The following is a 56,268-nucleotide window of genomic DNA, read 5'->3' on the forward strand; positions in this document are numbered from 1 at the left end:
GGGGGCGCCCGGAGATCTCCGGGCGCCCCCGCCGTGATGATCGGCGTCAGATCCGGTCAGCTCTTGAACACGTCCTTGACGGCGTCCTTGACCTTCTCGCCGGCCTGCTTGAGGTTCGCCGACGCCTGGTCGCCCTTGCCCTCGGCCTCAAGGCTCTCGTCGTCGGTCAGTTTGCCGACGCCCTCCTTGACCTTGCCGCCAAGGTTCTCGGCCTGGTTGCTGGCCTTGTCGTCGTATCCCATGTCAAGCCTCCCCTTTCTGTGGAGATACTGGTTACTTACCCGTCGGCCGGCAGTCTCAATCAGGCCGTGGCCGTACGGGTCGGCTTGTCGACACTCGGCACCCGGCTGACCACCGACAGCGGCTTGGCCACCTGCTCGAGCGAGCGCCCGTGGGCCGGCACCGCGTAGAACAGCGCGACGAGTCCGCCGACGGCCATCAGGCCGGCGCCGACGAGGTACCCGTAGAACAGCGGCGTGGGGTTCTTGGCGTCGCCGATCAGCTGGGCGAACACCCACGGGGCGATCACACCGCCGACGACCTGCGCGATCGCGAAGAAGAACGAGATCGCCTGGGCCCGCAGCTCGATCGGGAAGATCTCGCTGACGGTGAGGTACGCGCTCGACGCCCCGGCCGAGGCGATGAAGAACACCACGCACCACAGGATCGTCTGGGTGACGGCGTTGAGCGCGCCGATCCAGAACAGGTACCCGCTGACGGCCAGGATCGCCGCGGACAGCAGGTACGTGCCCGCGATCATCGGCTTGCGGCCCCAGGTGTCGAAGAGGCGCCCCAGCAGCAGCGGGCCGAGCAGGTTACCCAGCGCGAACGGGAAGAAGTACCACGGGATGCTCTGGTCCGGGATGTGGTAGAAGCCCGCCAGTACCAGCCCGTACGTGAAGAAGATCGCGTTGTACAGGAACGACTGGGTGACCAGCATCGAGAAGCCGAGCAGCGAGCGGCTGGGGTAGTCGCGCAGCATGACCCGCGCGATCTGCCGGTACGTGACCTTCTCGGTCGGCCGGACCTCGATGACCGCGTCCTCGCCGAGCTCGGGCAGTTCACGCCCGTCGGCGCGGACCCGGTCCTCGATCTCGCGGACCGTACGCTCGGCCTCCTCGGCGCGGCCGTGGGTGAGCAGCCACCGCGGGCTCTCCGGTACGTGCTTGCGCAGCTGCCAGATCGCCAGGCCGATCACCGGGCCGACGAACAGGCTGACCCGCCAGCCGATGTCCTTGGGCAGGATGTTCGGGTTGAGCAGGATCAGCTGCGAGGCGGCGCCGATCATGGCGCCCATCCAGTACGTCCCGTTGATCGCGATGTCGACGCGGCCCCGGTACCGGGCCGGGATCAGCTCGTCGATCGCCGAGTTGATCGCGGTGTACTCGCCGCCGATGCCCATACCGGCGATGAACCGCATCGCCAGGAACGACCACAGGTTCCAGGCGAAGCCGGACAGACCGTTGAAGACGAGATAGATGCCGAGCGTCACCAGGAACAGGTTGCGCCGGCCGAGCCGGTCGGACAGGCGGCCGAAGACCAGGGCGCCGACGACCTCGCCGAGCAGGTAGATCGAGGCGGTGAGCCCGACCTCACCGGCCGTCAGGTGGAGGGTGTTCTGGTCCTTCAGGACGGAGGCGATGGACGCCGCCATCTGGATCTCCAGCCCGTCGAGGACCCAGGCGACCCCGAGCGCGACGACCACCAGCCAGTGGAACCGCGCCCAGGGGAGCCGGTCTATGCGGGCCGGTACGTCACTTCGAACGGTCTGTTCGGTACTTGTCATGGGGGCACCTCCGACTGCCGTTTTCTCCCGGCTGCGGAGAAGTCAAACGCCGTTCACCTGCCGCTGTCGGCGGCCGGGCCCCGCCGCGCTCCCGCCGCACCGATCCAGGAGAAATGGCGCCACAAAGCGGACACGCCGCGGACCACAACTTCTAGATCGACGCGGACCCCTCAGGCGGCATGCCGTAGCATCCGCCACGGCGGCAGTGGAGGAACCCGGTGGAAATCCGGGGCGGTCCCGCCACTGTCACCGGGGAGTGACCCTCGTTCTGCGCCACGGCCGCACCGCGCGGCGGGAAGGCTGAGGGAAGCGTCGATCCGGAAGCCAGGAGACTCCGGCCGCCGCCGGGACCCCGCGTCCCGACCTTCGACCCTGCGACCGGGGCGCGGACCCCGACGGGAGTAGTGCCTTCATGACCTTCGTGCTGCTGTCCACGGCCGACACCGATCTCCTGGCAGCCCGGGCGAGCCAGGCCGGTTGGCTCGTCGCCAACCCCACCCGGCTGGAACCCGCGGACGTGCCGGCCCTCCTCGACGGCGCCGAACTCGTGGTCGTACGGCTGCTCGGCGGCCGGCGGACCTGGCCGGACGGGCTGGACGCGGTACTGCGCGCCGGAGTACCGGTGGTCGCGCTCGGCGGCGAGGCCACTCCGGACGCCGAGCTGACCGCACTGTCCACCGTGGCCGCAGGCGTCGCTCACGACGCCCAGCGGTACCTCGTCGAGGGCGGACCGGACAACCTGCGTGAGCTGTACCGGTTCCTGTCCGACACGGTGCTGCTGACCGGCGAGGGCTTCGCGCCGCCGGCCGTGGCACCGGCCTACGGCGTACACGGATCTTTCGAGCGGAGGCCCGAGCGCCCCACGATCGGGATCGTCTTCTACCGCGCCCACGCGCTCGCCGGGAACACCGCGTTCGTGGACACCCTCGCGGCCGCGATCGAGGACGCGGGCGGCAACGCGCTGCCGGTCTTCGCCTCGTCACTGCGTACGGTCGACGAGGGCCTCGCCGAGGTGCTGGGCCGCTGCGACGCGCTGGTCGTCACGGTGCTCGCCGCGGGCGGCACCCGGGCCGCCGACGCGAGCGCCGGTGGTGACTCCGACGCCTGGTCGGTGGAGGCCCTCGCCGCGCTGGACGTGCCCGTACTCCAAGGCCTCTGCCTGACGTCGAGCCGGGCGCAGTGGGCCGGCTCGGACGCCGCGCTGACGCCCATGGACGCCGCGATGCAGGTCGCGATCCCCGAGTTCGACGGGCGGTTGATCACGGTGCCGTTCTCGTTCAAGGAGACCGGGCCGGACGGGATCCCGGTGTACGTGGCCGACCCCGAGCGGGCGGCCCGGGTGGCCGGCATCGCGCTGTCGTACGCCCGGCTGCGTTCGATACCCAACCGGGACAAGCGGCTGGCGATCCTGCTGTCGTCGTACCCGACGAAGCACTCCCGGGTGGGCAACGCGGTCGGCCTGGACACCCCCGCCTCGGCCGTGGAACTGCTACGGGCGCTGCGCGCGGCCGGGTATGACGTCGGTGACTCCTGCGAGCTTGCGAGCGGGAGCGGCAAGTCCTTTCCGGAGGACGGCGACACGCTGATCCACTCGCTCATCGCGGCCGGCGGGCACGACGTGGAGTGGCTGACCGAGGACCAGCTGGCGGCGGCGCCGATCCGGGTGCCGGCCGCGCAGTACCGCCGCTGGTTCGACGCGCTGCCCGTCGACCTGAAAGCCGACATGTTGGACAAGTGGGGCGAGCCGCCGGGCGAGCTGTACGTCGACGGGGACGAGATCGTCCTAGCCGGCCTCCGGTTCGGCAACGTGACGCTGATGATCCAGCCGCCGCGCGGGTTCGGCGAGAACCCGATCGCGATCTACCACGACCCGGACCTGCCGCCGTCGCACCACTACCTGGCCGCGTACCGGTGGCTGGCCGGCAACGTCGACGCCGTCGTCCACCTGGGCAAGCACGGCACCCTGGAGTGGCTGCCGGGCAAGGGGCTCGGGCTGGCCGCCGGCTGCGCGCCCGACGCGGTGCTGGGCGACCTGCCGCTGGTGTACCCGTTCATCGTCAACGACCCGGGGGAGGGGACCCAGGCCAAGCGCCGGGCCCACGCCACCGTGGTCGACCACCTCGTGCCGCCGATGGCCCGCGCCGACACGTACGGCGACCTGGCGAAGCTGGAGCAGCTGCTCGACGAGTACGCGACCGTGCAGGCGCTCGACCCGGCGAAACTGCCGGCGGTCCGGGCGCAGATCTGGACGCTGATCCAGGCCGCCCAGCTCCACCACGACCTGCACCAGTCCGACATGCCGGGCGAGGACGAGTTCGACGACTTCATCCTGCACGTCGACGGGTACCTGTGCGAGATCAAGGATTCGCAGATCCGCGACGGTCTGCACATCCTCGGCGCGGCCCCGCAGGGCGAGGCGCGGGTCAACCTGGTCCTCGCCGTACTGCGGGCGCAGCAGGTCTGGGGTGGCAGCCACGCCTTCCCCGGCCTGCGTACGGCCCTCGCGGCGCATTTCGGGCTCGCCGAGGCCGACCTGCTGGCGGGGATCGCGCCCACCGGCGCGCCGGCCGGGCTGACCGCGATCGCCGACGGGCCCGCCACCACCGCCGCCGACCTGGTCGACCTGCTCGAGGCCGTCGCGCGCAAGCTGGTACTCGGCTGCGAGACCCTCGGCTGGGACCCGGCCAAGGTCCCGGCGGTCGTCGCCGAGGTCGTCGGGGAGCCGGTGGCCGAGGTGGAGCGCGTCCTGCGGTTCGCCGCCACCGAGGTCGTACCCCGGCTGAACGCCACGACCGACGAGCTCACGGCCGTCGTGCACGCCCTCGACGGCGGGTACATCGCGGCCGGCCCGTCCGGCTCACCCACCCGTGGCCTGGTCAACGTGCTGCCGACCGGGCGCAACTTCTACTCGGTCGACCCGAAGGCCATCCCGTCTCGCAACGCCTGGGAGGTCGGCCGGGCGCTCGCCGACTCGCTGCTGGCCCGCCACCGCGACGACACCGGCGAGTGGCCGGCGCTGGTCGGCCTCACCGTCTGGGGCACCAGCGCCATGCGTACCCAGGGCGACGACATCGCCGAGGTCCTCGCCCTGCTGGGCTGCCGGCCGACCTGGGACGACGCGTCACGCCGGGTCACCGGCTTCGAGATCGTCCCGCTGGCCGAGCTGGGCCGCCCCCGCGTCGACGTGACCATCCGCATCTCCGGCTTCTTCCGCGACGCGTTCCCGCACGTCGTGGGGCTGCTGGACGACGCGGTCGCGGCGGTGGCCGGGTTGGACGAGCCGGTCGATCAGAACTTCGTCCGGGCCCACGCGCTGGCCGACGCGGAGCAGCACGGCGACTGGCGGCGGGCCACCACCCGGATCTTCGGCTCCAAGCCCGGTGCGTACGGGGCCGGCCTGCTCCCGCTGATCGACGCCCGGAACTGGCGCGACGACGGCGACCTGGCCGAGGTGTACGCCGTGTGGGGCGGGTACGCGTACGGGCGCGGTCTGGACGGCCGGGCGGCCCGGGACGACCTCGAGACCGTGTACCGCAGGATGTCGGTCGCCGCCAAGAACGTCGACACCCGCGAGCACGACATCGCCGACTCCGACGACTACTTCCAGTACCACGGCGGGATGGTCGCCATGGTCCGCAGCTTGCGCGGCAGCGACCCGGCCGCGTACATCGGCGACTCGCACGTACCGTCGTCGGTCAAGACCCGTACCCTCGCGGAGGAGACGAAGCGGGTGTTCCGGGCCCGCGTGGTCAACCCCCGCTGGATCGAGGCGATGCGCCGCCACGGGTACAAGGGCGCCTTCGAGCTGGCGGCGACCGTGGACTACCTGTTCGGCTACGACGCCACCGCCGGGGTCGTCGACGACTGGATGTACGAGCAGCTCGCGGCCTCGTACGTGGGTGACCCGGGGGTGCGGGACTTCCTGGAGAAGTCCAACCCCTGGGCGCTACGGGGGATCACCGAGCGGCTGCTCGAAGCGGCCGACCGGGGGCTGTGGGCGGAGCCACGGCCGGAGACGCTCGATCAGCTGCGCGAGGCGTACCTGGCCGTGGAGGGCGACCTGGAGGGCTCCTGACTCTTTGGCGTACGGGCTCCGGGGCGGGTAGCCTGGCGCGGCCAGGTGATTACTGAGAGTGAGTCCCGTACCGTGTCCACTAGCCTCTCCTCCGTCATAGCGGCCACTGCCCAGTGGCTGGTCCGCGCCTACCCGGGGCCCGGGGGCACGTTCAGCGCGACACTCGCCGAGGTGCAGGCGCGGCAGGCCACCACGGTGGCTGCCTGGCTGCGGTACCCGACGGCGCTGGACGCGGCGCTGGTCGACATGCTGGGGCCGGGCGGCTCGGACCGGCTGGACTGGCTGGCGGGAGCCGAGGGGCAACACCCGTCCGAGGAGCACGCCTGGCGTACCTGGGTCGACGAGGTGGTCGCGAGCTGGGCGGCGTGCCTGCTCGCCGACCCCGAGCTCGCGACCGCCGCCGTGGCCGCGGTGGCCAACAGTGAACACATGATCGGGCTGTACTGCGACTTCCTGCGCCTGACCACCCCCGACGACCGGGACCGGTACGCGGCAATCCTGCTGCGGCACCCGGACCTGACCGGGCCGGTCGCCGACCTGCACCGCACGCAACTGCTCGAACTCCTGGACAACGGCGCGGCCGAGGCCGCCTGACGGGTCAGTCCTTGCGGCCCTTGGTGGCCTTCCGCATCGCGTCGCGGACCCGGTCGAACACGGCCAGCGGCGGCCCTGCGAGAATGTTGCCGATCGCCGACTCCGGAGTCTTGGGGTGGGGCCGGGTCGGTGCGGTCTTCTCCGCCAGCCGTACCGCGTCCGCCATCCGGCGGAGCTGGTCGGCGTCCACCTTCTCGCGCAGCTGCGAGAACTCGTCGCGCTCCTCACGCTCCGCGTGCTGGAGGACCGCGTTCTTCAACGCCTGGAACCGGATGTCGAACTCGGGCTTGTCCGGGCCGAGGTCGTACAGCTCCGCGAGCATGTGCTTGGCCTGGTCCTCCTCGTGCAACCGCTGCTCCACGATCTGCTGACCGGCGTTGATCACCCGGGCCGAGACCGGGTGGACGACCTCTTCCTCGGCGGTCTCGTGGATGGCCAGCATCCGTACGATGTCCTCGAACACCTGGCGCTTGCGCTCGCCCTGCGCCTGGTCCATCTCGCCGAACATCTGGCGGATCTGGTTGTGCTGGTCGACCAGCAGCTCCACCACGTCCTTTTCCCGCGTCGTGGTCATGGACACGACTCCTCACGTCGCCTTGTGTGCGGTCGAGTGCCGACTTCCCCGATCGGGCCCGCTCATGCACACGCCCACGCCGCGTCGCCCATCTGGCGATCATGGGGCCTGTCACGTTGACGTGGGCCGGGGCGGTGGGACAACATGACCTCCAGAACGGCGGTGGAGGAACCCGGTGCGAGTCCGGGGCGGTCCCGCCACTGTTACCGGGGAGCGACCCCTCACCGACGCGCCACGGCCGCATCTGCGGCGGGAAGGCCGAGGGAGAGCGCCGATCCGGGAGCCAGGAGACTCCGGCCGTTCGCTGACACACCGATACGCGGGCGTGGACACCCGCGGAAGGGATAGCGCATGGCCTCGCGCCTGAACGGCGGATGATCCCGCCGTACCCGTTCGCCGCCGTCGTCGGCCTCGCCGACCTGCGCCTGGCGCTGCTGCTCACCGCCGTCTCGCCGGCCGTCGGCGGGGTCCTGGTACGCGGCGAGAAGGGCACCGCCAAGTCGACCGTGGTACGGGCCCTCGCGAGCCTGCTGCCCGAGGTCGACGTCGTCCGGGGCTGCCGGTTCGCCTGTGACCCGGCCGCGCCCGACGCCTCCTGCCCGGACGGTCCGCACGCCGACCCCGACCGCGTGACCCGGCGGTCCACACTGGTCGAACTGCCGGTCGGCGCGACCGAGGACCGGGTGATCGGCTCCCTGGACCTGCAGCGGGCGCTCGGTGACGGGGTCCGGGCATACGAGCCCGGCCTGCTCGCCGCCGCCCACCGGGGCGTGCTCTATGTGGACGAGGTCAACCTGCTCCCCGACCACCTGGTGGACCTGCTGCTCGACGCCGCCGCGATGGGCCGCGCCCACGTCGAGCGCGACGGCGTCTCGGTGCAGCACGCGGCCCGCTTCCTGCTGGTCGGGACGATGAACCCGGAGGAGGGGGAGCCCCGCCCGCAGCTGGTCGACCGGTTCGGCCTGGTCGTCTCGGTCTCCGCTCCGGACGACCCGGCCCAGCGCGCCGAGGTGGTGCGCCGGCGGCTCGCGTACGAGGCCGACCCGGCGGGCTTCGCCGCGCGGTGGGCCGGCGAGGATGCCGCGATCGCCGGGCGCATCGCGACGGCGCGTGGTCGACTGCACGATGTGCGCCTGCCAGATACCGAACTGGACCGGATCGCCCGGATCTGCCTCGCGTACGGCGTGGACGGGCTGCGCGCCGACATCGTGATCGCCCGGGCCGCCATCGCCCTGGCCGCCTGGCACGGCCGTACCGAGGTGACGCCCGCCGACGTGGCCGACGCCGCCCGGCTCGCGCTGCCGCACCGCCGCCGGCGCGACCCGCTCGACCCGCCCGGTACCGACGAGCAGCGCCTCGACGAGGTCCTGGAGGAGAACCGGCCGGACCCCGACGACGACCCACCGCCCGGAGGCGGCGGCCCGAGCGGCCCGAGCGACGACGGCCCGGATCAGGGCGGTCCGGACCAGAGCGGCCCGAGCGATGCCGCCCCCGACGACCGGGGGGTGAGCCAGGAAGAAAACGGACAGCGGAGGCAACCGGCGCCGGTCGGTGCCGCGTACCGGCCGAAGGCGCTGCGGGTACCCGGCCGGGGCGTCGGCGGTCCGTCCGGAAAGCGCTCGTCGGCGTACGCGCGGACCGGCCGAGTGGTCGGCTCGCGACTGCCGGCCGGCCGGCTGACCAGCGTGCACCTGTCCGCGACGATCAGAGCCGCGGCCGCCCGCGGCAGCCGCCGGGTGGGCCGACCCGATCTCCGCGAGGCGGTACACGTCGGCCGCGAGGCGAACCTCGTCCTCTTCGTCGTCGACGCGTCCGGTTCGATGGCGGCCCGGCAGCGGATGCGGACCGTGAAGACGGCCGTCCTGTCGCTGCTGCGCGACGCGTACCAGCGGCGCGACAAGATCGGCATGATCACGTTCCGGGGCGCGGGCGCGCAGCCCGTCCTGGAGCCGACCACCAGCCACGAGGTCGGCGTGGCGAGGCTGAAGGACCTGCGCACCGGCGGGCGTACCCCGCTCGCCGAGGGACTACGCGCTGCCGTACGCACGCTCGCCGCCGAACGCCGTCGTGACCCGCACCGCCGCCCGCTGCTCGTCGTCGTCACCGACGGCCGGGCCACGTCGGGTGCCGACCCGCTGACCGTCGCGCCGGCCCTCGCGGGCACGGCCGCCGTCGTCGTCGACTGCGAGTCCGGCCCGGTCCGGCTCGGCCTGGCGAAACGGCTGGCGGCAGCGCTCGACGCCGACCACATCCCTCTCGAGGCCCTCGACGCGACGACGATCAGGAGGGCAGCCTGATGCCCCAGGGAAAGCCGGAGCAGGTACCCGACGACGGCCTCACCACCCGGCAGCGGCGCCGCCAGCCGGTCCTGGCCGTGCATACCGGTACCGGCAAGGGCAAGTCGACGGCCGCGTTCGGCATGGCGCTGCGCGCCTGGAACGCCGGCTGGCCGATCGCGGTCTTCCAGTTCGTCAAGTCCGAGAAGTGGCGGGTCGGCGAGGAGGCCGCGTTCCGGGCGCTCGGCGAGGTCCACGACGCCAAGGGCATCGGCGCGCCGGTGACCTGGCACAAGATGGGCGAGGGCTGGTCGTGGATCCAGCGCGAGGGCACCGAGCGGGACCACGCCGCCGAGGCGGCCGAGGGCTGGGCCCAGGTCAAGCGCGACCTCGCCGTCGAGCGGTACCGCTTCTACGTGCTCGACGAGTTCACGTACCCGATCAAATGGGGTTGGGTCGACGTGTCCGATGTGGTCGGGACGCTGCGCGAGCGGCCCGGCAACCAGCACGTCGTCATCACCGGCCGGGACGCGGCGCCGGAGCTGATCGGCGCCGCCGACCTGGTGACCGAGATGGGCAAGGTCAAGCATCCGATGGATGCCGGCCGCAAGGGTCAGCAGGGCATCGAGTGGTAGACGTCGCGAGGGTCGTCATCGCCGCGCCCGCCTCCGGGCACGGCAAGACGACCATCGCCACCGGGCTGCTCGCCGCGTTCGCGGCCCGCGGCCTGACCACCGCCGGTTTCAAGGTCGGTCCGGACTACATCGACCCCGGGTACCACACGCTCGCCGCCGGCCGGCCCGGGCGCAACCTCGACCCGGTCCTCGTCGGCACCGACCTCATCGCGCCGCTGTTCGCGCACGGCGCGGGCGGTGCCGACCTGGCCGTGGTCGAGGGCGTGATGGGCCTGTACGACGGGCGTACCGGCGCCGGCGAGCACGGCTCCACCGCCGAGGTCGCGAAGCTGCTGGACGCGCCGGTCATCCTGGTGGTCGACGCGGCCGCCCAGGGGCGCTCGGTCGCCGCGCTCGTCCACGGCTTCCGCAGCTTCGGCGACGGCGTCCGCCTCGCGGGGGTCATCCTCAACCGGGTCGGTTCGTTCCGGCACGAGGACCTGCTGCGCGAGGCGCTGGAAGACATCGGTACCCCGGTCCTGGGTGCGCTGCACCGGCACGAGGAGGTGGCGGTGCCGTCGCGCCACCTCGGGCTGGTACCGGCGGTCGAGCGCCGGGCCGAGGCGGTGGCCTCGGTCGCGTCGCTCGCCGAGGTCGTCACCGCCTCGGTCAACCTGGACGCGGTCCTCGCGGTCGCGCGGTCCGCGCCGTCGCTGGCCACCGAGGCCTGGTCGCCGGAGGCCGAGACACCGGTCCGGGCCCGACCGGTGGTCGCGGTCGCCGGTGGTCCGGCCTTCAGTTTCGGGTACGCCGAGACCGTCGAACTGTTACGCGGGGCGGGCGCCGAGGTGGCCCTGTTCGACCCGCTGCACGACGGTTCGCTTCCCGAGGGGACGCGCGGGCTGGTCGTCGGCGGCGGCTTCCCCGAGGTGTACGCCTCGGAGCTGTCGGCGAACAAGCCGCTCCGGGCGTCCGTCGCCGCGCTGGCCGCGAGCGGCGCCCCGATCGCGGCCGAGTGCGCCGGGCTGCTCTGGCTGTGCCGGACCCTGGACTCCGCGCCGATGTGCGGCGTCCTCGACGCCGACGCGAGCATGACGCCCAAGCTGACCCTGGGGTACCGGGACGCGGTGGCGGTGTCGCCGAGCTGGCTCGCGCCCGAGGGCGCCCGGGTGACCGGCCACGAGTTCCACCGCACCGCGGTGATCCCCCGCGCCGCCGGGGCCGCGGCGTGGGCATGGCGCGACGCGCCGCCGGAGGGGTACGTCCACGGCAACGTGCACGCCTCCTACCTGCATCTGCACTGGGCGGCCCACCCGGAGTTCGCACGCCGGCTGGTGACCTCATGCGTCTGATCGGAGTCGGGGTCGGCCCCGGCGATCCGGAACTCGTCACCCTCAAGGCGGTACGGGTGCTCGCGACCGCCGGCCGGGTCTTCGTGCCCGTACTGGACGCGGCCGACACGGGCCGCGCGGAGGCGACGGTACGTGCCCACGCCTCGCACGAGCGGATCGAGCGCCTCGTCTTCGCGCTCAACGAACGCACCGACACCGCGCGGCGGGAGCGGCACTGGGACGCCGCGGGTTCGCGGGTCGCGCAGTGGCTGCGCGACACCGGCGGTACGGCGGCTTTCGCCACGATCGGCGACCCCAACGTGTACTCGACCTTCGGCTATCTCGCCCAGACCGTCCGGGACCTGCTGCCCGACGTTGTCGTCGAGACCATCCCCGGGATCACGGCCATGCAGGCGATGGCGGCGGCGTCGGGTACGCCGCTGGTCGAGGGCACCGAGCCGCTGACCCTGCTGCCGCTGGCCCGGGGTGTCGAGCCGCTGCGGGACGCGCTGACCGGCGACGGCACGGTCGTGGTGTACAAGGGCGGCCGCCACCTGCGCCGGATCGCGGAGCTCGCGAAGGACGCCGGCCGGGACGCCGTGTACGGCGAGCACCTCGGCCTGCCCGACGAACGGGTCCGATCACTGTCCGATGTCGATGATTCCGGCCCGTACCTGGCGACCGTGCTGCTGCCGGCGCGCCGCTCCAGCCGAGGAGGCAAGCTATGAGTGACGGTGCTGTTCCTAGGGGCAGAGCAACCTTTGTCGGCGCCGGCCCGGGCGCGGCCGACCTGATCACCGTCCGGGGTGCCCGCGCGCTGGAGCGCGCCGACATCGTGGTGTGGGCGGCCAGCCTGGTCTCCCCGGACGTGCTGGACTACGCGTCCCCGGCCGCCGAGATCGTCGACTCCGCCGAGCTGACGCTGGAATCCACGGTGGACATCTACCGGCGGGCGGTGGCCGATGACCTGCACGTGGTACGCCTGCACTCCGGCGATCCGGCGCTGTGGGGCGCGATGCAGGAGCAGCTCGAACACTGCGAGCGGCTCGGCCTGACCGTCGAGGTGGTCCCCGGGGTGTCGTCGTTCTCGGCCGCCGCCGCGGCGGTACAGCGGGAGCTGACCGTGCCGGAGGTGGCCCAGTCGGTGATCCTGACCCGCCTGGAGGGCGGCAAGACGCCGATGCCCGCGGGGGAGAGCGTCCGGGAGTTCGCCCGGCACGGTACGACCATGGCGCTGTTCCTGTCGGCCGCGCGCGCCAAGCAGCTCGCCGAGGAGCTTCAGGCCGGCGGGTACGGCCCCGACACCCCGGTCGTGGTCGCCTACCGGGTCACCTGGCCCGACGAGCTGATGCTGCGCTGCACCGTGGGCACCTTGGCGGAGACCGTACGCGAGCACAAGCTCTGGAAGCACACGCTGTTCCTGGTCGGCCCGGCGCTGGACGCGCACGGTACCCGCAGTCACCTGTACCACCCGGGGCATTTCCACGGGTACCGGCGGGCCGACCGGACGGCGCGTCAGGCGCTGCGGGCCAGTGGTGGATGACGTCCCCTCGCTGCGCGAGCCCGACCTGCCGCGTACCGCGAAGGTACGTCCGAAGGCGCTGCGTACCGGCTGGACCACCGGTACCTGCGCCTCGGCGGCGGCGAAGGCGGCCGCGTCGCTCCTGCTCTCCGGCGAGCCACCGGCCTGGGTGGAGGTCGCGCTGCCCAGCGGCCGCCGGGTGACGTTCGCCGTGGAGAGCACCGTCGTCGCGGACGGTGTCGCGACCGCCGTGGTGGTCAAGGACGCCGGCGACGACCCCGACGTGACCCACGGCGCGCACCTGACCGCGACGGTGTCGTGGCTCCCCGCGGGCGACGGCGTCGAGCTCGACGGCGGCGAGGGCGTCGGTGTGGTGACCAGGCCCGGCCTGGGCCTGGAGGTCGGCGGGCCGGCGATCAACCCGGTACCCCGCGAGATGATCACGCAGGCGGTGCGCGAGGTGGTCGGCGGGCGCGGCGTACGCGTCGTGATCAGCGTGCCCGGCGGCGAGAAGATGGCGCGCAAGACCACCAACCGCCGACTCGGAGTGCTCGGCGGCATCTCGATCCTCGGTACCACCGGGATCGTGCGGCCCTTCTCCACCGCGTCGTGGCGGGCCAGTGTCGTGCAGGCGGTCGCAGTCGCGGCGGCGCAGGGCGAGCAGACGATCGTGCTCTGCACCGGCGGGCGTACCGAGAAGGGCGCGATGGCGCTGCTGCCGGACCTGCCCGAGGTGTGCTTCATCGAGGTCGGTGACTTCACCGGGGCGGCGCTGCGGATGGCGGTCGAGCGGGACGTCGGCCGGGTCGTCTTCGTCGGCATGGTCGGCAAGCTCACCAAGCTCGGGGCGGGCGTACTGATGACGCACTACACCCGGTCGGCGGTCGACACCGGCCTGCTGGGGCGCCTGACGTCCGCGGCCGGCGGGTCGCAGTCGCTGGTGGACGACGTCGCGGCGGCGAACACCGCCCGGCACGCGTACGAGCTGTGGCAGGCCGCCGGCCTGCTGCGCGCCGCCGGGGACGCGCTCTGCGCGCGGGTACGTGACGTGCTCGTCGCCTTCACCGACGGCGCCGTCTCCGCCTCCGTCGCGATGGTCGACTTCACCGGTAAGACCGTGGTGGCCGCGACCGAGCCGGGGTGGGTGTCATGATCACGGTCATCGGCTGCGACGGTGGCCCGCTCCCACCGGCGGCGCAGGCGCTGCTCGCCGGCGCGACCCTGGTCGTCGGCGCCGCCCGCCACCTCGACACGGTGAAGACCGACGCCGAGCGGATCGTGCTGGGCAACGTCGCCGATGCGGTCGCCCGGCTGTCCACATCCGACGGTCGCGCGGTCGTCCTGGCCAGCGGCGACCCCGGCTTCTTCGGCATCGTCGCGACCCTGCGCCGCGCCGGGCTGGACCCCGAGGTCGTACCGGCGCCGTCGTCGGTGGCCCACGCCTTCGCCCGGCTCGGCCTGCCCTGGGACGACGCGGTCGTGGTCTCCGCGCACGGCCGCGACCTGCGCCGCGCGGTGAACGTGTGCCGCGCGCACCGCAAGGTCGCGGTGCTGACCGCGCCGGGCGCCGGCCCGGTCGAGCTGGCTGAGGCGTTGAACGGCACCCCGCGCCGGATCGTGGTGGCGTCCCGGCTCGGTACCCCCGACGAGCGGATCACCGACCCCGACGGCGACTGGGCCGATCCGAACGTCGTCCTGGTCCTGGGTCCCGCCGTCGAGCCGTCGCCGCGCTGGGTGGCCGGCCCGCAGCCCGGCCCGACCGCATGGGCGCTGCCCGAGGCGGCCTTCGCCCACCGCGACTCCATGATCACAAAGGCGGAGGTACGGGCCCTCGTGCTCGCCCGGCTCGGCCCGCGCCTGGGTGACCTCGTCTGGGACGTCGGCGCCGGCAGCGGCTCGGTGGCGGTCGAATGCGCCCGGCTCGGCGCGGCCGTGATCGCGGTCGAGCACGACGCCGACGCGTGCGAGCGGGTGCGGCGCAACGCGGAAGCGTTCACAGTGGACGTCGGCGTGGTGCACGGCTCCGCCCCGGCGGCGCTGGCCGGCCTGCCCGAGCCGGACGCGGTGTTCGTCGGCGGCGGAGGGGCGGCCGTGCTCGTGGCGTGCCTCGAACGCCACCCGGCGCGCGTGGTCGCCGCGTACGCCGCGCTGGAACGCGTCGGCCCGGCGCTGTCCGCGCTGACCGACGCCGGGTACCGCGCCGACGGTACCCAGCTACAGGCCAACCGGTTCGCCCCGCTGCCCGGCGGCGTGCACCGGCTGGAGGCGACCAATCCGGTGTACGTGGTGTGGGGGGAGCGGCCGTGATCGCATTGGTGACCGCGACGGCCGCCGGACGGGCCCTGGCGGATCGGCTCGCCGCGGCCTGGCCCGGCGAGACGACGCGTCGCGGGGGGCCGGTGGGCGACCAGATCCGCGACGCCTGGCCGCGGGCGGAGGCGCTGGTCTGCTTCCTCGCCGCCGGCGCCACGATCAGGCTCGTCGCGCCGCTGCTCGGGGACAAGCACACCGACCCCGGCGTGGTCTGCGTCGACGAAGCGGGCCGGTACGCCGTCGCGCTGCTGGGTGGCCACGGCGGCGGCGCCAACGAACTGGCCGCGCGGGTCGCCGCCGTGCTGGGGGCGCAGCCGGTCGTCACGACCGCCACCGACGCGAGCGGGGTGACGCCGCTGGACACGTACGGCCGGGACCTCGGCTTCCGGCTGGTCGACTCCTCGCCGGTGGCGCGGGTGACAACGGAGGTCCTCAACGGCGCCCCGCTGCGGGTCGGGTCCGACCAGACCTGGCCGCTCCCGGCGCTCGCGTCGTCGGACGGCTCACCCGGCCGCCCGGTGTCGCTGGCCGTCTCCGACCGCGTCGACGCCGACGGGGATCTCGTCTACCGGCCGCCGTCGCTCGTGGTCGGCGTGGGGGCGAGCCGCAACGCGCCCGCCGACGAGATCGACGAGCTGATCGCGAAGTCCCTGGCCGAGGCGGGCGTGGTGGCGGAGTCGGTCCGCTGCATCGCCACCGTCGACCTCAAGGCCGACGAGCCGGGCATCGTCGAGGTGGCCGGGCGGCACGGCTGGCCGGTGCTGACCTACCCGGCCGAGAGACTCAAGCAGGTCGACGTGCCCAACCCGTCCGACGTGGTCAACGCCGCCGTCGGTACGCCCAGCGTGGCCGAGGCGGCGGCGCTGACCGCGGCGCGGGAGGCGGGACGAGCCGCGGACCTGATCGCGCCGAAGCGGGCCAGCGCCATGGCGACCGTGGCGGTCGCCCGGTTGACCCCGCGCGGGCGGCTGACCGTCGTCGGGCTCGGCCCGGGCGCCGAGGACCTGCGTACCCCGCGCGCGACGGCCGTGCTGAAAAGAGCGGGCGTCGTCGTCGGCCTCGACCAGTACGTCGACCAGGTACGCCACCTGCTGACGCCGGGGACGCGCATCGTGGCGAGCGGACTCGGCGCGGAGGAGGAGCGGGCGCGTACCGCCGTCGAACTCGCCACCGCCGGGCACGCGGTCGCGCTGATCGGCTCCGGGGACGCGGGCGTGTACGCGATGGCCTCCCCGGCCCTGCAGGTCGCCGGCGAGGACGTCGACGTCGAGGCGGTACCGGGGGTCACCGCCGCCCTCGCCGCCGCCGCGCTGCTGGGCGCGCCGCTCGGCCACGACCACGCGTACCTGTCCCTGTCCGACCTGCACACGCCGTGGCCTGTGATCACCGAGCGGCTGCGCGCCTGCGCCGCCGCCGACCTGGTGGTCTGCCTGTACAACCCGCGCAGCCGCAAGCGCCAGACGCAGTTCGACGAGGCCCTGGCCATCCTGCGCGAGCACCGGCCCGACACCACGCCGGTCGGCCTGGTCCGGCAGGCCAGCCGCGCCGACCAGCGGGTCACCGTGACCACGCTCGCCGACCTGGCCGAGGACCCGGCACGAGTGGACATGTTCACGGTGGTGCTGGTCGGCTCGACCCGCACCGAGGTCAGGGCCGGCCGGATGGTCACCCCCCGGGAGTACCGATGGCTGCCGTGACGATCGCCGGCTGCGCCGGCTGCGGGGCCTGCCTGCTCACCTGCCCCACCCACGCGATCCGCCCGGACGGCGGCCGCCTGTACGTCCGTGACGACCTGTGCACCGGCTGCGGGGAGTGCGTCGAGGTCTGCCCGGTGGATGCCGTGTACCTCACCGAAAGCGAGGAGGATGCATGACCGTTCGTGAAGCGGCGGCGCCGGTCGGGGCGTGGACCCGGGCCGAGCGCGCGCGCCTGTCCGGCATCGTGGCGACCGTCGTGCTCCTCAACGTCGCCGGCTGGTCGCTGTACCTGTACTACAGTACGAGCCTCGCGGCGGCCAGTGCGTTCGCCGGGGCCGGTACCCTCGCCTACGTCCTCGGTATCCGGCACGCGTTCGACGCCGACCACATCGCCGCGATCGACGACACCACCCGGCTCATGCTGCTGCGCGGTCGCCGGCCGGTCGGGGTCGGGTTCTTCTTCGCGATGGGGCACTCCGCCGTCGTCGTCGTCCTCGCCCTCATCGTGGCGTTCGCCGCGCGCAGCCTCAACGTCGAGCCGTTCCAGCATGCCGGCGCCCTCCTCGCGACCGTCGTCGCGGTCGTGTTCCTGCTGGTGGTCGGCGTCCTCAACGCCACCGTCCTGGCGAGCATGGTGAAGCTGTGGCGGGGCCTGAGCCGGGGCGAGGTGGACCAGGCCGCGATCGACCGGGAACTGGTCAACCGGGGCCTGATGAACCGGATGCTCGGCGGCCGGATACGCGGCCTCATCCGCTCCAGTTGGCACATGTTCCCGGTCGGGCTGCTGTTCGGCCTCGGCCTGGAGACCGCGAGCGAGGTGACGCTGCTGTCGCTGCAGGCGGCCACCGCCTCCCAGGGTGCGGTACCCGCGCTGGCCGTGCTCACCCTCCCGCTGCTGTTCGCCGCCGGGATGTCCGCGATGGACACCGCCGACTCGCTGCTGATGACCCGGGCGTACTCGTGGGCGTACCGTCACCCGGCCCGGCGGCTGTACTACAACCTCGCCACCACCGGGATGACCGTCGTCGTCGCGCTGTTCGTCGCGTCGGTCTACCTGGCCGGGCTGATCACCGAGGTCACGCCGGTCACCGGCCCGCTGGCCTCCTACGCGGCAATCGCCGACCACTTCGAACTGCTCGGCTACGTCATCGTCGGCGCGTTCGTGCTGGCCTGGGGCGGCGCGGTCGCCGCCTGGAAGCTGGGCCGCTTCGACCAGAGGTACACGTCGTGACCCGAGTCGTGGCCCGGGTCGTGCACCCCATCGAGGCCGAGTCGTACCGGATCCTCCGCTCCCTTGTGGACACCTCCACCCTGCCGTCGCGTACCCGGGACGTGACCGAGCGGATCATCCACACGACCGCGGACCCCGGCTGGCGCGACGACCTGGTCACCGACGAGGCGGCCCTCGAAGCGGGCGCGGCCGCGTTGGCCGCCGGCGTCCCGCTCGTGGTCGACGTCGCAATGGTGGCCGCCGGCATCACGCGGTACCCGTCGATCTGTCTGGTGAGTAGCCCGACGGCGCGCGACCTGGCCGCCCGGTCCGGGCTGACTCGGTCCGCGGCGGCCGTCCGGCTCGCGGCGGAGCAGGCCCCGGATGGCGCGGTCTGGGCCGTCGGCAACGCGCCGACCGCGCTGTACGAACTGATCCGGCTGGCCGAGTCCGGCTCGGTACGCCCGGCGCTCGTCGTCGGACTGCCGGTCGGGTACGTCGGCGCCGCCGAGTCCAAGGCCGCGCTGCGCGCCGCCGGCCTGCCCCAACTGTCCAACGTCAGCGCGCGGGGCGGCTCGGCCGTGGCCGCCGCGGCGGTCAACGCCCTGCTGTACGGAGACCCACTGTCATGACCACCCCTTTGCTGATCGCCGGGCACGGTACCGCCGACTCCGCCGGTGCCGAGCAGTTCCGCCAGTTCGTCAAGCGGGTCGACGGCCTGCTCGACGCGCCGGTCGCCGGCGGTTTCATCGAGCTGTCCAACCCGCCGATCGCTTCGGCCGTCGACGGGTTGGTCGGGACAGGGGCCCGTCGGGTCGCCGCCGTGCCGCTGATGCTGGTCGCCGCCGGGCACGCCAAGGGTGACATCCCGGCGTCACTGGCCCGGGAGCGCCAGCGACACATCGGACTGTCCTTCGTGTACGGTCGTCCGCTCGGCCCGCACCCGACGATCCTCGCCCTGCTCCGCGAGCGGCTGGCGGAGATCTCGCCGGACCCGGACACCATGGTGCTGCTGGTCGGCCGGGGCTCCACGGACCCCGACGCCAACGCCGAGGTGGCGCGGGCCGCCCGGCTACTGGCCGAAACGAGACCGGGCGCCGGGGTGGAGTACGCCTTCGTGTCGCTGGCGGAGCCGGGGGTGGCAGCCGGTCTCGAGCGGTGCCGCCTGCTCGGCGCCGGGCGGGTCGCGGTGCTGCCGTACTTCCTGTTCACCGGCGTACTGCCGCGTCGCGTCGCGGCCCAGGCCGCCGACTGGTCTTCGTCGTCGGGTGTGCCGGTTGACACCGCCGAGGTGATCGGCGACTGCGACGGGCTGGCGTCGCTGGTCGTGGAGCGGTACGACGAGGCACTGCGCGGAGAGGCACGGGCCAACTGCGACGCCTGCCTGTACCGGATCGCCCTGCCCGGGCACGAGCATCGGGTCGGGGCACCGCAGATGCCGCATGATCATCCGCACGATCACGCGCACCCGCACCCGCACTGAGTCGACCGGCCACTCTCTGCTCGCATGGACGGATACGGCAAAGCCTACGAAGTGGACCGAACCAGGTGGATGGCGATGCCATGATCAGGGCATGCATGTCCGCGTTGCCACGGAGGCCGGTTCATCCGACACGCCGAACGAGGATCGGGTTGTCGTGGGGACCGACCTTCTGGTCGTCGTCGACGGTGCCACCGCTCGTACCGACACCGGATGCGTTCACGGCACAGCCTGGTACTCGGATCACCTCGCCGATGCCGTACTACGGTATCGCCATCTCGGACCTTCTGCGGCTCTTGCCGCTGGCATCCGCCGGACCGCGCAGCGCCATAGCCGTACGTGCGATCTGGACCACCCAGGTTCGCCGTCGGGGTCGGTCGGCATCGTCCAGGTCGACGGCGACCAGCTGCGTTATCTCGTCCTTGGTGACGTGACGGTCGTCATCGACACGGGAGCCGGCGAGTTTGTCGTCGTTGACGACCGGGTGAGTCGGATTGCGTCCACGGAACGAGCAGCTGCCGACGAACTACCGATCGGCTCGAAGGGAAAGAAGGCCGCGCTGGCCCGGATGAAGCGCGCCGAGCTTGCCGCGAGAAACCGGGCGGGTGGGTACTGGATTGCGGCCGGCGATCCCGCCGTCGTCGATCAGGCGTTGACCGGTGCGGTTCCGCTGGCGGGAGTGCGCCGCGGTGCGATTCTGACTGACGGGGCGGCGCGGGCCGTCAGTACCTTTGCGCTGTACGACTGGGCCGGTGTTCTCGATCTCCTGGCGACTGCGGGGCCACACGCCCTGGTCAACGAGGTAAGGGCCGCTGAGTCACAGGACGTGCGGGGCACTCGTTGGCCACGGAACAAGACATCCGATGACGCGACGGTGGCCTACTTCGCCGGCTTTCCGAACGAGGCACGCCGCTCGGTCGGTGACGGAGGTGCGTGAGCTGCCTATAGTGGCGATCATCTGTACGTGATGGTGCCGTGCCGTCATCCGAACCCGATGAGGCCGAAAGCATGATTCTGCTCAGAATCTTCCTGGGCCGGTTCCTTCGTTGGTCCGTTCGGCACACCTGGTCGCTCGTCATCGGCATCGTCTTGCTGGTTGTCGAGGTGGTCGGCCTTGCCGGGTCCTCAGTGTTTTTCCGGGTGGCGGCCCTGCTGTCCGTCGGCTATGGCGTCTTCGAGATCGTGCGCAAAGCAACCGACGACTGGCAGAGGCTGCAGCGTATCTACGAACGTGAGCGGCCGGATGGGCCGGTGGTCGGCCAGTACGAAGCTCCATACGACGGATGGGAAGAGATCGAGCTGAATTCGTGGCGGGCGGTGACCGACGCGCGCATCAACGCTCGCCTCATCCATGGTGAAAAAATCGCGATCGAGCGCACTCCCGAGCTCTGGCTGCCCAGCGGAAGGTATGAGGAGCTACGAAAGCTGCTCAGGGTCCGACTTGACGCCGATGAGAAGAAGATAAGGCTGTCCCGGGACTTCCTGTCCGACAGTGCGACGATTTCGCTCCAGCAGACGGTTTACTCGGCATTTCTCGTCACCAACCGTCTTGGTCTTTACAAACTCAGGGAGCGCGGAAGCGAGCGGGAGATACTTGATTCCGAGGAGGTTCTGCTCCGTGCAGGCAGGATTCCGACGTTCGATCGAAGCAGGTGCTCCAACCACCTTGGCGTCGACGTGCTCGCGATCTCGTCGGATGGCCGGATTCTCGTAACCAGGCAGAGCGCCGGCAACCAGGTGAGTCGCGGGCTACTCGCGTCGTCCGGTAGTGGTTCGGTGGACTGGGATGATCTCCATGAGCAGGATGAACTGGTCACCCTGCTTGCTCGAGCGATGCGCCGCGAGATGTGTGAGGAGTTGGGCCTGCATAGTACGGAGACGCCGGAGTTGGGTTCAATTCTTCCCTTGGGATACGCCCGTTTCAGCCACCTCGGTGGGAAGCCTCAATTCTTCGGGGTGGCCAGACTTGACGCGGCGAACGGGCGAGTGCAGGGAATCGAAAGCCGCTACATCGATGATCATTTGACCATCCACTTCGATCCGGGGCGCGGTGTCGACGAACTTGTTCAGAAGATCGACAAGTTCGAGTCGAATCATCGCAACGAGATGTCGTTTCCGCTCCACGTCAACTTCCAGATGATCCGGCGTTGGCTGGCCACCGACGATCAGGCCGGCGCCTGGTTGGGTCTATAGCGGCCAGTGGGCAGGATGAGGCGTCCCGCACTCAGAGCTCCTGACGGATGGTCATTTGCTGAGGCGGCGGTAGCAGATGATGGCGCAGGCCAGCGAGGCGGTCGGCGCCCTGTAGTTCGGCCAGCAATAGCGCGTGCAGTTGCTGCCACACTCCGGCCCGGTTCCATTCCTCCAGACGCCGCCAGCAGGTCATCCCGGACCCGAACCCCAACTCCCGGGTAGGAGCGCCCACGGGATCCCGGGGTGCCGCACGAACAAGATTCCGCACAGCGGTTGGGGCGGGAGTGGACGCTCACGCCCTAGGCGTTGTGAACGGTTGGCGGAGACCCCTCCGGTCGTTCGGGGATGCGGTTCCGCTCGGGGGACCAGGTGAGTCGGCGGTGCGGTCGGGGCGTAGCGTTGCGTGAAAGAGGCATTACTCTGGGTGCGCTGATGTCGTTGGCCGTCCTACCCGGATCGCTGGCGATGCCGCCGTGGCGTGCGTCCCGTGCGTGCTCTACCTGTAGGCGTTGGTCCTCAAGTTCTGTGCGTGATCGGCCTGTTCGCTTACTCGGCGACTAGCTTCGCGGTCCCTGCGGCTAGCGTCGGAAGGAACAGGAAGATGAACATTCAACCGCCTGACCGACCACGACGACTCACGAGGTCGCGTCGCGAGAAGGTCCAAAGGGCGGTGATGGGCACGATTACCGCGCTGGCGGTGGCGTTCGCCGTTGCCGGCGCGGAGTTGAGTAACCCGAACCTGTCCGCGGACGCGGCATCCCACCACCCGAACCTCGTCACGCTGGCGAACGGCCGGGCCGGTCCGCTCGAGGCTGGTCTGCCCCTGTCCTACGCGCAGCAGCCGGTATCGGTGCCGGTCCCGGGCGTCTACCCCGTCGACAACGTGGTCTATCACGACAGCGTGTGGACCGTCAGCCTGGACCAGATGTGGGTGGTCTCCGCCCAGCAGTTCGTCACTTTCGTAAAGATCACGAACCTGACAACCGCTCCGCGGACGTTCACCTGTACCCGTACCGACTATCTGCGGATCGTCAGTGGTCAGGTGATCAACCCGGTCAACACCTACTGCACCACGTTCCCGCGTAAGCAGGTCGTCATTCCGGGGCGTGGCTACTTCCGGGACTTCGCCGTATTTCCCGTTGCTCCTCCGGCCAACGCGAAGATCACCGTTGTCTGGCAGCCGGCGACGGCCCCTCCGGCGACCGTCTCGAACATCACCATCAGCGCACCGGCTCAGGTCTTCACCTCGAATCAGGTAACGATAATCGGGTCCCGGATCAACAATCTGCTCACGGTGCAGGGTGCGCCGAGGCCGTTGGACCCGGTCGGTCCGGTGCTGCCGGCGCCGTCGCTGCCGCCTCGTTCTCCTTCGCCTCCGCCGGCCACGGCGACGACGAGTCCGCCTCGTTCTCCTTCGCCTACGGCGACGACGACGAGTCCGCCTCGTTCTCCTTCGTCTCCGCCGCCTGCGGCGACGACGAGTCCCGCCGCGCCGCCCCCACCGCCGCGGACGACGACAAGTCCGCCTCCACCGCGGACCACCACGAGTCCTCCTCCGCCACCGACGACTACGACGACCACGAGTCCGCCTGGGGCGACGACGAGTCCGGCCGCGCCACCGCCGCCTCCACCGCTGACCACCACGAGTCCTCCTCCACCGCGGACGACTACGACGACAAGTCCGCCGCCTCCGCCGACGACCACGAGTCAGCCTGGGGCGACGACGACTCCGGCCGCGCCTCCGCCGACCGCCGCGAGTCCTCCTCCGCCGCCGCCGACGACGGGTCCGGCCGTGCCTCCGCCGACCGCCACGAGTCCTCCTCCTCCGCCGCCGCCGACGACGGGTCCGGCCGTGCCTCCGCCGCCTCCGCCGACGACGGGTCCGGCCGTGCCGCCTCCGCCGCCTCCGCCGACGACGGGTCCGGCCGTGCCGCCGCCTCCGCCGACGACGGGTGAAGTTCCGGGTGCGCCGGTTGCTCCGGCGCAGCCGACCGCACCCGGCGAGCAGCCAGGGATGCCGCCGGGCGCTCCGGCTCAGCCGACTCCGGGTGAACAGCAGCCTGGTATGCCGGGCGCTCCGGCGCAGCCGACCGCACCCGGCGAGCAGCCAGGGATCCCGCCGGGTGCTCCGGCGCAGCCTACGCCGGGTGAGCAGCCGGGTGGTCCGGCTCAGCCGACGCCGGGCGAGCAGCAGCCTGGTATGCCTGGTGGTCCGGCGCAGCCCGCTCCCGGTGAGCAGCCGGGTGGTCCGGCTCAGCCGACTCCGGGCGAGCAGCAGCATGCGCCTGAGATGCCGGGTGGCCCGGCCCAGCCCGCTCCCGGTGAGCAGCAGCAGGGTGGACCGGCCCAGCCCGCTCCGGGCGAGCAGCAGCAGGCGCCCGTTCAGCCGCAGCAGTGAGCCAGGAACCCGCGGCGTAGGGGACGCGACCCCTACGCCGCGGTCCTCGAGGAGGCCCGCTGTAGCGGCACCCGAATAAACAGTTAACAAACCTTGACATTAATCGTCGCATCGGGTTGCATCGATGTCCACGCGGTACGGGGTGGCCCCGGCGGGCCGCGTCCCGAAGGAGTTGTGCATGCGCGGATATCGGTATGTGCTGGCCGCCAGCACGGTCGCGGCAACGGTCACCGGCGCGGTCGTCCTGATCGTCGGACCGGTCGCGGCGGCCACGAACACGATCGCCAACCCCGGCTTCGAGTCCGGGTTGGCCGGCTGGTCCTGTCCGGCCACGGCCACCGCCGTCACCGGCCACGCTCACAGCGGTAGCTACGCACTGCAGGGGGCGGCGAGCAGTAACGACAACGCCCAGTGCACGCAGACCGTCGCCGTCGCGCCGAACACCACGTACACCCTGTCGGCGTACGTCAACGGCGCCTACGTCTACCTCGGCGCGACCGGCACCGGCGGGGCCGACCCGAGCACCTGGACCCCGGGTACGGGCGGTGGCTACCAGCAGTTGTCGGTCACGTTCACCACCGGCGCCGGTACCCGCAGCGTCACCGTGTACCTGCACGGCTGGTACGGCCAGGGCAGTTACTACGCCGACGACGTCACCATGCCCGGCCCCGGCGGCACCCCGCCACCGCCAGCGACGCCGACGCCGACGCCGAGCACGTCACCGACGACGGCGCCGCCCCCACCCCCGCCTCCACCGGGCGGCGGACCGCTGCCGAGGCACGAGCTCACCGGGTACTGGCAGAACTTCAACAACGGCGCCGCCGTGCAGCGGCTGCGCGACGTCGCGGGCGACTACGACCTGATCGCGGTGGCCTTCGCCGACACCGACCCGAGCGGGCCGGGCAAGGTCACCTTCAACGTCGACTCCGGGCTCTCCTCGGCGCTGGGCGCGTACACCAACGCCGACCTCAAGACGGACGTCGCCACCCTCCACTCGCGCGGCAAGAAGGTGGTCATCTCGGTCGGCGGCCAGAACGGCACCGTCTCGGTGGGCGACCCGGCCGCCGCCAACAACTTCGCCACCAGCGTCTACAACCTCATGCAGGCGTACGGCTTCGACGGCGTCGACATCGACCTGGAGAACGGGGTGAACCCGGACCAGATGGCCTCCGCGCTGCGGACCCTGCGGAGCCGGGCCGGTTCCGGCCTCGTCATCACGATGGCGCCGGAGACGATCTTCATGCAGTCCGCGTCGTCGACCTACCTCTCGCTGGCCCTCAAGATCAAGGACATTCTGACCGTCGTACACACCCAGTACTACAACTCCGGGTCGATGAACGGCTGCGACGGCAACGTGTACTCGCAGGGCACGGTCGACTTCATCACGGCGCAGGCCTGTATCGCCATCCAGGCCGGGCTGCGCCCGGATCAGGTGGCGATCGGCCTGCCCGCTTCGTCCAGAGCTGCCGGGAGTGGGTACGTGGACCCATCGGTGGTGAACAACGCTCTAGACTGCCTCGCCAGGGGGACCGGGTGCGGTCGCTTCAGGCCGGCCACGCCCTGGCCGGACATCCGCGGTGCGATGACCTGGTCGACCAACTGGGATACATCCGCCGGAGGTAACTGGTCACGTAGCGTGAAGGGACACCTGGGCACACTTCCGTAGAGCCTTCTTCCCCAACAGAAAGCCGGTGGGGTGCGCGTCCGGCCAGGCGCACCCCACCGGCGCTGTTCATGATCGTCACAACGTGCGGGACGGCTGGGGATTCGCCAGCAGGCCTCGATCCGAACCCGTCAGTCGACGCTCTCGGTGACCTCCCCGTACGGGCCGTTCCACCAACGGACCCAGATTCGCGAGGTCTTGCGGTTGCCGAAGAAAGACACCATGACCGAGTCGACCCCGTACCGGGTGACGTTGACCGTGTACCCCGCCCTGGGGGTGCTGGACGAGACCTGTACCGCGTCCTTGGTCATGAAGAAGTCCGCGTCGCCGCCGACGGTGTGGAAGACCCGCTTGAACCCGTCGCCGCTGGGCTGCCAGCCGCCGGTGCCGGTCGCGGGGGAGCCGGACACGGGGCCGCCGGACCCGGCCGGCGGCGCGGGCGGGCTGCCCGGGGCCGCGGAAGGGTCGGACGATGGCGAGGAGGAAGACGACGACCCGGGGGTGGACGGCGAGGCGGCGGGCGGTGCCGGGACAACCCGGCGCAGCTCGGCGGCCGACAGCGGCGCCGTACGGGTCGGCGCGGCGGCGGCCAGCACTGACCGGATCCCGAGCCAGGACGCACTGACGGTGATCGCCGCCGCTACGGACCACGCGAGGAGGTAGGCGAGCCGGCGCTGCACGCGCCCCATCTTGCCCTACCCGATACGGTGCTCACCATGGCCACGGTCCTATTGGTCGAGGACGACCACATCATCCGCGCGGCTCTCCTGCGCTCGCTCACCGACCGGGGGCACACGGTCCACGCGGTCGGGACCGCGCTTGACGCGCTGCGCCGAGTGGCGTCCGACACGCCGGACCTGATCGTGCTCGACCTCGGCCTGCCCGACCTGGACGGGGCGGACGCGCTGCGGATGCTGCGCGGGATCGCCGACGTGCCGATCATCATCGCGACCGCCCGGGACGACGAGACCGAGATCGTCCGGCTGCTCAAGGCCGGTGCCGACGACTACATGGTCAAGCCCTTCACCAGCGCCCACCTCGACGCCCGGCTAACCTCGGTCCTGCGCCGGGCCGGCCGCGCCAGCCGGGAGGAGCCGGTCGTGATCGACGCCGGATCGCTCCGGGTCGATGTCGGCCAGCGCCTGGCGTACCTTGACGACCAGCCGTTGACATTGACGCGCAAGGAGTTCGACCTGCTGGCATACCTGGCCGCGCGGCCGGGTCGGGTCGTATCGCGGCGAGAGCTGCTGGAGGAAGTATGGCGGCAACCGTCGGTGGGCGAGGACCAGACGATCGACGTCCACCTGTACTGGTTGCGCCGCAAGCTGGGCGAGAGCGCGGCGAAACCCAGGTTCCTACACACCGTGCGGGGGGTCGGCTTCAAGTTCGCGGTACCGGCCTGAGGCGAGCCCTGGCGTACGTCTGTGTGGCCGTGACGGCCATGGTCGCATTGGCGTTCCTCATCCCACTCGGCATGGTCGTTTCGCAATTGGCGCGGGAACGGGCGCTGTCGGACGCCGAGCGGCAGACCGCCGTCGTGGTTGCGGTCCTGACCGCCACCACCGACCCGATCGCGGTCGACCGGGCGATCGCCACGACCGGCGGGCCGACGGCCGCCCGCGTCGCCGTACACGGCCTCGACGGTGGGAGCGTCGGGCAGCGGCACGCCCGCGCCGAGGAGATCGCCGGCGTGGCCAGGCAGCTCAAGTCCCTCGTCGTGGACGTACCGGGCGGCCTGTCCTACCTCGAACCCGTCGACATCGGCGCCGACCGGACCGCGGTGGTGGAGGTGTTCATCCCGAGCGGCGAGCTGACCCGCGGCGTGCCGGCCGCGTGGTACACCCTGACCGCCGTCGCGCTCGTGCTGGTCGTCGCGGCGGTGTTGGTCGGTGACCGGCTCGCCGCGAAGGTCGTCTCGTCGGCCCGCGGGCTGGCCGACGCCGCCGTTGCGCTGGGCAACGGCCGGCTCGACGTACGGGTGGAGCCGAGCGGTCCGCGTGAGCTGGCCGAGGCGGGGCTCGCGTTCAACGCCATGGCCGAACGGGTGAAGGTGCTGCTGGACAGCGAACGGGAACTGCTGGCCGACCTGTCGCACCGGCTGCGTACCCCGCTGACCGCGCTGCGGCTGGACGCCGAGACCCTCGACGACGGCCGGGCCGGGCAGCGCATCCGGCACGCCATCGGCAACCTCGAACTGGAGGTCGACGAGATCATCCGGGCCGCCCGGAAGTCGGGCCCGGCCGCCGCGGTGGAGCAGGGCGAGGCGACCGGCTGCGACGCCAGCGAAGTGGTGCGGGAACGGATGAAGTTCTGGTCCGCGGTCGCGGGCGACCAGGGGCGGCGCTGCGAGGCGGTCGGCGTGAACGAGCGGGCACCGGTACCGGTGCCGCGCGCCGAACTGGCCGCCGCGCTGGACGCCTTGCTGGGCAACGTGTTCCGGTACACCCCCCAGGGCGTGCCGCTGGAGGTGACGGTGTCGCGGCGGGACGGGTACGTGGCGATCCGGGTCGAGGATGGCGGCCCGGGCATCGCCGATCCCGACCGCGCGCTGCGCCGGGGCGAGACCAGCCACGGGTCTACGGGCCTCGGTCTCGACATCGTCAAGCGGGTCGCGTACTCCGCCAACGGGGCGGTCAACATCGCCCGTGGGCGGCTGGGCGGCGCCAGCATCGTGGTCCTGCTCGCCGACGCGGAGTGGGCCCCGCCCACGTCGAGCCGGTTCGGGTTCGTCGGCCGGCTGTCGCGGGACCCGGCCGAACGGCGTCGCAAGCGGGTCGAGAAGGGCGGAGCGGAGTCCCCGCTTCACGGCTCGGCAAATCTTTCTTAGGTCTCGGTTAATAAGCCCCCGGTGGCGGCGCGGAACCCACTACGGTCTGACGTAGTTCCCACGCGGACGGTCCGGGCGTTACCCCCCGTTCCACATCCCACACCCGGTGCCCGGTACGTCCAGCGCGCGGCGGGGCCGACAAGGCCCGGTTCGGCTCCGCCGCCGCACATCCCGAGTCAGGGAGGCCGGCGTGACGTCAGGTGAGCCCGACACGGAACCCACGGCCGTGCTCCCGAGCTTGCGTGCTCAGGAGTGGCCGGCCAGTTCGGTGGCCCGGACCATGTCGGCCTCGCTGACCACGCCCACCAGGAGGTCGTCCTCCACGACCAGGACCAGGCCGTACCGCGCCAGGGCCGGCGCGATCTCGGCCGCCGGCCGGGACGCTGACACCACCGGTACCTGGTCGGGCTGGGTCGCGACCTGGGACAGCGGGGTCCGCTCCCGGGCGTCGGCGGGTACCCGCGCCACGTCGGCCAGGCGCACCACGCCCGCCGGCCGGCCGTACCAGTCGCGCAGTGGGAACGCCCGGTGATGTGCGCGGGAGGCGACCGTACGGGCGAAGTCGCCCACGCTCTGCTCCGGGTTCCCGCTCAGCGGATAGGGGTTCATGACCTCGCGTACCGGTACCTGTCCCAGCATCGAGCGGTACCGGGCGCCGGCCTCCTCGGCGGTGGCCGCGGAGACGAGGAACCAGCCGACCAGGGCCATCCACAGTCCCCGGAGGCGACCGGTGAAGAGCACCTCGGCCAGGCCGGCCATGACCAGGACCAGCCCGAGTCCGTGCCCGGCGCGGGCCGCGGCCAGGCTGGCCCGGTCCCGGTCGCCGCGCACCCGCCACAGGACCGCGCGCAGCACCCGTCCGCCGTCCAGCGGCGCGCCGGGGAGCAGGTTGAAGATCGCCAGGACGCCGTTGATCAGCGCCAGCCAGATCAGCGCGGCGGTGAGCACCGCCGGCGCGCCGGCGACGGTCGTCACGACGGCCGAGCCGGCGAAGGCGGCACCGGCGAGCACGCTGGTCAACGGGCCGGCCGCGGCGACGAACAGGTCGGCGCGGGCGTGCGGGGCCTCGTCGGTGAGCTCGGCGACGCCGCCGAGCAGCCACAGGGTGACCCGCTGCACGCGGATCCCGTAGCGTCGCGCGACGAGGGCGTGGGCCAGTTCGTGGGCGAGCAGCGAGACCAGGAAGAGCACCGCCGCGGCGACGGCCATCGTCCAGTAGGCCCAGGCGGGCTGGCCGGCGGCGCTGGTCGGCAGCACGGAGGTGGCCAGCCCCTGCACCAGCAGGGCCATGATGACCAGGACCGACCAGTGCACCCCGACCGGGATGCCGGCCACCCGCCCCAGCCGCAGCGTCTGTCCCATCGTCACCCCTCCCAGTTCGACGGTCCTCCGAACGAGTGATCGATACCAGTGCCGATGGGCCCGCCCTAGGGTGTGACCATGAATCCGCCCGCAGACACCGCCGATGTTGTCTTCGATCCCGCCGAAACCATGTCCGCCGATGAGCGGACCGCCCTGCAGACCGAACGGCTGCGGGGACTGGTGGACCGGTTGCTGGCCGCCGACGGCGTGCTCGGGCGCCGGCTGCGCGCCACCGGCGTCGACTCCGGTGCCGGGTTGAGCCTGGCCGACCTGCCCCGGCTGCCCCAGACGACCAAGGCCGACCTGTGGGAGCACTACCCGCTCGGGATGCTCGCAGTACCGGCCGAGGAGGTGGCCTGCATCCACGGCTCGTCGGGTACCGGTGGCCGGCCGACGCTGGTGGGGTACACCGCGGGCGACGTGGCGACCTGGGCCAACGTCATGGCGAGGTCGCTGGTCGGTGCGGGCGCCACCCGCTCGTCGCTGATCCACAACGCGTACGGGTACGGCCTGTTCACCGGTGGCCTCGGGGTGCACCACGGGGCCGGCGCGCTGGGCGCGACCGTGGTACCCGTCTCGGCCGGCATGACCCAGCGGCAGCTGCGGCTCATTCAGGACCTGCGCCCGGACGTCCTCACCTGTACCCCCTCGTACGCGATCTACCTGGGCGAGGCGTTCGCGGCCGCGGGCGTGGCGCCGGCGGAGACCGGGCTGCGGGTCGGGGTACACGGCGCCGAGCCGTGGACCGATGCGATGCGGGTACAGATCGAGCGGCTGCTCGGCATCCGGGCACTCGACATCTACGGCCTGTCCGAGATCACCGGCCCCGGCGTGGCCTGCGAGACGCTCGACTCCGAGGGCTGGCTGCACGTCCAGGAGGACCACTTCTACGTGGAGGCGCTCGATCCGCTCAGCGGCGAGCCCGTACCCGACGGGCAGCTCGGCGAGCTGGCCTTCACCACGCTCACCAAGGAGGCGCTGCCGCTGCTGCGCTACCGCACCGGCGACCTGGCCCGGTTGAACCGCGCGCCCGGTCCGGGCAAGCGCACCACGGTACGGATGAGCAAGCTGACCGGGCGGGTCGACGACATGCTGGTCATCCGCGGCGTCAACGTGTACCCGAGCGAGGTCGAGCAGGTCGTCCTGGCCGACCCGGCCGTCGCGCCCCAGTACCTTCTCGTGGTCGACGCGCGGACCGCGCAGCCCAGGTTGGCGGTCTGTGCGGAAGCGGCGGGGGACTTCACCCCCGAGGTGGTCACCGCCCGGCTCGGCGGGGCGCTGCGGGAGCGGCTCGGCCTGTCCTGCGAGGTCGTCCTGGTGGAGCCGGGGCAGCTGCCGCGCACGGAGGTCGGCAAGGCGCGCCGGCTGATCCGTTGGGACGGCGGGGAGCCTCCGGTGCCGGGGTTGCGGTAGAGCCACGCGGGGTAGAGCGGTGGCATGACTGAGGAACAGGTTCCGTCGCTGCAGGTCCCGGAGGCCGGCGACATCCCGGCTGAGGACGCGACGTCGCCCCAGGTCGAGCAGGCCCGGGACCGGGACCAGGCCGAGGGCGACGTCGACCAGGAGGACGAGGTCTAACGCATGTCGCCGACGGCCTCGCTGACGTCGTTGGGGGAGTTGAACCGGTCCCGGGGCAGCTCCTGCAGTGTGCGCACCACGTTGTCGTCGGCGCCGTTCTCCCGGGCGCGTTGCAGGAGGGTGTTCTTGTCGGCCGGGTAGTCGATGCCCTTGAGGAACTTCTGCAGCTGGATCGGGTTCACCGTCATGCCCGGCGGTTACCCCGCGTCTCAGATGCCATGCATGCCTTGCTCCGCATACGGGTATGGGAACAGGTGTTCGAGCATCCGAAAGGTGGAGAAATGAGCGACCCGCAGGAGAACCCGCAGTCGGCGATCAAGGACCCGGACGACTGGAAGACCGGCGACGAGCCGCCCACCGGCGCCCAGCGGTCCTACCTGGAGACCCTGGCGACGGAGGCGGGGGAGCAGGTCCCCGAGACCCCGACGAAGGCCGAGGCGTCGAAGAAGATCGACGAACTGCAGGAGAAGACCGGGCGGGGCGCCTGAGACCCAGGGGGGCACGGCTGCTCGGGCTTGCCGGCCGGGACCGTAGACGTACGCGGTCGCCGGACACCGTCACCGGGCGAAGGTACCGCCGGTAACGGGCGGGGTGCGCCTGCTTCCGCCGCGCGCTTTGCTCTGCTCCCGCTTCGGCATCACCGGTAGCAGCGCTACGCCTGATGACTATCCGGCAGCAGAGCAAAGCGCGCGGCAGGCACCGGTGGGGTGGGCGGCGTGACCAGGGTGGAGGGGGCCCCCGAACCGGATGATCTAGTCAACAAATCCTCATTCCGGCCTCTTCGCTGCCGACCTGCGCCAAGGATCGTTCTCCGCGCGTACGGGAGCGGCCGCTCGCGAGGAGGACGACATGGGCACAGGCGTCGACGATCGTCGCCTGCCCGTCTTCCCGGACCCGCTCGGCGGCTTCAAGGTCCTGGTCATGCGGATGCACGAGCTGACCATCAAGGGCCGCAACCCTGAGGCGCTGCGGGCCGCCGACGTCTTCGAGTTGATCGCGCGACTGGCCGGCGACGCCCGAGGCCTGAAGTTCGCGGTCCAGACCCGGATGTACGCCCTGATCGGGCTGGGCCGGCTGCAGGAGGCGCTGGCCGCCGGTGAGTCCCTGCTGCGGCAGCACCGGGCCGCCGGGAACACCGTGGACGAGGCGAAGACGCTCGCGGACGTCGCCGAGATCCTGATCCGGCTGGGTCGCCTGGATGAGGGGCTCCAGTCGGTGGCGCGCGCGATCATCCTGCTGGACCAGGCCCCGCGAGCCCATGCCCGTTACCTGTCGGCGTTGTCCTCGCTCGGCGACGCCGCCCGCGCCGCCGAGCTGTACGAGCTGGCCGACACGTCGGCGCGGAGCATGACGGACGGTCGCCCGGAGGGCCACCCCGACCGTGAGGCCGGTGAGCTGCAACGCGCCGAGTTCCTGGTGGAGTGGGCCCTGCGCCTGGAGCACATCGGCCGCGCCGACGAGGCGATCAGCCGGTACCAGCTCAGCGAGCGGCTGCTCGGGTACTGGGTGGAGGTGTACCGCCGCGCGGGCCACCCGGCGGACGCACCGCTGGCCACCGCACTGCTCGCGATCGCGCTCGTCAAGCTCGGCCAGGTCGACGAAGCCGTGGCGCTGGCCGGGCCGATGATCGTTCCGATGCGGGACCGGGGCCAGTTCCACGAGGCCAGGCTGGCGCACCTGGCGTACGGCATTGCGCTGCGTGCGCGGGGTGACTACCGCGAGGCGCGGCGGGAGTTCGTGGCCGCCGAGGAGCTGACCGCGAGCGCCGGGCAGACGACCCAGCGGTTGATCATTCAGCACGAGCTGGCGCTGCTGGCCGTCGCCGAGCATCCCGAGGCGGGGCGGCACGTGCTGACCGCACTGCGGGCGCAGGCCCAGCACCTCTGGAGCCTGCGGCTGGAGCGGATCGCGATGCTGCGGCAGGCCCGCCGCCGGATGGAGCTGGAGGCGGAGTGGACCCGCGCGGACGCGGCGGCGTTCCAGGACCCGCTCACCGGCCTGGGTAACCGCCGCCGGTTCGACCAGCAGATGGCCCTCCTCGACCGGGGCGTCGAATCCAGGCCGAACCGGCTCGTCCTGTTGCTCGTCGATGTCGACAAGTTCAAGGACATCAACGACACGTACTCGCACGGCGTCGGCGACCGGGTCCTCGTCGAGATCGCCCGGGCGCTGCAGGGGCACTGCCGGCGCGCCGACGTGCCGGTGCGCTTCGGCGGCGACGAGTTCGCGATCTTCGTGCCCGGGGACCTTGCCACCGCCGCCCGTATCGGCGAGCGGATCCGCCGCAGCGTCGCCACGTACCCCTGGCACGAGATCGCGCCCGGCATGCGCGTGACCGTCAGTATGGGTGCCGCCGCGCTTCGTGACGGCATGGTCGCTGGCCACCTCTTCGACGCCGCTGACCGGCAGTTGTACGCCGCCAAGCACCGCGGCCGGGACCAGTTGGCCGCGTAGTCGATCTCCGCCGGGGGTGGCCGCGACCGGATGCGCGCGGCATGATTGGCGTCGATGCCCACGGGAGGACCCGATGACCACACTGGACGGCATGCTCGACGGCGTACGGGTGATGGTGATCCTGCGGGCGCTGGGCCCGCAGCAGACCGTCGAACGGGCCGAGGCGGCGTGGGCCGCCGGGGTGCCCTTGATCGAGGTCACGATCGGTACGCCCGACGACGTGCCGTCGCTGCGCGCGGCGGTGGAGGCCAGCCGCGAGCGCGGGCTCGGGGTGGTCGCCGGCACCGTGGTCACACCCGAGGCGGTCCGGGTCGCGGCCGACGCGGGTGCGGTCTTCACGGTGGCGCCCGGGCTCGACCCGGACGTCGTCGCCGCCAGCGCCGAGATCGGCCTGCCGCACGTGCCCGGCGTCGCGACCCCGAGTGAGGTGCATCGCGCCGTCCACTTGGGCTGTCGCTGGCTCAAGGCGTTCCCCGCGGTCAGCCTCGGGCCGCAGTGGTTCTCCGCGATCCGCGGGCCGTTCCCGCAGGTGCGGTTCGTCGCCACCGGCGGGCTCAACCCCGTCAACGCCGGGGCGTTCCTGGATGCCGGCGCCGCCGCGGTGGGGCTGGGCTCGGCCGGCGACGACCCGGCGGCCCTGGCGGAGCTCGCCGGTGCTCGCCCTGGCGCCCTGTCCCGGTGACGCCCGGCTGACGCTCAGCGCAGCACGAGGTTGGCGAGCACGGTCAGCACGACCGAGGCGACGATCGAGAACAGGATCATCAGCAGGCAGCCCAGGCCGCCGCCGAGCGGGCGGACCTCTACACCTCCGATACGCATGCCCGGTCGATACCCGTTCGAGGTCGATGCCAATCCACCCGTACCGTAACCGCCGTTCGTGCGTTGAACGTCCCGGATGAGAATCTGGCGACGAGGCGAGGACTCAGGACAGGTGAAGAGCGAAACCGCGGGCGCGGACACGCCCACCGCGTGCAGCGGTCGCGTACTGACGCCCGACGGCACGATCGAGGACCGCTCGTACGACCTACTTGAGGAGATCGGCAGCGGCGCGGCGGCGACGGTGTGGCGGGGGCGTGACCGTGCCAGCGGCCGGGAGGTCGCCGTCAAGGTCCTCCACGAGGAGCAGGTCGGGCACCCGAAGGCGGTCGCGCGGTTCCTGCAGGAGCGGTCGATTCTGCTGTCCCTGCGTCACGACAACATCGTGCGGGTACGCGATCTGATCGCGACCGCCGACGGCATGCTGGCGCTGGTCATGGACCTGGTGCACGGCGGGAACCTGCGCGAGTACCTCGCCCAGCGGGGCACCCTGCCGATGGGTGAGGCGGCGACGCTGCTGGCGCAGGTGGCCGACGGGCTGAACGCCGCCCACGTACGGTCGGTGGTGCACCGTGACCTCAAGCCGGACAACGTCCTGGTCGACCGGGCGCTGGACGGCAGCCCGCGGGCCCGGTTGACCGACTTCGGCATCGCGCGGGTCCTCGACGAGCCGGGGATGACCACGTCCGGGGCGGTCATCGGTACCCCCAACTACATGGCCCCCGAGCTGATCGAGGGTGGCCTGCCCGGCCCGGCCGTCGACGTGTACGCCCTGGGCGTGATGTTCTACGAGCTGCTGCTCGGGCGGCCGCCGTACGCCGACCAGTTGCAGAGCACGATCCTGGTCCGGCACCTGCGGGGTGCGCCGCGCAAGCGGGCCGGCATCCCGAAACGGGCCTGGGCGGTGATCCAGGCCTGTCTGAACCGCGACCCGGCCCGCCGCCCGTCGGCCGCGGCCCTCGCGGTCGACCTGCGGCGGCTCGCGCTCGAGTCGGCCGGCGTGGCGTCACTGCCGAGACTCGCCGACGACATCCGCGGTGCCGGTCGCCGGCCCCGCCGGGTGGCCCTGTCCGCCTGGATCGTCGCCGCCGCGGTGGTGGTCTCCGGGGTCGCCGGGTTCGGTGGGCGGCATCTGCTCGGCGGGTACCTCCGGAACGAACCGGGGCACGCCGCCCGCCCGTCCGGTCCGGCAGGCGCCCACGCCGCCTCCCGACCGAGCGCGCCGGCCGCGAGCGCGGTCGCGGCCACGCCTTCGCCGGCGCCGTCGGCGTCCGCCAGGAGCCGGACGGCGCTACCCGGGGGAGTCGGCGGCAGCGCGGCGGTGAAGCTACCGCCGGTGTTCGGCGCGTGGCAGTGCTCGACGCGCATCGCGTACGCCGGCGGCAACCAGGGGGCGCTGGTCCGGCCGTGCTACACCACCGGTCCGGCGGTGCGGATCAAGGCCTCCATGCTGGGCGGGCAGTCCGGCATGAGGGTGGACCTGACCGTGGCCCTGCACGACGCCGACACCGACGCCGCGGTGGCGACGAACACGTGCCCCGGCCTGGCGCCCACACAGGCCGCGCCGGAGATGAGCTGCGGGCCGTTCGACCACCAGCCGCCGCACGGTCACCGGTACGTCGTCGTGCTGAGCTGGAAGTACTACGCGCCCACGCCCGGTGGTTCGGCCCGCGGCGAGGTGTTCAGCTGGTAAGCCCGTCGGCGTTACGGGGAGCGCCAGGTCTCCACCATCCCCCGCAGGTCGGGTAGCCGCCAGGCGGGTGCGAGGCCCAGGTGGTACAGGCTCAGCCGGGACGCGCCCGCGGCCCGCAGCCGGTCCAGGTGGGCCGGCAGGTCGTCCGGGTCGGCAGGCGGCAGCACCGTGACGTACGCGTCCACCGGCCGGCCCGCGGACGCCGCGCGCGCCACCAGGTCGGCGGTGGCGGGCTGAGGCGACCAGCAGGGTACGAGGACCGCGTCGACGTCGGCCGCGGCGGTGGGCGTCAGCCCCGGCGACGCGCCGGTCACCCACGGGTCGGGGTGGGCGTGCAGCGTCACCGGCGCGCCGGGAGCCTCCTCGCGTACCCGCGCGAGCACCCGGGCGCGCAGCGCGTCGGTGGCGGCGTGCCGGGCGGCCAGCACCTCGTCGAGGTCGTCCACATCGGAGGGTTCACCGAGAGCGTCCGCGTGGACCGCGGCGCGCAGGCCGCAGACCACGCGGTCCGGGTCGAGACCGCGCTCGCGCCACCCGGCCCGGCACGCGGCGCAGCAGCAGACCGACAGCAGTCGCTGCGCGTACGGCGTCCACGCCCCGTCGGTCTTCTCGTGGTGGGTGAGGTGGGTCAGGCCGAGCTGGCCGCACGCCTCCACGGACACCTCGTCGACCGGTACGCCCCGCAGCGCCTCCGCCGCCAGGGTCGCCGCGTACCCGCGCACCTCCTCGTGCGTCGGGCACAGCGCGTACGGGTACGCGTCGCCGAAGCAGTTGACGACTGCCAGGTCGGGGTTGGCGGCCCCGAGCCGGGTGTTGTGGGTGAGCACGATCCAGGCGGCCACCGTCAACCCGGCCGCGCGCAGGCTCGCGGCGGCGGTCGCGAACGGGTCGGGCTCGGCCATCCAGCGGGGGCCGAGCGGCGCCAGTCGGCTGCCGCGCCACGCCTCCTCCCGGACCGGCCGGTACAGCGCCGCGTGGTCGGCCGTGACGACCTGGTGTGCCGGGTGCAGGGGAGTGGCCGCCCGGGTGGAGTGGTACGCGGCCGCGAGCGTCACCGTGTCCACGCCGATCTCGCGTACCCGGCCGACGAAGTCGGGGTCACCGAGCACGTCCCACGGGTACGCGTGCCCCGCGATCCGGCCACTCACCACCGTGGCCTGCGCAGTTCGTAGTCGGGTTGGAACTGCCTCATGTACCCGACGTCGTCGCGCTGCCGGATGCCGCAGCGCAGATAGTCGGCGTGCATCCGGGCCAGGGCGTCCCGGTCCAGGGTCACGCCGAGGCCGGACGCGTCCGGCGGGGTGACCGCACCGTCCACGAAGGACAGCGGCTGCTCGACCACGTCCACCCCGAGCTGCCAGGGGGTGTGCGTGTCGGCCGCGTACGTCAAATTCGGTGTCGCGACGCCCAGGTGGGCCATGGCGGCCAGGCTGATGCCAAGGTGGCTGTTTGAGTGCATGGACAGCCCCACGCCCCAGGTGGCGCAGATGCCGGCCAGTCGCTGGGAGGCACGCAGCCCGCCCCAGAAGTGGTGGTCGGAGAGGACCACGCCGACGGCGCGCCGTTCGAAGCCGGGCTTCACGTCGGCGAACGTGATCACGCACATGTTGGTGGCCAGCGGCATCGATGCCTCGCGGGCGACGGCAGCCATGCCCTCGATGGTCGGCGTCGGGTCCTCGAGGTACTCCAGCAGCCCATCGGTCTCGCGCGCGACCTTGATCGAGGTGTCGACGCTCCAGGCGGCGTTGGGATCCAGTCGCAGCGGGTGGTCGGGGAACTGCGCGCGCAGCGCCCGGATCGCCTCGATCTCCTGCTCCGGTTCGAAGACCCCACCCTTGAGCTTGATCGACGTGAAGCCGTACCGGTCGATCATCCGCCTGGCCTGAGCGACGATGCCGGCCGGGTCGAGCGCCTCACCCCACTCGTCCGGCTCGGCGCCGGGATGTGCGGCCCACTTGTAGAACAGGTACGCCGAGAACGGCACCGACTCGCGCGCCCTGCCGCCGAGCAGTGCCCACAGTGGACGGCCGACCAGCTGGCCCTGGAGGTCCAGGCTGGCCACCTCGAACGGGGAGAGGACCCGCAGTACCGTCTTCTTCACGGTCGAGTGGCCGGTCAGCCCGTGCAGGTCGGGCACGTCGACCCGGCCGACCGCGGCCGAGACCCGGCGGGTCAGGTCGGCCAGGTCGAACGGGTCCACCCCGACGACGGCCTCGGCGGCCCGGCGGACCAGTTCCAGGTGGGGCGCGTCACCGTACGTCTCGCCGAGGCCGACCAGGTCGTCGCCGACGCGCAGCTCGACGATGGTCCGCAGAGCCCAGGGCTGGTGGACCCCGGTGGCGTTCAGCAGCGGCGGGTCCGGAAACGCGATGGGCGTGACGACGACCTCGGTCACCCGCTCGGTCATGCGAGCGCCTCCCGGCCCCGCTCGATGATGGCGGCCAACTGTTCGACGTGCCCGGGGCCGGCGTCGACCAGCGGCGGGCGTACCGGGCCCACCCTCAGTCCGGACAGTCGCGCGCCGGCCTTGACCAGCGCCACCGCGTACCCGGGGACCTGGTCGCGCAGCGCCACGAACGGCAGGTAGAACTCCGTGAGCAGGGCCTGTACCCGGGCGTCGTCGCCGGCGCCGACGGCGCGGTGGAAGGCCGTGGCGATGTCGGGGGCGAAGCAGAGCACCGCCGAGGAGTAGCTGTCGACGCCGATCGCCCGGTACGCCTGTACCGACATCTCGGCGGTGGGGAGCCCGTTGAGGAAGGAGAACTCCGCTGCGCGCGGGTGCCCGCTGGCGCGTACCGCCGTGACCAGGCGCAGCATCGCGACGACGTCGCCGCGGCCGTCCTTGATTCCCGCCACCGTGGGCACGTCCAGCAGTTCGACCGCGGCGGCCGGGTCGAGCACGGCGTTGTCGCGCTGGTACACGACGATCGGCAGCGGCGTGGCCCCGGCGACGTAGCGGACGTGCCGCACCAGCCCGGCCGGGGTGGACCGCACCAGGTACGGCGGGAGCAGCAGCAGCCCGTCGGCTCCGCTGTCGGCCGCGGCCAGGGCGAACTCGCGGGCCTGTTGCGGGCCTCCGCCGGTACCGGCGAAGACCGGTACCCGACCGGCGGCGAGCCGTACCGCCGTGGCGACGACCGTGCGGTACTCGGCCAGCGACAGGGCCGTGTACTCGCCGGTGCCGCACGCGACGAACAGCCCGCCCGGGCCGGCGTCGAGCTGCCGGGACACGTGCTCGGCGAAGACGTCGACGTCGACGGTGTCATCGGCGGCGAACGGGGTCAGCGGGAAAGACAGCAGCCCGGTGATTGACACGCCGCCTCCTGTCTACATATGTGGACAGCTTCCGTGGACTTGGAAGCTATAGGGCCAAGGTATCGATCGGTACCATGACGGTCAACACATCGAAACATGTAGAGACGGGAAACGGAGATGGCGCAGCCCGGCGACGACCGCGGTCACCTGGTCAAGTCCGCGGAGCGCACCGTGCGCATCCTCGAGACCCTGGCCGCGTCGCCGCACAAGCTCACGCTCTCCGAGCTCCAGGATCGTGTGGGGTACCCCCGCTCCAGCCTGCACGCGTTGGTACGCACGCTGCGCGACCTCAAGTGGGTCGAGTCCGACGACGGCGGGTCGGCGATCGGAATCGGACCGCACGCGCTGCTCTCCGGCACCGCCTACCTCGACAAGGACCCGGCGTTGCCGTACGCCCACGACGCCCTCGAGGACCTGCGCGGGGAGGTCGGGTACACCATCCACTACGCGCGCCGCGACGACGGCCACATCATCTACCTCGCCTCCCGCGAGTCGCGCGACTCGGTACGGGTCATCCCGCGGGTCGGGCGGCGGCTGCCCGGCTACCTCACCGCGCTGGGGCAGGCACTGCTGGCGCAGTTGACCACCGACGAGGTGGACGCGCTGGTCTCGGCCGATCTCGTCGCCCACACGGCGAACACCATCACCGATCGCGAGGCGCTGCACCGCGAGCTGGAACAGGTACGGGTACGGGGCTGGGCCTTCGAGCGGGAGCAGGGCACCGTGGGGGTGGCGTGCGTGGCCGCCCCGGTCGACTACCGGATCCCGGCCACGGACGCGATCAGCTGTTCTATGCCCTCGGAACTGGCAGGCGGCGAGGAGTTGGAGCGGGTGGCCAAGGCCGTCGTCGCGCACACCCAGCGGCTGGCGCTGACCCTGCGGCGGGCGGGAATCCGCTGACCCGGCCGTAACGATGAGGGGCATGGTTGAAGGGCACCGTGTCGCCACGGTGCCCTTCAACCAACCATTAGATCTGTACGCCCCGGCACTGCACCGTCTGGCAGCGGGTCGCCGCCCACAGCCCTGCCGGCGGGTTGAGGACCGGCGCCAGCTTCAGCCCGTTGCGCTCGGTCGCCGCGCCGAGCTTGAGCGGGTCACGCCGGGTTGCCCCGGTCGGCCCGGCCGGCGTCGGCTTCGGGGTGGTCCCCGGGGTTGAGCTGCCCGGAGCCGGCGTGGTGGGCGCCGGGGTCGCACCGGACACCGCGTCGTAGCGGAACGCCTTCGCCATCGTCACCGACTTGCCGGTCGGGTCACCGACCGTCACGTCGACGATCGAGCCGGCCGTACCCGGCGGCGTGATCACGGTCAGGCTGGCCGGACCGCGGCTCGACACGTACGCCCCGACCCCGCCGATCTTCACCACCGGGGAGGCGGGGAAGCCGGATCCGGTGATCATCACCGCGGTACCCCCGCCGGCCGGTCCGTTCGCGGGCGTCACCGACGTGATGGTGATGCCGTTCCCGGTGACCGGCGACGGTGCCGGCGCCGGAGCCGTGGTCTGCGTCGGGCCGGGCGTCGTGGGCTTGGTACCCGGGGCCGTCGGCTGTGCCGTCACAGTCGTGCCCGGCTGGGGGGCGGTGGTCGGCTTCGGCGTGGTCCCGGTCCCCGGCTGCGGGCTGGTACCCGTACCGGGCTGCGGGCTCGTGCCGGTTCCCGGCTGCGGGCTGGTGCCCGTGCCCGGCTTCGGGCTGGTGCCGGTTCCCGGCTGCGGGCTGGTGCCCGTACCCGGCTTCGGGCTCGTGCCGGGCGCCGTCGTCGGGCCGGTCGTCGGCCGGGGGCCGCTCGTCGGCTGCGTGCCGGGCGCCGTCGGCGCAGGCGTGGTTGTGCCCGGCTTGGGCGCGGTCGTCGTCGGCGTGGTCGTACCGGGCCGCGGTGTGCTGCCGGCCGGCGTGGTGGTCGTCGGCGCGGGCGTCGGGCCGCCCGGCGCCGGAGCGGTGGTGCGCGGCTCGCCGACCGTGAAGACGACCGCGTTCGACCGGCCGTACGCGTACCCGGGGTCGGCTACCGACACCAGGTCCACGACGACGGCGTAGTCACCGGCGGGCAGCGTCGTACCGACCGCCACCCGGATGCCGTCGCCGGTCAGGGTGGTGTCCGCCCCGTCCACACCGGCCTCGGGGCCGAGCAGGAACTGGCCGTTGGCGTCGGTGGTGACCTCGGCGCCGTTCAGCGTCACCGGCTGGTCGAGCACGGCGTAGGTGGTGCCGTCGACGTTGGTGAGCAGCGTCGCCCGCGGCGTGACCGCGGTCCCCGCCGGTACCGCGCCCGCAGCCGCCTTGACGGTCAGGGTGCCGGTGTGCGGCGTGTCCGGAGTGAACTCGTTGAACGCGGCCGCGTCGACGGTGAACCCGCTCGCGGCGAGCGCGCGGTCGGCGTTGAGCCGGGCACCGGTGACCGACTTCCCGCTGTACACGCCGACCCGGTCCGCGGTGTCCATCAGCCGCTGCCGCACCTCGGACGGGGGCATTCCCGGATCCGCCGACATCACCAGCGCCGCGGCGGCGGCCACGTGCGGTGCCGCCATCGAGGTGCCCTGCATCGACGCGTACCCGTTGGGGACGGTGGAGACGATGTAGTGGCCGGGCGCGAACAGGTCGACCGTGGTCGCGCCGTAGTTCGAGAAGCCGGCGATACCCTCGGCGGCGGTCGACGCGCCCACCGAGACGATGTTGTCCAGCGGCAGGTCGGCCGGCCAGACGGCTGCTGCGTCGGTGTTGGTGGCGTCGTTGCCGGCCGCGGCGACGACCACGACGCCCTTGCTGCCCGCGTACGCGATCGCGTCCTGCAGGTCCCGCACGGCCTCGATCGGCGTCGAGCCGGGCTTGTTGCCCAGGCTGGCGTTGACGACCTTCGCGCCGTTGTCGGCGGCGTACCGGATGGCCCGCGCGACGTCGGAATTCCACATCGATCCGTTGGCGCTGACCTTCAGCGACATGATCGTCGCACCGGGGGCCAGGCCCGCGGTGCCCTGGCCGTTGTTCGGGACGGCCGCGATCGTGCCGGCCACGTGGGTGCCGTGGTCGTTGCTGTCGGCGGGGTCGTAGATGGTGCTGTCGTTGTGGACGAAGTCGTAGCCCTCGCAGTCGTCGACGTAGCCGTTGCGGTCGTCGTCGACGCCGTTGCCGCAGACCTCGTTCGGGTTGCGCCACAGCGGCGGCAGGTCGGGGTGGTTGTTCTGGACGCCGGTGTCGACCACGGCGACGATGACGCCGGTACCGGTACCGCGCCGGTTGGCCTCCACCCCGTCGACGTCCGCGTCCGCGACGGCCGGGTAGCCGCCGACCGTGCCGCCCTTGTTCTCCAGCGCCCACAGCGACGAGCGGTACGTGTCGTCCGCGGTGGCCTGCAACAGCACGTCCGAGCGGGTGGGCAGGCCCGACAGCGCGGACACCCGGTCGGCCGGCAGGTTACCGGTCACCTTCCAGGTGGTCGGGCTGACCGGCTCGAGGTCCACCACGTCCGGGTTGGACGCCAGGGCCAGCAGCGGTGCGGGTACGTCCTTGGCGGCGGCCTTGCTCGTGGCCGGCGAGGTCGGCACCGCCCCGGCGCCGGCTGTCACGTCGACGCTGCTGCCGTCGGTCAGGATGGCCAGCACCCGGCCGTTCTGGTCGCGTTCGAGGCGGTCCACCCGGCCCTGGAGCCGGGACAGCGCGGCCAGGTCGACACCGGCGTCCGCCGGTCCGGCGTTCCCCGCCGGTGCGGTCCGACCCGCCGGCACGATCGGCGTGCCTGCCGGTACGTCAACCAGCACGTGCTGGTACGAGTCGGCAGCGGGTTGGGGCTGCTGCAGGGGCCGCAACGGCAGATAGTCCGGGCGCGATATCGCCACGGCCGCAGTCGCCGTGCCGGCCATGACGGCGGCGAGACCGCCGACCATGAGCCTTCTTCGAAGCCTGTTGGTCTTCACGCGCGGTCCTCCCCGTCGACGCACGATCAATGGATCATCAGGACATCCGATCGCCGTAGCGGCCCGGGTGAACGACGGGTGCGGACCGGTTGCAGGGGCTTTTACTTCGTCACGCCGCGAGGTCGAGCAGGGATCCACGGCGGCCGAGACCGCCCAACAGTCGCTGGATCAGGTCCGCGTGCGCGGCCCGTGCGGTGGACAGCACCGCGATCCCGGCGGAGAACCGGCTCTGCGCGAGAGCCAGCTGCACCGAGGCGGCGCCCAGGTCGGCGTCGCTGATCCGGGACGCCGCCTCGGTCAGGTTGTCCGCGGTGACGTCCGCGAGCCGTGCCGACGAGGTCAGCGCGTTCGTCTGCGCTCCGAGCGTGGTGCGCGTCGACATCACCTGTGCCAGCGCGCTGTCGACGGCGTCGATACCCGCCTGACCGGGCGCCCAGCCGGTCAACCCCAGCGCCTGCGTGTCGAGCAGCGGAATCAGGATGTCGAACCCGTCGCCGGCGTCCGGTCCCTCCTGGACGTACAGCCGCAGTGGCTGCTCCCGCTGGGCGGGTACCTCCGGCCGGCCGGGGACGCCCGGTGTGGCGTCGGCCCCGACGGTCGTCGTCGGATTGTCCAGGCCCAGCGCGGCCGTGGCCCCGCCCGCCACGGTCACGCTGCTCGTCGGGCCGGTGTCGCCCGCGGTCACGGTCAGCGCGCCGCCGGCGGTGAGGGAGAAGGTCACCCCGGCCACGGCCGCGGCGGTCGCCGCGTCGGCGCCGGCGAGGGCGGTCGTCCACGCCGCCCGTACCCCGGTCAGGGCGTCCTGCGCGGTGGCGTACGTGCCCGGTGCGAGGTGCAGCGTGAGGCTGCTGCCCCCGGTGGACACGGTCAGGTCGTCCCCGGCCGCGGCCGGGGGAGCGGCACCGCCGACCGTGAAGGCGCCGAGCGGTGACCCGGTCAGGACCGCGGGTTTCGCGGGTACCGGAGGGACCGGCGCCACGGCGGGTTGGTACGGCACGGCGGTTCCGGGCTGCCCGGCGAACACCGCCCGGCCGGACAGGCGCAACGCCAGCAGCGCGTCGATGTGGGCCAGGCCCTGCCGCGACTCGGCGCCGAGGGCGGCCCGGTCGTCCGGGCCGAGAGCCCCGCTGCCGGACTGCACGCCGAGGTCACGCAGCCGCTGCAGGACGCCGGTGACGGTTGCGAACACGCCGTCGATGACGGTGAGGCCGTCGATGACCTCCCGTACGCCCTTCGCCGCGACCGTCAGCCCACGCGCCCGGGTGGTCAGGGCGGTGGAGGTGCTCAGGCCGGCGGCGTCGTCGGCGGCCGAGTTGATGCGCCGTCCCGAGATCAGGCCGGCCTGCGCGGCCCGGACGGCGGCAGCCGATCGCCCGAGCGCGTTGACCGCGCTCGCGCCGCCGCTCATCCCGATCCCGATCACGGTGTCACCTCGGCCCTCCCCGGCTGTTCGGGACTATCGGCGCCGAGCCGGGTGACCTGAGGGGAATCGGGCGGGTGCCCACGGCGCAATCGGGTGGCGGCGCGCAACCGAGCGGCGGCGTCACTCCCCGACCGGTGTCAGCCCCAGGTAGGCGGGCAGGTCCAGGCGGCGGACCTTGCCGGTACCGGTACGGGGCAGGTCCGCCACCAGGTGGTAGTCCTTGGGGCGCCGAGCCGGCGGGAGCCGCTCGCGCGCGTACGCGTCCAGCTCCTCGGCGGCGACCGACCCCACCACGGCCGCGCTCAGCCGCTGGCCCCACCGTTCGTCGGCGACGCCGAACACGGCGACCTCGTCGACGCCGGGGTGTTCGGCGAGTACCAGTTCGACCTCCCGCGGGTACACGTTGACGCCGCCGGTGATGACCAGGTCGTCGCGGCGGCCGTCGAGGTAGAGGTACCCGTCGGCGTCGAGCCGGCCGGCGTCGCCGACGGTGAACTCGTCGCCGTGCCAGGCGGCCGCCGTCTTGGCCGGGTCACCCCAGTAGCTGAACCGGGCGTGCGCCGGTACCCGGCACCAGATGACACCGTCGGCATCGACCCGCAGTGCCCGACCCGGCCGCGCCCGCCCGACGCTGGTGGGCCTGTTCTCCCACTCGGCCGCGGAGCAGGCGGTGAACTGGCCCTCGGTGGAGCCGTAGAACTCGTACACCGAGCCCGCTGGGAACGTGTCCACGACGCGGCGCTTCAGCGGGTACGGGCAGGGCTCGCCGGCGTGGGCGAGCAGCCGGAAGTCGGAGAGGTCGGGCAGGCCGGGGCCGGCGTCCGCGGCGGCGAGGAGCCGGCGCAGCTGTGTCGGTACGCAGAACGCGGTCGTGGGCCGGGCTCGGCGGATCACGTCGAGCACCCGCGCCGGATCGAAGCGGCCGGGCAGGATCACCGTACCGCCGCTGAGCAGGGTGGACGTGGCGAACCGCAGCGGCGCCGAGTGGTACAGCGGGGAGAACACCAGATGCCGGTCGTCCGGGCCGAACCCCCAGAGCGTGACCTCCTCGTCGAGCAGTGCGCGGGCGGCAGGCTCGTCGAGCACGCCCGACCAGACGCCCTTGCGCCGCCCCGTGGTACCGGAGGTGTAGTGCATGGGGCGGCCCAGCGGTACCGGCGCCAACTCGGCCGGCGGCCCGCCGAGCAGCCGGTCGAGCGCGGCGGCGTCGTCCACGACGAGCCCCGGCCGGCAGTCGGCGAGCAGGTCCGCGCGCTCGGCTGCCGACAGCGCGGGGTCGAGCACCACCGGGATGACGCCGCGGCGCAGCGCACCGAGGACGGCGGCGAGCAGGCCGGCGGACGGCTCCAGCAGCAGCGCCACCCGGTCACCGGGGCCGAGCCCCGCCGCGGTGAGCGCTCCGGCGACCCGCTGCTGTCGCGCCTCGCTCTCCGACGCCGTCACGATCTCGACCATTGCCGAACGGTACCCGCCCGGCCGACTGGGAACATGAACGGTGGAGGCGCTGTTGCCGGGGTACACGAGATCCTCAAGGGGGACGGTGCGGTGGATCTTTACGCGGAGTACGAGCGGGCCGTCAGGTCGTTCGACGCGGGTGACCCGATCGGCGCGGCCAACACGCTGGCGCCGGTCGTGGCGGCCGAGCCCGACAACACGTCCGTACGACTGCTGCTGGCGCGGGCGTACTACCACTCGGCCCAGCTACGCCGGGCCGAGGAGCAGCTGCGCTGGCTGATCGACCGGGACCCGACCGACCATTACGCGCACTTCGTGCTCGGCCGCACCCTCGAGCGCCTGGGGAAGCCGGGGGAGGCGCTGCCGCACCTGCGGATGGCGCTGGCGATGCGGCCCCTGGACGACTACGCCGACGCGTTGCGGCGGGTGGAGGCGCGGGCGGCCGGCCGTGGTGGCGGTACCCGCCGTTAGGTCGCGGTGGTGGTACACGCCGTTACTACTGGGTAGTGCACAACCTCGGTGAAGGCAAGCTCGGTACCACAAGCGCCCCCACCGGAGGTTGTCATGCGGTTACCCTTCGTGGCTGGAATCGTGGCCGCCGTGTGCGCGGCCCTAGCGGCCCCCACCGCGGCGGTGGCGCAACCGGCCAGCCCCACCCCGGACGGCCCTGTCCCCAGTGGACAGCTCAGCGCCCGGGACAAGGCCTTCCTCAACGTCGCCGGCCAGGGCGCGCGGTTCGAGGTGGTCAGCGGCAAGCTCGCCGCGGACCGGGCCGCCAACCCGAGGGTACGGGCATTCGGCGAGCGGATGGCCCGCGACCACGGCAAGGAGTACGAGCAGTTGCAGCAGCTCGGCCGTAGTCTCGGAGTGACGCCGCCGAGCGGTCCCGGTCCCGATCAGCAGAAGGTGCTCACCATCTGGCAGAGCCTGCGTGGCGGGCCGTTCGACTGCTCGTACGCGCCGGTGATGTACGCCGACCACGAGGACGATGTCGGCATGTACCTGCTGATGTCGGCACACGCCGACGACGCCCGGGTCCGCGCGTTCGCCAAGGCACAGGTGCCGGTGCTGCAGACGCACCTGGCGCTGGCCGACAAGAACCTCACCGGACTGAACTGTTCGGCGCCGCCACGGGCACCCTCGGCTTCGTGACGGCGCGCCTCAGGCGGTCATCGAGATGATGCCGGCAAGGCCGAGCAGAGCCATGACGCACACCGCGATCAGGGGCATCCGGTCGGCACCCGCCACGTTGGTCCGGTCACGGGTGTCGATTTCGATGGTCGTCATTGTGTGCGCCCTCCTGCGGTCCGTGCGGTACGGGGTCGCGGCGAACGGGTCGTGCCCGCCGGCCTGTAGGTGGGTTACCCGGCCACACCCGCTGCGACACGGTGAATCGACGAGAATGACGGGACGAGGGTCACACCCAGCGGGAGAACGGGCGCGGTGGCATAGGGTCTGCGCGTGGAGATCGAGACGATCCGGGAGGTCACCGACGAGGTCGTGGCGGCGTTCGCGCGGCTGCTTCCGCAGTTGTCGTCCTCGGCCGACCCACCCGATCGGGCGTCCCTGGGTCGGGTGGTCGCCGCCGAGCCGAACACCGTGCTGGTCGCGCGGTCAGCCGGGCGGATCGTCGGCACCCTCACGCTGGTCACCGTGCCCATGCTGACCGGGGTGCGCTGCCGGATCGAGGACGTGGTGGTCGACTCCAGCGCGCGCGGGCAGGGCGTCGGCGCCGAGCTCACGACCGCCGCGCTCCGGCTCGCGCGCGAGGCCGGCGCCGGGTCGGTCGAGCTGACCTCCCGCGCGTCGCGGATCGCCGCCAACCGGCTGTACCAGCGGCTGGGCTTCCAGCGCCGGGAGTCCAACCTGTACCGGTACCCGCTGTCAGGACCCGCGGAGCTTCCGTAGCCGGCTCTGCGCGAGCGCCACCAGCGGCGCGTCCCCGGCCCGGTCGGCCGCCTCGACGGCCCGTACCAGCAGACCCTCCGCGTCCGCAGTGGCCTGGCGGTCGGCGGCGTCGACGGCGGCGAGCAACCAGCCGCGCGCCGCCCGGGACCAGTCCCCGACGGCGGCCGCGTGCCCCGCCATCGCCTCCGGGAGGTGTTCGAGCAGGTCGGCGGCGCGGCCGTGGTGCCGGGCCCGTACCGGGTCCGCGGTCGTGCCGTACAGGATCTCCCGCACCAGCTCGTGGGTGAACCCGTAGCCGCCGTCGGCCGGCGCCAGCAGTCCGGCGGACAGGGCTGCCTCGCAGTGCCCGGCCGCCACCGGCAGCGGCAGGTCGACCAGGCGGGCCAGGGTCGCGGGGTCCACGGTGACCCCGAGTACGGCCGCGGCGCGCAGGACCTCTGCGGTCTCGTCGTCCACCCGGTGCAGCCGCGCCAGGACCGCCGCCTCCAGCGACTCCGGCACCCCGTCCGCGCCCGCGTCCAGGGCCCGCAGCGCCTCCAGTACGGACAGTGGGTGGCCGCGGGTGCGGGACCGGAGGTCGGCGTCGAGCCCGGACCAGCCGGCGTCGGCCGCCCACCGCGTGACCGCCGCCGGTGACAGCGGCCCGAGGTCCACCCGGACCGCGACGTCGGCGAGCGCGTCGAGGGTGGCGTCGCCCTGCGGCGTGCGTACGGTCGCGACGACGAGCAGCCGGGTACCCGTACCGCGGGCCAGCTCACGGAGCAGCCGGACGGTCGTCGACCCCGCGTGGTGGAGGTCGCCCAGGAGCAGCAGGACGGGTTCCTGCGCTGCGAGGTCCCGTAGCGCGCCGGTGACCGCCGCGTCCGCGAGGTGCCGCCGTAGCGCCGGTACCGCCGACGTCGGACCGAACACCGACGCGGCCTGGGGGATCAGCGCGGCGAGCGTCGCGGCCCGCTGGCCGGCGAGCCGGCGCAGGGTGTCGGGCGCCAGACTCGCCACGTGGTCGCCGATGGCCTCCACGAGCGGCTGCAACAGCAGCGACCGCTCCGCCTCCTGGCAGCGCGCCGACAGCACCACACCACCGGTACGGCGGGCAAGCCGGGCCGCCTGCGCGGCGACCCGGCTCTTGCCGATGCCGGCCTCGCCGGCGATCAGGACGAGCGACGGTCGGCCCCGCGTCGCCCCGGCCCATGCCGCGCCGAGGCGGAACACCTCGGACTCCCGCCCGAAGATCGGCGGACGCTCCGGGTCGGGGTTGGTCATGACGCAGCCGGCGTCGGCCTCCTCGCCTGTCACCATGCAGCCAAGCCTAGAGGCGGGACGGCGCGGGGGCCGGGTAGTGGTGCCCGACTGCGGTGTCCTACCGGTGATGAGGTGGGTGTCGGTGGTCGAACCGTCCGGCTTGGACCGGTCGAGGAGCCTATGCCCCCGGCGGCGGGGGAGGCGGTGGCTGGCGACGGCGCCGTACCAGCATGACGGCGAGCACGACCGCGAGCACCACGACCAGGCAGCAGCAGCCGCCCAGGAGCCCGGTGCCGCCGCGGCGCGGGCTGCGGGCCAGCTCGTTGCCGACCAGCGCCACGCCGGGACCGCTCTGCGCCCAGGCCGCCGCTGGCAGCAGCCACAGGGCAACGGTCGCCGCCGTCGCCGCTGTCAGCCACAGCCACCATCGCTTTACCGGTTCCATACCAGTTCCTTCCGCCGGCTCAGGCCCGAGCGTACGACCAGGGATCTACCCTCCGGCCGCCCACTGCTAACCAAGATCGTCACAACTTGCCCGACGTCGTGGCCTCGAGACCACCCCGAGGCCACGACGTCCCGACGTGGTGAGGATCTACACGGCCTGGGAGAGCGAGACGCCGAACAGGCCGTCCGGGTCGGTCCACCACCGCCGGAGCGCGAACCCGGCCGACTCCAGCTCCCGCGCCAACCCCTCGCGGCGGAACTTGGCCGAGATCTCGGTCCGTACCTCCTCACCCTCGTCGAACTCCACGACGAGGTCCAGGCCGGCGATCGGTACCCGCATCGCCTCCCGGGCCCGCAGTCGCATCTCGATCCACTCGTCGGCCGGATTCCACACCGCCACGTGGTCGAACGCCTCCGGATCGAACGAAGCGCCCAGCTCCCGGTTGACCACCCGCAGCACGTTGCGGTTGAACTCGGCGGTCACGCCGGCCGCGTCGTCGTACGCGGGCAGCAGGATCCGCTCGTCCTTGACCAGGTCGCTGCCGAGCAGCAGCCACTCGCCGGGTTCGAGGACCGCGCGCAGGGCGGTCAGGAACTCCCGGCGCTCGGCGGGCAGCAGGTTGCCGATGGTGCCGCCGAGGAACGCGACGAGCCGGGTGGCGCCGCCGGGCAGTACGCGCAGGTGCCGGGTGAAGTCGCCGACGATGCCCCGTACCGAGAGGTTCGGGTACTCCGCCGTCAGCGCGGCCACCGCGTCGCGCAGCGCCGCCGCCGAGACGTCCAACGGGACGAAGGTGCCGAGGGAGCCGTGCCGGGACAGGGCGTCCAGCAGCAGGCGGGTCTTGTCCGACGAGCCGGAACCCAGTTCGACGAGGGTCTTCGCCACGGTGACGTCCGCGATCTCGGTGGCGTACGCGGTGAGGACGGCCCGCTCGGCGCGGGTCGGGTAGTACTCCGGCAGGCGGGTGATCTCCTCGAAGAGTTCGCTGCCCCGCGCGTCGTAGAACCACTTGGGCGGTAGCCACTTCGCGGGGGCGGTCAGCCCGGCCCGGACGTCGTCGCGCAGCGACCGCGCCAGGTCGGACTCGTCGAGGTGGATCTCCAGTTCGGGTACGGTCACTGCCTGCCCCAATCGGTGATGTCGACGGCGTCGGGGGTGGCGACGACGAGCTTCCCGTCGGGTACCGGCGCCCAAGCGGCGTCGTCGTCGAGTGGTTCGGAGCTGACCACGACGGATCCTTCGGTCCGCCGCACGGACAGGGCGTGGCCGGCGGTGGTGGCGGCGATCCGGGCACCGTCGGTGAGCAGCAGGTTGAGGCGCGATCCCGGCGCGGCTGCGGCCGTCTCGGCGACCGTCTCCGCCAGCGCTTCGGGCAGCGGCGCGCCGGCCCGCAGCCGGGCCCGTACCAGCGCCCACAGCAGCGCGGCGTCGCTGGGTGCGTCGAGGGTCAGCAGGTCGCCGGTCGGCAGCCGCCCGGCGAGCTTGGCCATCGAGTCGGGCCAGTCCGTGACGGCGCCGTTGTGGCTGAACAGCCAGGGCCCGTCGGTGAACGGGGCGACCGCGGTCTCGGTCACCGGCATCCCGGGCGTGGCGTTGCGTACCGCCGCGAGGACGGCGCGCGAACGCGCGCCGGCCGCGACCGGGGCCAGGTTGCCGTCCGCCCACATCGGACAGTTGCGCCGGTACCGCAGCGGGGTCGCCGCGGCCTGCGGGTACCAGCCGAAGCCGTACCCGTCGGCGTTGATCGTGCCGCCGCCGCGCATGTCCTTGGGCGCGTAGGACTGGCGCAGCAGCGAGTGCGGCGGCTCGGTCAGCAGCCGGGCCAGCGGCACCGGCGGCCCGAGGTAGGCCAGGTGACGGCACATCAGCCCAGCTCCGACAGGTGGGCGTCGCGGGCGCAGCGGAGACCGCTGAAGATCTGTCGGCGGATCGGGTAGTCCCAGTTGCGGAACGTGCCCCGGCAGGCCGCCGCGTCGGTACCGAACGAGCCGCCGCGCAGCACCTTGTACTTCGGCCCGAAAAACACCTCCGAGTACTCCCGGTAGGGGAACGCGGCGAAGCCCGGATAGCCGGCGAAGTCGGAGGCGGTCCACTCCCACACGTCGCCGATGAGCTGGTGTACGCCGGCCGGCGACGCCCCGGCCGGGTACGCCCCCGCGACCGCCGGGGCGAGGTGGCGCTGGCCCAGGTTGGCGTGGTGCTCCTGCGGGTCCTCGTCCCCCCACGGGTACCGGCGGGAGCGCCCGGTCGCCGGGTCGAAGCGGGCGGCCTTCTCCCATTCGGCCTCGGTCGGCAGCCGCTTGCCGGCCCACGCCGCGTACGCCTGCGCCTCGTGGAAGCAGACGTGCACGACCGGCTCGTCGGGGTTCACGGCCTCGGTCCGGCCGAAGCGGGTGTACGCCCACCAGTCGCGGTCGCGCAGCCAGTGCATCGGCGCGGTCAGGTCGGCCCGTACCCGGTGCTCCCAGCCCTCCGGCGTCCACCATCGGGGCTGGTCGTACCCGCCGTCGGCGATGAACCGGGCGTACTCGCCGTTGGTGACGCACGCGGCGTCCATGAAGAACGCGGGTACGTCGACGGTGTGCGCGGGCCGCTCGTTGTCCAGCGCCCAGGCCTCGGTGGAGGTACCCATGGTGAACGGGCCACCGGGGATGAGCACCTCATCGCCGACCCGTACCGCGGCATCCGGCGGGGACGGTGCCGTCAGTACGGGAGCGCCGACCCGCAGTTGATGGGTGGCGAGCATGGTCTCGTCGTGCTGCTGCTCGTGCTGCACGATCATCCCGAACGCGAACGCGTCCGTGGTGAGCCGGCGGCCCTCCAACGGCACCGCGTCGAGCAGGTCGAGCACCTTGTCGCGTACGGTCCGCACGTAACCGCGGGCCTCCACCGGTCCGAGCAGCGGCAACTGCGGCCGGTCGCGGCGGGGGTGCTGGAACGCGTCGTAGAGCTCGTCGATGTCCCGGCGTACCGGGTCACGCCCGCCGACGTCGCGTACCAGCCACAGCTCCTCCTGGTTGCCGACGTGTGCCAGGTCCCACACCAGCGGGGACATCAGTGGTGAGTGCTGCCGGACCAGGTCGTCGTCGTCCACGGCGTCGGTGAGCAGCGCGGTACGTGCCCGGGTGCGCTCCAGTTCGACCGCGACCCGATCGCGCAGCCGCTCGGTCTCATCGGTCATGCGAAATCCTTCCGTGATCCCAGGGGGAGGCCGCCGGCGAGTCGGCGGTCGAGGACGTCAAGCACGGTGGCCTGCGCGGTCACCGACAGGTCGGTCCCGCTGAGCGCCCGCGCCGTCACGTCGGCCACCCGGGCGGCGGCCGCCGCGAACGCGGGGTCGGCGAGGCCCAGCCGGGCGGCGTCCCGCCAGCGGCCTTCGGTCGGCTCGCACGCCGCCCGCGCCTCGTCCAGGGCGTGGGCGTCACCCAGCAGCGCGGCCACGACCGCGACCGGGGCGAACCACTCGCCGCCCGGCTGGGTGTCGAGGAACCGCAGCTCCAGGTACCCGCGGGGGCGTACCGGCGGGAACAGGGTGCCGAGGTGGTAGTCCAGGTCGTCGGTGGTCGGCGGGCGGGGGAGCGCGCCGGCGATCCAGTCGGCGAACGTGACGCCGGCCGGTACGTCCCAGTTCGGGCCGAGACCGCGTACGCACAGCAGCGGCGCTGCGAGGGCGTACCGCGCCCAGGCCAGCGCGGGATCGGCGGCGGCGCCGACCGGACCGGTGCGCCGCAGGTCCATGCCGAGCCACGTCCGCATTCGGGCCGAAGCCCAGCCGCTGTCGCGGCCGGCGTACCGGCGGGCCGTGGCGAAGAGGGCGACCAGGGCGGGACCGAGCGCGTGCACCGCCGCCCAGCGGGCCGCGAGCCCGGACGGTTCGCCGGCGTCGACGCAGACCTGCAGCCCGGCGGTACTGCACATCATGGTGCGCCCGTGCGGGCCGTCCGCGTCGAACGCCCGCTGCATCGCGGTGTACCGAGGGGTTTCGAGCAACCGGCGCGGCGGGCGGTGCTGGTCGATCCCGGAATCGCCGAGCCTGAGGCCGGCCGCGCGCAGCCGCTCGGCCAGGTGGGCGATGTCGCCGTCGACCGTGTCGCGCAGCACGGTCAGCGAGGTGGCCGGGGCCGAGGAGATCTCGACCTGGCCGCCCGGCTCGAGGGTCACCAGGCCGCCGCCGGGTAACGCCTGGTGGGAGCCGTCGGGAACAAGGGTCGGTGGGGCGTGAGGGCCGAGGGCCCGGCGCAGCGACGCCGGGTCGAGCGGAGCCTCGGGATCGTCGCGGGCGTGCACGGTCCACTCCAGCTCCGCGCCGACGAGTGCCGGCGGCCCGGTCTTGAAGCAGATCGAGGCGATGTACCCCTCGGCCTCGGTCACCTCGTGCAGGATCGTCGCGCCGTTGGTGCGACGCTGCGGAACGCTCGCCATAAGCTCCCCGGGACCCGTGGACGGCTTCGCTTCCGAACGTACCCAAGAGTCGGCGCCGGGCACAGTGGAATCCGGCGAGCCGCCCGATGTTCACACAGATTGAGTGGTGCGTTCGACTCCTTCGCCTGGGCACCGGACCGGCCGCCGCACGCATGTCGAGGCCGCTCGGCGGGTAGCGGTATCACCGGGCAAGCAACGGAGGCGGGACGACATGGTGGCGAGAATGCTGCTGCGTTGGGTGCTGGTGATCGTCGCGCTCCCGCTGGTCGCGGCACTGATCCGACGGTTGAGTCAGGCTCTGGAGGAGCGCGGCGGGCGACCGACCCGTACCAGCGCCCTGTTGCGCCGCTCGGCGGAGGTGCTGGAGCGGGAGCGGGTGGGAACGTTCCGCCGACGGCGGTGAGCGGTCACCGGGACGGCAGTGGGAGGCTGGTGCCCCGGCTCAGCGGCGAGTCGCGGACGATCAGCCGGGTCGCGCGGGCGTCGGCCGGCGTGTCGAAGACCAGCGCGCCCTCGACGGTACGGCCCGGGTCGACCGGGGCGGTGAACGGCCGGGAAGCCTGCGAGTAGACCCAGGCCCACTCGTCGCCGGAGTACTCCGTGCCCGCCGAGTCCACCAGCCGCTGGCTGCCCATGAAGACCCGGCCGGCGTGCTGCCCGCCGGTGTTCGTGACGGTCAGGTCGACCAGGCAGAACCGGCCCTTTGCCTGTTTGCGCACCGGCCAGTCGCCGAGGGTCGTGTCCCCGCAATGCACGCCGGTGACCGTGAACGTGAGTTTGCCGTCCTTGGCGGTGGAGGTCGCCGGCTTCGCGACCGGGGTGGCGCCGGGCAGCGGTGCGGCGGCCGCCGGCCGGCTGGCGGGGTCGGCGGTGCCGGTCGCCCGGTCGGGCCGCTTGGCGACGAGCCAGCCCGCGGCCAGCAGCGTGGTGACGAGGACGACCGGGACCGGCCGCCACCGGCGGCGCCGGGGCAGGGCCGGCGGGGTGGCCGGAACACCGGGAGGCGGGGTCGGCGCGTGGGCCGGCGCGCCCGGGCCGCACAGGCCCACCACCAGGTCCCGGGCTCCTGGCCGGGCGGCGGGGGCGGGTCGCAGCGCCGCCTGGACCGCGGGCAGCAGGTGGGGCGGCAGGCCCGACAGGTCGGGTGCGCCGGTCCGCCGGTGCGGGGGCACCGGATGGCGGCCCGTGGCGGCCCAGGCGACCAGCAGCCCCCAGGCGTACACGTCGGCCGCCGGCCCGCCCGGATGCCCCGCCATCTGCTCCGGTGCGAGCCAGCCGGGCGTACCGAAGCGCGAACCCGGGTTCGCCATCGGGACGATCGCCCCCGCGACGCCGAAGTCGATGACCTTCACGCCGACCGGCGACAGCATGACGTTGCGCGGCTTGAGGTCACGGTGTACGACACCGGCGGCGTGGATGGCGGCCAGCGCCGCGGCGACGCCGACCGCCACCGCGTGGGCGTCGGACGCGCCGAGCGGGCCACCGCCGTCCACCCGGTCGCGCAGCGACATCCCCTCGACGTACTCGGTGACCAGGAACGGCGTCCGGGCGTCCGGGTCGGCGTCGAGGACACGCGCGGTGCCCGGACCGGCCACGCGCGCGGCGGCGGCGATCTCACCGGCGAACCGCTCGCGCAGGACCGGGTCGTCGCGCAGGTGCTCGCGCAGCAGTTTCAGCGCGACCGGCCGGCGTTGC

51 protein-coding genes, 3 pseudogenes and 2 riboswitches (1 of these 56 only partly in view) are annotated in these 56,268 nt (G+C 72.8%); of the genes and pseudogenes, 31 read left to right on the plus strand and 23 right to left on the minus strand.

The features are described 5' to 3' along the window. Nucleotides 1–56: 56 nt before the first annotated feature. Both Pme01_RS05435 and Pme01_RS05440 read right to left on the minus strand, forming a co-directional pair. Nucleotides 57–242 (minus strand): CsbD family protein, encoded by a 186-nt coding sequence (locus tag Pme01_RS05435; RefSeq protein WP_168117528.1) that lies wholly within the window; start codon nt 240–242, stop codon nt 57–59. Between the two features lie 59 nt (nt 243–301). Then, entirely contained in the window at nt 302–1,786 is a 1,485-nt protein-coding gene (locus Pme01_RS05440) for an MFS transporter (RefSeq protein ID WP_168117529.1), read from the minus strand. A gap of 208 nt (nt 1,787–1,994) precedes the next feature. Beyond that, a riboswitch (cobalamin riboswitch) is annotated at nt 1,995–2,121 on the plus strand. 77 nt (nt 2,122–2,198) lie between these two features. On the opposite strand from Pme01_RS05440, the gene cobN reads away from it, so the two are divergent. Then, on the plus strand, nt 2,199–5,861 hold the full coding sequence (gene cobN / locus Pme01_RS05445; RefSeq protein ID WP_168117530.1) for a cobaltochelatase subunit CobN: 3,663 nt from the start codon (nt 2,199–2,201) through the stop codon (nt 5,859–5,861). A 72-nt stretch (nt 5,862–5,933) separates the two neighbouring features. Beyond that, complete coding sequence (locus tag Pme01_RS05450; RefSeq protein ID WP_168117531.1) at nt 5,934–6,455, plus strand: hypothetical protein; 522 nt, start codon at nt 5,934–5,936, stop codon at nt 6,453–6,455. A gap of 4 nt (nt 6,456–6,459) precedes the next feature. Here the strand turns inward: Pme01_RS05450 and Pme01_RS05455 are convergent, their stop codons facing one another. Continuing rightward, on the minus strand, nt 6,460–7,029 hold the full coding sequence (locus Pme01_RS05455; protein ID WP_168117532.1) for a hemerythrin domain-containing protein: 570 nt from the start codon (nt 7,027–7,029) through the stop codon (nt 6,460–6,462). Nucleotides 7,030–7,195: 166 nt separating this feature from the next. After that, nucleotides 7,196–7,322: riboswitch (cobalamin riboswitch) on the plus strand. Nucleotides 7,323–7,403: 81 nt separating this feature from the next. On the opposite strand from Pme01_RS05455, the gene Pme01_RS05460 reads away from it, so the two are divergent. The 14 genes and pseudogenes from Pme01_RS05460 (at nt 7,404) to Pme01_RS05520 (ending at nt 21,665) form a co-directional block, all read left to right on the plus strand. Then, nucleotides 7,404–9,326: a VWA domain-containing protein gene (locus Pme01_RS05460; RefSeq protein WP_168117533.1), complete on the plus strand. Its 1,923-nt coding sequence runs from the start codon at nt 7,404–7,406 to the stop codon at nt 9,324–9,326. Next, a complete protein-coding gene (gene cobO / locus Pme01_RS30755) occupies nt 9,326–9,940 on the plus strand; it encodes a cob(I)yrinic acid a,c-diamide adenosyltransferase (RefSeq protein ID WP_239088037.1) in 615 nt (204 codons plus the stop codon). The genes Pme01_RS05460 and cobO overlap by 1 nt, the downstream gene beginning before the upstream one ends. After that, the gene (locus tag Pme01_RS05465) at nt 9,934–11,271 is read left to right on the plus strand and encodes a cobyrinic acid a,c-diamide synthase CobB (RefSeq protein ID WP_239088038.1); all 1,338 of its coding nucleotides are present in this window, start codon (nt 9,934–9,936) and stop codon (nt 11,269–11,271) included. Before cobO ends, Pme01_RS05465 begins: the two co-directional genes overlap by 7 nt. Then, nucleotides 11,262–11,978, plus strand: coding sequence for a precorrin-2 C(20)-methyltransferase (cobI, locus tag Pme01_RS05470; protein WP_168117535.1), 717 nt, complete (start codon nt 11,262–11,264; stop codon nt 11,976–11,978). Before Pme01_RS05465 ends, cobI begins: the two co-directional genes overlap by 10 nt. Beyond that, nucleotides 11,975–12,793: a precorrin-4 C(11)-methyltransferase gene (cobM, locus tag Pme01_RS05475; protein WP_168117536.1), complete on the plus strand. Its 819-nt coding sequence runs from the start codon at nt 11,975–11,977 to the stop codon at nt 12,791–12,793. The genes cobI and cobM overlap by 4 nt, the downstream gene beginning before the upstream one ends. Further along, nucleotides 12,783–13,925 (plus strand): cobalt-precorrin-5B (C(1))-methyltransferase, encoded by a 1,143-nt coding sequence (locus Pme01_RS05480; protein WP_168117537.1) that lies wholly within the window; start codon nt 12,783–12,785, stop codon nt 13,923–13,925. The genes cobM and Pme01_RS05480 overlap by 11 nt, the downstream gene beginning before the upstream one ends. Then, nucleotides 13,907–15,079 (plus strand): annotated as a pseudogene (cbiE, locus tag Pme01_RS05485) (precorrin-6y C5,15-methyltransferase (decarboxylating) subunit CbiE); the annotation flags it as partial. The gene Pme01_RS05480 and the pseudogene cbiE, both read left to right, overlap by 19 nt. Continuing rightward, entirely contained in the window at nt 15,076–16,782 is a 1,707-nt protein-coding gene (gene cobJ, locus Pme01_RS05490; RefSeq protein ID WP_168117539.1) for a precorrin-3B C(17)-methyltransferase, read from the plus strand. The pseudogene cbiE and the gene cobJ, both read left to right, overlap by 4 nt. Continuing rightward, nucleotides 16,770–16,928, plus strand: a pseudogene (locus tag Pme01_RS05495) (4Fe-4S binding protein); the annotation flags it as partial. The gene cobJ and the pseudogene Pme01_RS05495, both read left to right, overlap by 13 nt. 26 nt (nt 16,929–16,954) lie before the next feature. Next, on the plus strand, nt 16,955–18,013 hold the full coding sequence (locus Pme01_RS05500) for a HoxN/HupN/NixA family nickel/cobalt transporter (protein WP_168117541.1): 1,059 nt from the start codon (nt 16,955–16,957) through the stop codon (nt 18,011–18,013). An 8-nt stretch (nt 18,014–18,021) separates the two neighbouring features. Next, on the plus strand, nt 18,022–18,624 hold the full coding sequence (locus Pme01_RS05505; RefSeq protein ID WP_203935455.1) for a precorrin-8X methylmutase: 603 nt from the start codon (nt 18,022–18,024) through the stop codon (nt 18,622–18,624). Continuing rightward, nucleotides 18,621–19,475 (plus strand): sirohydrochlorin chelatase, encoded by an 855-nt coding sequence (locus Pme01_RS05510; protein WP_168117543.1) that lies wholly within the window; start codon nt 18,621–18,623, stop codon nt 19,473–19,475. Before Pme01_RS05505 ends, Pme01_RS05510 begins: the two co-directional genes overlap by 4 nt. A 91-nt stretch (nt 19,476–19,566) precedes the next feature. Next, a complete protein-coding gene (locus Pme01_RS05515; RefSeq protein ID WP_203935443.1) occupies nt 19,567–20,409 on the plus strand; it encodes a hypothetical protein in 843 nt (280 codons plus the stop codon). A gap of 38 nt (nt 20,410–20,447) precedes the next feature. Beyond that, complete coding sequence (locus Pme01_RS05520) at nt 20,448–21,665, plus strand: NUDIX hydrolase (RefSeq protein ID WP_203935444.1); 1,218 nt, start codon at nt 20,448–20,450, stop codon at nt 21,663–21,665. Between the two features lie 94 nt (nt 21,666–21,759). On the opposite strand, the pseudogene Pme01_RS05525 reads toward Pme01_RS05520, so the two are convergent. Next, nucleotides 21,760–21,935: pseudogene (locus Pme01_RS05525) on the minus strand (transposase); the annotation flags it as partial. Nucleotides 21,936–23,332: 1,397 nt separating this feature from the next. Beyond that, entirely contained in the window at nt 23,333–23,662 is a 330-nt protein-coding gene (locus Pme01_RS05530; RefSeq protein ID WP_203935445.1) for a hypothetical protein, read from the minus strand. Nucleotides 23,663–23,865: 203 nt separating this feature from the next. Between Pme01_RS05530 and Pme01_RS05535 the strand changes: the two genes are divergently transcribed. Beyond that, nucleotides 23,866–24,063: a hypothetical protein gene (locus Pme01_RS05535; RefSeq protein WP_168117527.1), complete on the plus strand. Its 198-nt coding sequence runs from the start codon at nt 23,866–23,868 to the stop codon at nt 24,061–24,063. 178 nt (nt 24,064–24,241) lie between these two features. Then, on the plus strand, nt 24,242–25,729 hold the full coding sequence (locus Pme01_RS05540) for a chitinase (RefSeq protein WP_168117545.1): 1,488 nt from the start codon (nt 24,242–24,244) through the stop codon (nt 25,727–25,729). A 128-nt stretch (nt 25,730–25,857) separates the two neighbouring features. Here Pme01_RS05540 and Pme01_RS05545 read toward each other — a convergent pair whose 3' ends face one another. Beyond that, nucleotides 25,858–26,415 (minus strand): hypothetical protein, encoded by a 558-nt coding sequence (locus tag Pme01_RS05545; RefSeq protein ID WP_168117546.1) that lies wholly within the window; start codon nt 26,413–26,415, stop codon nt 25,858–25,860. 27 nt (nt 26,416–26,442) lie between these two features. Between Pme01_RS05545 and Pme01_RS05550 the strand changes: the two genes are divergently transcribed. Together Pme01_RS05550 and Pme01_RS05555 are read left to right on the plus strand one after the other, a co-directional pair. Continuing rightward, nucleotides 26,443–27,129 carry a response regulator transcription factor gene (locus Pme01_RS05550; protein WP_168117547.1) on the plus strand — a complete coding sequence of 229 codons (687 nt, stop codon included), beginning with the start codon at nt 26,443–26,445 and terminating at the stop codon, nt 27,127–27,129. A 71-nt stretch (nt 27,130–27,200) separates the two neighbouring features. Continuing rightward, the gene (locus Pme01_RS05555; RefSeq protein WP_239088039.1) at nt 27,201–28,553 is read left to right on the plus strand and encodes a HAMP domain-containing sensor histidine kinase; all 1,353 of its coding nucleotides are present in this window, start codon (nt 27,201–27,203) and stop codon (nt 28,551–28,553) included. 246 nt (nt 28,554–28,799) lie between these two features. Here Pme01_RS05555 and Pme01_RS05560 read toward each other — a convergent pair whose 3' ends face one another. Further along, on the minus strand, nt 28,800–29,915 hold the full coding sequence (locus Pme01_RS05560) for a site-2 protease family protein (RefSeq protein WP_168117548.1): 1,116 nt from the start codon (nt 29,913–29,915) through the stop codon (nt 28,800–28,802). A gap of 78 nt (nt 29,916–29,993) precedes the next feature. On the opposite strand from Pme01_RS05560, the gene Pme01_RS05565 reads away from it, so the two are divergent. Further along, complete coding sequence (locus Pme01_RS05565) at nt 29,994–31,328, plus strand: phenylacetate--CoA ligase family protein (RefSeq protein ID WP_203935446.1); 1,335 nt, start codon at nt 29,994–29,996, stop codon at nt 31,326–31,328. A gap of 24 nt (nt 31,329–31,352) precedes the next feature. After that, nucleotides 31,353–31,493, plus strand: coding sequence for a hypothetical protein (locus Pme01_RS05570; RefSeq protein WP_168117549.1), 141 nt, complete (start codon nt 31,353–31,355; stop codon nt 31,491–31,493). On the opposite strand, the gene Pme01_RS05575 is transcribed toward Pme01_RS05570, so the two are convergent. Next, a complete protein-coding gene (locus tag Pme01_RS05575; RefSeq protein WP_168117550.1) occupies nt 31,490–31,681 on the minus strand; it encodes a DUF2795 domain-containing protein in 192 nt (63 codons plus the stop codon). The two genes, Pme01_RS05570 and Pme01_RS05575, sit on opposite strands and share 4 nt — an antisense overlap. A 93-nt stretch (nt 31,682–31,774) precedes the next feature. Between Pme01_RS05575 and Pme01_RS05580 the strand changes: the two genes are divergently transcribed. The 3 genes from Pme01_RS05580 to Pme01_RS05590 all read left to right on the plus strand — a co-directional run bounded on the left by Pme01_RS05580 (nt 31,775) and on the right by Pme01_RS05590 (nt 34,629). Continuing rightward, entirely contained in the window at nt 31,775–31,981 is a 207-nt protein-coding gene (locus Pme01_RS05580) for a DUF3072 domain-containing protein (protein ID WP_168117551.1), read from the plus strand. Nucleotides 31,982–32,342: 361 nt separating this feature from the next. After that, nucleotides 32,343–33,947, plus strand: a complete 1,605-nt coding sequence (locus Pme01_RS05585) for a tetratricopeptide repeat-containing diguanylate cyclase (RefSeq protein ID WP_168117552.1) — start codon at nt 32,343–32,345, stop codon at nt 33,945–33,947. 73 nt (nt 33,948–34,020) lie between these two features. Next, nucleotides 34,021–34,629, plus strand: a complete 609-nt coding sequence (locus tag Pme01_RS05590; protein ID WP_168117553.1) for a bifunctional 4-hydroxy-2-oxoglutarate aldolase/2-dehydro-3-deoxy-phosphogluconate aldolase — start codon at nt 34,021–34,023, stop codon at nt 34,627–34,629. Nucleotides 34,630–34,643: 14 nt separating this feature from the next. On the opposite strand, the gene Pme01_RS31380 is transcribed toward Pme01_RS05590, so the two are convergent. Next, a complete protein-coding gene (locus tag Pme01_RS31380; protein ID WP_275408497.1) occupies nt 34,644–34,766 on the minus strand; it encodes a hypothetical protein in 123 nt (40 codons plus the stop codon). A gap of 112 nt (nt 34,767–34,878) precedes the next feature. Here Pme01_RS31380 and Pme01_RS05595 point away from each other — a divergent pair, with 112 nt between their 5' ends. Next, nucleotides 34,879–36,456, plus strand: a complete 1,578-nt coding sequence (locus Pme01_RS05595; protein ID WP_168117554.1) for a serine/threonine-protein kinase — start codon at nt 34,879–34,881, stop codon at nt 36,454–36,456. Nucleotides 36,457–36,467: 11 nt separating this feature from the next. Here Pme01_RS05595 and Pme01_RS05600 read toward each other — a convergent pair whose 3' ends face one another. Genes Pme01_RS05600 through Pme01_RS05610 form a run of 3 tightly spaced genes read right to left on the minus strand, consistent with a single transcriptional unit; the run spans nt 36,468 to nt 39,771 of the window. Next, nucleotides 36,468–37,604 (minus strand): hypothetical protein, encoded by a 1,137-nt coding sequence (locus Pme01_RS05600; RefSeq protein ID WP_203935447.1) that lies wholly within the window; start codon nt 37,602–37,604, stop codon nt 36,468–36,470. Beyond that, entirely contained in the window at nt 37,601–38,863 is a 1,263-nt protein-coding gene (locus Pme01_RS05605) for a glucarate dehydratase family protein (RefSeq protein WP_168117556.1), read from the minus strand. Before Pme01_RS05605 ends, Pme01_RS05600 begins: the two co-directional genes overlap by 4 nt. Then, nucleotides 38,860–39,771 (minus strand): 5-dehydro-4-deoxyglucarate dehydratase, encoded by a 912-nt coding sequence (locus tag Pme01_RS05610; RefSeq protein WP_168117557.1) that lies wholly within the window; start codon nt 39,769–39,771, stop codon nt 38,860–38,862. Before Pme01_RS05610 ends, Pme01_RS05605 begins: the two co-directional genes overlap by 4 nt. Before the next feature lie 117 nt (nt 39,772–39,888). On the opposite strand from Pme01_RS05610, the gene Pme01_RS05615 reads away from it, so the two are divergent. Next, nucleotides 39,889–40,671, plus strand: a complete 783-nt coding sequence (locus Pme01_RS05615; protein ID WP_168117558.1) for an IclR family transcriptional regulator — start codon at nt 39,889–39,891, stop codon at nt 40,669–40,671. A gap of 67 nt (nt 40,672–40,738) precedes the next feature. Here the strand turns inward: Pme01_RS05615 and Pme01_RS05620 are convergent, their stop codons facing one another. From Pme01_RS05620 to Pme01_RS05630, 3 genes are all read right to left on the minus strand, one after another. Next, nucleotides 40,739–43,678, minus strand: coding sequence for a S8 family serine peptidase (locus Pme01_RS05620; RefSeq protein WP_168117559.1), 2,940 nt, complete (start codon nt 43,676–43,678; stop codon nt 40,739–40,741). A gap of 109 nt (nt 43,679–43,787) precedes the next feature. Next, nucleotides 43,788–45,101 (minus strand): flagellin N-terminal helical domain-containing protein, encoded by a 1,314-nt coding sequence (locus Pme01_RS05625; protein WP_168117560.1) that lies wholly within the window; start codon nt 45,099–45,101, stop codon nt 43,788–43,790. A 120-nt stretch (nt 45,102–45,221) separates the two neighbouring features. Next, nucleotides 45,222–46,556 carry a class I adenylate-forming enzyme family protein gene (locus Pme01_RS05630; RefSeq protein ID WP_168117561.1) on the minus strand — a complete coding sequence of 445 codons (1,335 nt, stop codon included), beginning with the start codon at nt 46,554–46,556 and terminating at the stop codon, nt 45,222–45,224. Nucleotides 46,557–46,646: 90 nt separating this feature from the next. On the opposite strand from Pme01_RS05630, the gene Pme01_RS05635 reads away from it, so the two are divergent. Further along, nucleotides 46,647–47,027 carry a tetratricopeptide repeat protein gene (locus Pme01_RS05635; RefSeq protein WP_203935456.1) on the plus strand — a complete coding sequence of 127 codons (381 nt, stop codon included), beginning with the start codon at nt 46,647–46,649 and terminating at the stop codon, nt 47,025–47,027. A 93-nt stretch (nt 47,028–47,120) separates the two neighbouring features. Beyond that, nucleotides 47,121–47,708 (plus strand): DUF4142 domain-containing protein, encoded by a 588-nt coding sequence (locus Pme01_RS05640; protein WP_168117562.1) that lies wholly within the window; start codon nt 47,121–47,123, stop codon nt 47,706–47,708. Between the two features lie 9 nt (nt 47,709–47,717). On the opposite strand, the gene Pme01_RS31385 is transcribed toward Pme01_RS05640, so the two are convergent. Then, a complete protein-coding gene (locus Pme01_RS31385) occupies nt 47,718–47,843 on the minus strand; it encodes a hypothetical protein (RefSeq protein ID WP_275408498.1) in 126 nt (41 codons plus the stop codon). A gap of 174 nt (nt 47,844–48,017) precedes the next feature. On the opposite strand from Pme01_RS31385, the gene Pme01_RS05645 reads away from it, so the two are divergent. Further along, a complete protein-coding gene (locus Pme01_RS05645; RefSeq protein ID WP_239088040.1) occupies nt 48,018–48,464 on the plus strand; it encodes a GNAT family N-acetyltransferase in 447 nt (148 codons plus the stop codon). On the opposite strand, the gene Pme01_RS05650 is transcribed toward Pme01_RS05645, so the two are convergent. The 6 genes from Pme01_RS05650 to egtA form a co-directional block, all read right to left on the minus strand. Further along, nucleotides 48,441–49,763 carry an ATP-binding protein gene (locus Pme01_RS05650; RefSeq protein WP_168117563.1) on the minus strand — a complete coding sequence of 441 codons (1,323 nt, stop codon included), beginning with the start codon at nt 49,761–49,763 and terminating at the stop codon, nt 48,441–48,443. The two genes, Pme01_RS05645 and Pme01_RS05650, sit on opposite strands and share 24 nt — an antisense overlap. 121 nt (nt 49,764–49,884) lie before the next feature. Then, on the minus strand, nt 49,885–50,151 hold the full coding sequence (locus Pme01_RS05655) for a hypothetical protein (protein WP_168117564.1): 267 nt from the start codon (nt 50,149–50,151) through the stop codon (nt 49,885–49,887). 147 nt (nt 50,152–50,298) lie between these two features. Further along, entirely contained in the window at nt 50,299–51,270 is a 972-nt protein-coding gene (gene egtD, locus Pme01_RS05660; RefSeq protein ID WP_168117565.1) for an L-histidine N(alpha)-methyltransferase, read from the minus strand. Next, a complete protein-coding gene (gene egtC / locus Pme01_RS05665; RefSeq protein WP_168117566.1) occupies nt 51,267–52,016 on the minus strand; it encodes an ergothioneine biosynthesis protein EgtC in 750 nt (249 codons plus the stop codon). The genes egtD and egtC overlap by 4 nt, the downstream gene beginning before the upstream one ends. Further along, complete coding sequence (gene egtB, locus Pme01_RS05670) at nt 52,016–53,332, minus strand: ergothioneine biosynthesis protein EgtB (protein WP_168117567.1); 1,317 nt, start codon at nt 53,330–53,332, stop codon at nt 52,016–52,018. The genes egtC and egtB overlap by 1 nt, the downstream gene beginning before the upstream one ends. After that, on the minus strand, nt 53,329–54,573 hold the full coding sequence (gene egtA / locus Pme01_RS05675) for an ergothioneine biosynthesis glutamate--cysteine ligase EgtA (protein ID WP_168117568.1): 1,245 nt from the start codon (nt 54,571–54,573) through the stop codon (nt 53,329–53,331). Before egtA ends, egtB begins: the two co-directional genes overlap by 4 nt. Before the next feature lie 223 nt (nt 54,574–54,796). Between egtA and Pme01_RS05680 the strand changes: the two genes are divergently transcribed. Continuing rightward, complete coding sequence (locus tag Pme01_RS05680; protein ID WP_168117569.1) at nt 54,797–54,976, plus strand: hypothetical protein; 180 nt, start codon at nt 54,797–54,799, stop codon at nt 54,974–54,976. Between the two features lie 4 nt (nt 54,977–54,980). Here Pme01_RS05680 and Pme01_RS05685 read toward each other — a convergent pair whose 3' ends face one another. Beyond that, nucleotides 54,981–56,268 carry the 3' portion of a serine/threonine-protein kinase gene (locus Pme01_RS05685; RefSeq protein ID WP_168117570.1) on the minus strand. The gene runs 158 nt beyond the window's last position, so 1,288 of the gene's 1,446 nt are visible here — the last part of the coding sequence; its start codon lies off the right edge, out of view; the stop codon is at nt 54,981–54,983.

This window comes from Planosporangium mesophilum, assembly GCF_016863255.1.
Lineage (GTDB): Bacteria > Actinomycetota > Actinomycetes > Mycobacteriales > Micromonosporaceae > Planosporangium > Planosporangium mesophilum.

Excerpts from the sequence above, each read along its gene's own strand:
- Pme01_RS05540 (WP_168117545.1), top strand. The coding sequence starts at position 24,242 with ATGCGCGGATATCGGTATGTGCTGGCCGCCAGCACGGTCGCGGCAACG.
- Pme01_RS05615 (WP_168117558.1), top strand. The coding sequence starts at position 39,889 with ATGGCGCAGCCCGGCGACGACCGCGGTCACCTGGTCAAGTCCGCGGAG.
- Pme01_RS05640 (WP_168117562.1), top strand. The coding sequence starts at position 47,121 with ATGCGGTTACCCTTCGTGGCTGGAATCGTGGCCGCCGTGTGCGCGGCC.
- Pme01_RS31380 (WP_275408497.1), bottom strand. The coding sequence starts at position 34,766 with ATGCGTATCGGAGGTGTAGAGGTCCGCCCGCTCGGCGGCGGCCTGGGC.
- Pme01_RS05455 (WP_168117532.1), bottom strand. The coding sequence starts at position 7,029 with ATGACCACGACGCGGGAAAAGGACGTGGTGGAGCTGCTGGTCGACCAG.
- Pme01_RS05440 (WP_168117529.1), bottom strand. The coding sequence starts at position 1,786 with ATGACAAGTACCGAACAGACCGTTCGAAGTGACGTACCGGCCCGCATA.
- Pme01_RS05680 (WP_168117569.1), top strand. The coding sequence starts at position 54,797 with ATGCTGCTGCGTTGGGTGCTGGTGATCGTCGCGCTCCCGCTGGTCGCG.
- Pme01_RS05515 (WP_203935443.1), top strand. The coding sequence starts at position 19,567 with ATGCATGTCCGCGTTGCCACGGAGGCCGGTTCATCCGACACGCCGAAC.
- cobI (WP_168117535.1), top strand. The coding sequence starts at position 11,262 with ATGCGTCTGATCGGAGTCGGGGTCGGCCCCGGCGATCCGGAACTCGTC.
- Pme01_RS05460 (WP_168117533.1), top strand. The coding sequence starts at position 7,404 with ATGATCCCGCCGTACCCGTTCGCCGCCGTCGTCGGCCTCGCCGACCTG.
- Pme01_RS05510 (WP_168117543.1), top strand. The coding sequence starts at position 18,621 with ATGACCACCCCTTTGCTGATCGCCGGGCACGGTACCGCCGACTCCGCC.
- cobN (WP_168117530.1), top strand. The coding sequence starts at position 2,199 with ATGACCTTCGTGCTGCTGTCCACGGCCGACACCGATCTCCTGGCAGCC.
- cobO (WP_239088037.1), top strand. The coding sequence starts at position 9,326 with ATGCCCCAGGGAAAGCCGGAGCAGGTACCCGACGACGGCCTCACCACC.
- Pme01_RS05535 (WP_168117527.1), top strand. The coding sequence starts at position 23,866 with ATGCCTGGTGGTCCGGCGCAGCCCGCTCCCGGTGAGCAGCCGGGTGGT.
- cobM (WP_168117536.1), top strand. The coding sequence starts at position 11,975 with ATGAGTGACGGTGCTGTTCCTAGGGGCAGAGCAACCTTTGTCGGCGCC.
- Pme01_RS05580 (WP_168117551.1), top strand. The coding sequence starts at position 31,775 with ATGAGCGACCCGCAGGAGAACCCGCAGTCGGCGATCAAGGACCCGGAC.
- Pme01_RS05500 (WP_168117541.1), top strand. The coding sequence starts at position 16,955 with ATGACCGTTCGTGAAGCGGCGGCGCCGGTCGGGGCGTGGACCCGGGCC.
- Pme01_RS05590 (WP_168117553.1), top strand. The coding sequence starts at position 34,021 with ATGACCACACTGGACGGCATGCTCGACGGCGTACGGGTGATGGTGATC.
- egtA (WP_168117568.1), bottom strand. The coding sequence starts at position 54,573 with ATGGCGAGCGTTCCGCAGCGTCGCACCAACGGCGCGACGATCCTGCAC.
- Pme01_RS05435 (WP_168117528.1), bottom strand. The coding sequence starts at position 242 with ATGGGATACGACGACAAGGCCAGCAACCAGGCCGAGAACCTTGGCGGC.
- Pme01_RS05545 (WP_168117546.1), bottom strand. The coding sequence starts at position 26,415 with ATGGGGCGCGTGCAGCGCCGGCTCGCCTACCTCCTCGCGTGGTCCGTA.
- Pme01_RS05585 (WP_168117552.1), top strand. The coding sequence starts at position 32,343 with ATGGGCACAGGCGTCGACGATCGTCGCCTGCCCGTCTTCCCGGACCCG.
- Pme01_RS05630 (WP_168117561.1), bottom strand. The coding sequence starts at position 46,556 with ATGGTCGAGATCGTGACGGCGTCGGAGAGCGAGGCGCGACAGCAGCGG.
- egtC (WP_168117566.1), bottom strand. The coding sequence starts at position 52,016 with ATGTGCCGTCACCTGGCCTACCTCGGGCCGCCGGTGCCGCTGGCCCGG.
- Pme01_RS05560 (WP_168117548.1), bottom strand. The coding sequence starts at position 29,915 with ATGGGACAGACGCTGCGGCTGGGGCGGGTGGCCGGCATCCCGGTCGGG.
- Pme01_RS05555 (WP_239088039.1), top strand. The coding sequence starts at position 27,201 with ATGGTCGTTTCGCAATTGGCGCGGGAACGGGCGCTGTCGGACGCCGAG.
- Pme01_RS31385 (WP_275408498.1), bottom strand. The coding sequence starts at position 47,843 with ATGACGACCATCGAAATCGACACCCGTGACCGGACCAACGTGGCGGGT.
- Pme01_RS05655 (WP_168117564.1), bottom strand. The coding sequence starts at position 50,151 with ATGGAACCGGTAAAGCGATGGTGGCTGTGGCTGACAGCGGCGACGGCG.
- Pme01_RS05650 (WP_168117563.1), bottom strand. The coding sequence starts at position 49,763 with ATGGTGACAGGCGAGGAGGCCGACGCCGGCTGCGTCATGACCAACCCC.
- egtB (WP_168117567.1), bottom strand. The coding sequence starts at position 53,332 with ATGACCGATGAGACCGAGCGGCTGCGCGATCGGGTCGCGGTCGAACTG.
- Pme01_RS05605 (WP_168117556.1), bottom strand. The coding sequence starts at position 38,863 with ATGACCGAGCGGGTGACCGAGGTCGTCGTCACGCCCATCGCGTTTCCG.
- Pme01_RS05550 (WP_168117547.1), top strand. The coding sequence starts at position 26,443 with ATGGCCACGGTCCTATTGGTCGAGGACGACCACATCATCCGCGCGGCT.
- Pme01_RS05565 (WP_203935446.1), top strand. The coding sequence starts at position 29,994 with ATGAATCCGCCCGCAGACACCGCCGATGTTGTCTTCGATCCCGCCGAA.
- Pme01_RS05570 (WP_168117549.1), top strand. The coding sequence starts at position 31,353 with ATGACTGAGGAACAGGTTCCGTCGCTGCAGGTCCCGGAGGCCGGCGAC.
- Pme01_RS05575 (WP_168117550.1), bottom strand. The coding sequence starts at position 31,681 with ATGACGGTGAACCCGATCCAGCTGCAGAAGTTCCTCAAGGGCATCGAC.